This window comes from Streptomyces sp. NPDC003016 (assembly GCF_053591455.1).
Genome location: NZ_JBSFTV010000001.1, coordinates 1 through 57,212, shown reverse-complemented (window position 1 = coordinate 57,212; position 57,212 = coordinate 1). Strand labels below are relative to the sequence as shown.

52 protein-coding genes and 2 pseudogenes (1 of these 54 running past the window's edge) are annotated in these 57,212 nt (G+C 71.8%); 20 read left to right on the top strand and 34 right to left on the bottom strand.

What is annotated here, in order from left to right:
• Positions 1-1,594, bottom strand: partial view of a glutamate synthase large subunit gene (gene gltB / locus ACWDZ4_RS00270; RefSeq protein WP_451506209.1) — the 5' end (the start) only. It extends 2,993 nt beyond the left edge of the window; only the first 1,594 of its 4,587 coding nucleotides appear in the window; the start codon lies at positions 1,592-1,594; its stop codon lies beyond the left edge, outside the window.
• Positions 1,595-1,885: 291 nt separating this feature from the next.
• On the bottom strand, positions 1,886-2,617 hold the full coding sequence (locus ACWDZ4_RS00265; protein WP_451506410.1) for a VIT1/CCC1 transporter family protein: 732 nt from the start codon (positions 2,615-2,617) through the stop codon (positions 1,886-1,888).
• 220 nt (positions 2,618-2,837) lie between these two features.
• Here ACWDZ4_RS00265 and ACWDZ4_RS00260 point away from each other — a divergent pair, with 220 nt between their 5' ends.
• The 6 genes from ACWDZ4_RS00260 to ACWDZ4_RS00235 are packed head-to-tail and all read left to right on the top strand — an operon-like array spanning position 2,838 to position 9,846.
• Positions 2,838-3,866 (top strand): ADP-ribosylglycohydrolase family protein, encoded by a 1,029-nt coding sequence (locus ACWDZ4_RS00260; RefSeq protein WP_451506208.1) that lies wholly within the window; start codon positions 2,838-2,840, stop codon positions 3,864-3,866.
• Complete coding sequence (locus tag ACWDZ4_RS00255) at positions 3,863-5,014, top strand: ADP-ribosylglycohydrolase family protein (RefSeq protein ID WP_451506207.1); 1,152 nt, start codon at positions 3,863-3,865, stop codon at positions 5,012-5,014. The genes ACWDZ4_RS00260 and ACWDZ4_RS00255 overlap by 4 nt, the downstream gene beginning before the upstream one ends.
• Positions 5,011-6,168: an ADP-ribosylglycohydrolase family protein gene (locus tag ACWDZ4_RS00250; RefSeq protein WP_451506206.1), complete on the top strand. Its 1,158-nt coding sequence runs from the start codon at positions 5,011-5,013 to the stop codon at positions 6,166-6,168. Before ACWDZ4_RS00255 ends, ACWDZ4_RS00250 begins: the two co-directional genes overlap by 4 nt.
• Positions 6,165-7,760, top strand: a complete 1,596-nt coding sequence (locus ACWDZ4_RS00245) for an ADP-ribosylglycohydrolase family protein (RefSeq protein WP_451506205.1) — start codon at positions 6,165-6,167, stop codon at positions 7,758-7,760. The genes ACWDZ4_RS00250 and ACWDZ4_RS00245 overlap by 4 nt, the downstream gene beginning before the upstream one ends.
• Positions 7,757-9,016 carry a CaiB/BaiF CoA transferase family protein gene (locus tag ACWDZ4_RS00240; RefSeq protein WP_451506204.1) on the top strand — a complete coding sequence of 420 codons (1,260 nt, stop codon included), beginning with the start codon at positions 7,757-7,759 and terminating at the stop codon, positions 9,014-9,016. Before ACWDZ4_RS00245 ends, ACWDZ4_RS00240 begins: the two co-directional genes overlap by 4 nt.
• Positions 9,013-9,846, top strand: a complete 834-nt coding sequence (locus tag ACWDZ4_RS00235; RefSeq protein ID WP_451506203.1) for an HpcH/HpaI aldolase/citrate lyase family protein — start codon at positions 9,013-9,015, stop codon at positions 9,844-9,846. Before ACWDZ4_RS00240 ends, ACWDZ4_RS00235 begins: the two co-directional genes overlap by 4 nt.
• Positions 9,847-9,872: 26 nt before the next feature.
• On the opposite strand, the gene lgt is transcribed toward ACWDZ4_RS00235, so the two are convergent.
• The 11 genes and pseudogenes from lgt to hisI form a co-directional block, all read right to left on the bottom strand.
• Positions 9,873-10,817 (bottom strand): prolipoprotein diacylglyceryl transferase, encoded by a 945-nt coding sequence (gene lgt / locus ACWDZ4_RS00230; protein WP_451506202.1) that lies wholly within the window; start codon positions 10,815-10,817, stop codon positions 9,873-9,875.
• Between the two features lie 81 nt (positions 10,818-10,898).
• Positions 10,899-11,729: a DsbA family protein gene (locus tag ACWDZ4_RS00225; RefSeq protein ID WP_451506201.1), complete on the bottom strand. Its 831-nt coding sequence runs from the start codon at positions 11,727-11,729 to the stop codon at positions 10,899-10,901.
• 85 nt (positions 11,730-11,814) lie between these two features.
• Positions 11,815-12,636: a tryptophan synthase subunit alpha gene (trpA, locus tag ACWDZ4_RS00220; protein WP_451506200.1), complete on the bottom strand. Its 822-nt coding sequence runs from the start codon at positions 12,634-12,636 to the stop codon at positions 11,815-11,817.
• Positions 12,633-13,925, bottom strand: coding sequence for a tryptophan synthase subunit beta (gene trpB, locus ACWDZ4_RS00215; RefSeq protein ID WP_451506199.1), 1,293 nt, complete (start codon positions 13,923-13,925; stop codon positions 12,633-12,635). Before trpB ends, trpA begins: the two co-directional genes overlap by 4 nt.
• A gap of 95 nt (positions 13,926-14,020) precedes the next feature.
• A complete protein-coding gene (trpM, locus tag ACWDZ4_RS00210; RefSeq protein ID WP_451506198.1) occupies positions 14,021-14,272 on the bottom strand; it encodes a tryptophan biosynthesis modulator TrpM in 252 nt (83 codons plus the stop codon).
• Between the two features lie 12 nt (positions 14,273-14,284).
• Positions 14,285-15,094, bottom strand: a complete 810-nt coding sequence (gene trpC, locus ACWDZ4_RS00205; RefSeq protein ID WP_451506197.1) for an indole-3-glycerol phosphate synthase TrpC — start codon at positions 15,092-15,094, stop codon at positions 14,285-14,287.
• Positions 15,095-15,216: 122 nt separating this feature from the next.
• Entirely contained in the window at positions 15,217-15,672 is a 456-nt protein-coding gene (locus ACWDZ4_RS00200) for a DUF2752 domain-containing protein (protein WP_451506409.1), read from the bottom strand.
• Positions 15,673-15,773: 101 nt separating this feature from the next.
• A complete protein-coding gene (locus ACWDZ4_RS00195) occupies positions 15,774-16,040 on the bottom strand; it encodes an HGxxPAAW family protein (protein ID WP_451506408.1) in 267 nt (88 codons plus the stop codon).
• A gap of 96 nt (positions 16,041-16,136) precedes the next feature.
• Entirely contained in the window at positions 16,137-16,796 is a 660-nt protein-coding gene (locus ACWDZ4_RS00190; protein WP_451506196.1) for a TIGR02234 family membrane protein, read from the bottom strand.
• Positions 16,797-16,831: 35 nt separating this feature from the next.
• Positions 16,832-18,313: pseudogene (locus ACWDZ4_RS00185) on the bottom strand (anthranilate synthase component I); the annotation flags it as partial.
• Between the two features lie 10 nt (positions 18,314-18,323).
• Complete coding sequence (gene hisI, locus ACWDZ4_RS00180; RefSeq protein WP_451506195.1) at positions 18,324-18,725, bottom strand: phosphoribosyl-AMP cyclohydrolase; 402 nt, start codon at positions 18,723-18,725, stop codon at positions 18,324-18,326.
• 105 nt (positions 18,726-18,830) lie between these two features.
• Between hisI and ACWDZ4_RS00175 the strand changes: the two genes are divergently transcribed.
• Positions 18,831-19,469: a TIGR03085 family metal-binding protein gene (locus ACWDZ4_RS00175; protein WP_451506194.1), complete on the top strand. Its 639-nt coding sequence runs from the start codon at positions 18,831-18,833 to the stop codon at positions 19,467-19,469.
• 42 nt (positions 19,470-19,511) lie between these two features.
• On the opposite strand, the gene ACWDZ4_RS00170 is transcribed toward ACWDZ4_RS00175, so the two are convergent.
• The 10 genes from ACWDZ4_RS00170 to hisD all read right to left on the bottom strand — a co-directional run bounded on the left by ACWDZ4_RS00170 (position 19,512) and on the right by hisD (position 27,260).
• Positions 19,512-20,747 (bottom strand): MFS transporter, encoded by a 1,236-nt coding sequence (locus tag ACWDZ4_RS00170; protein WP_451506193.1) that lies wholly within the window; start codon positions 20,745-20,747, stop codon positions 19,512-19,514.
• Between the two features lie 56 nt (positions 20,748-20,803).
• The gene (locus tag ACWDZ4_RS00165; protein WP_451506192.1) at positions 20,804-21,391 is read right to left on the bottom strand and encodes a helix-turn-helix domain-containing protein; all 588 of its coding nucleotides are present in this window, start codon (positions 21,389-21,391) and stop codon (positions 20,804-20,806) included.
• Between the two features lie 101 nt (positions 21,392-21,492).
• Positions 21,493-22,248, bottom strand: coding sequence for an imidazole glycerol phosphate synthase subunit HisF (hisF, locus tag ACWDZ4_RS00160; protein WP_451506191.1), 756 nt, complete (start codon positions 22,246-22,248; stop codon positions 21,493-21,495).
• Entirely contained in the window at positions 22,245-22,679 is a 435-nt protein-coding gene (locus tag ACWDZ4_RS00155; RefSeq protein WP_451506190.1) for a RidA family protein, read from the bottom strand. Before ACWDZ4_RS00155 ends, hisF begins: the two co-directional genes overlap by 4 nt.
• A complete protein-coding gene (gene priA / locus ACWDZ4_RS00150) occupies positions 22,676-23,404 on the bottom strand; it encodes a bifunctional 1-(5-phosphoribosyl)-5-((5-phosphoribosylamino)methylideneamino)imidazole-4-carboxamide isomerase/phosphoribosylanthranilate isomerase PriA (RefSeq protein ID WP_344498171.1) in 729 nt (242 codons plus the stop codon). The genes ACWDZ4_RS00155 and priA overlap by 4 nt, the downstream gene beginning before the upstream one ends.
• Positions 23,404-24,048, bottom strand: coding sequence for an imidazole glycerol phosphate synthase subunit HisH (gene hisH, locus ACWDZ4_RS00145; protein ID WP_451506189.1), 645 nt, complete (start codon positions 24,046-24,048; stop codon positions 23,404-23,406). Before hisH ends, priA begins: the two co-directional genes overlap by 1 nt.
• Positions 24,045-24,212, bottom strand: a complete 168-nt coding sequence (locus ACWDZ4_RS00140; RefSeq protein WP_176710115.1) for a hypothetical protein — start codon at positions 24,210-24,212, stop codon at positions 24,045-24,047. The genes hisH and ACWDZ4_RS00140 overlap by 4 nt, the downstream gene beginning before the upstream one ends.
• On the bottom strand, positions 24,209-24,811 hold the full coding sequence (gene hisB, locus ACWDZ4_RS00135) for an imidazoleglycerol-phosphate dehydratase HisB (protein ID WP_451506188.1): 603 nt from the start codon (positions 24,809-24,811) through the stop codon (positions 24,209-24,211). The genes ACWDZ4_RS00140 and hisB overlap by 4 nt, the downstream gene beginning before the upstream one ends.
• Complete coding sequence (locus ACWDZ4_RS00130; RefSeq protein ID WP_451506187.1) at positions 24,808-25,941, bottom strand: histidinol-phosphate transaminase; 1,134 nt, start codon at positions 25,939-25,941, stop codon at positions 24,808-24,810. The genes hisB and ACWDZ4_RS00130 overlap by 4 nt, the downstream gene beginning before the upstream one ends.
• Entirely contained in the window at positions 25,938-27,260 is a 1,323-nt protein-coding gene (hisD, locus tag ACWDZ4_RS00125) for a histidinol dehydrogenase (protein ID WP_451506186.1), read from the bottom strand. The genes ACWDZ4_RS00130 and hisD overlap by 4 nt, the downstream gene beginning before the upstream one ends.
• Before the next feature lie 145 nt (positions 27,261-27,405).
• On the opposite strand from hisD, the gene ACWDZ4_RS00120 reads away from it, so the two are divergent.
• From ACWDZ4_RS00120 to ybaK, 4 genes are all read left to right on the top strand, one after another.
• Positions 27,406-29,013 (top strand): oxidoreductase, encoded by a 1,608-nt coding sequence (locus ACWDZ4_RS00120; RefSeq protein ID WP_451506185.1) that lies wholly within the window; start codon positions 27,406-27,408, stop codon positions 29,011-29,013.
• Positions 29,014-29,233: 220 nt separating this feature from the next.
• On the top strand, positions 29,234-30,286 hold the full coding sequence (locus tag ACWDZ4_RS00115) for a hypothetical protein (protein WP_451506184.1): 1,053 nt from the start codon (positions 29,234-29,236) through the stop codon (positions 30,284-30,286).
• A 5-nt stretch (positions 30,287-30,291) separates the two neighbouring features.
• Complete coding sequence (locus ACWDZ4_RS00110) at positions 30,292-31,119, top strand: LON peptidase substrate-binding domain-containing protein (RefSeq protein WP_451506183.1); 828 nt, start codon at positions 30,292-30,294, stop codon at positions 31,117-31,119.
• 18 nt (positions 31,120-31,137) lie between these two features.
• Positions 31,138-31,632: a Cys-tRNA(Pro) deacylase gene (gene ybaK, locus ACWDZ4_RS00105; RefSeq protein ID WP_451506182.1), complete on the top strand. Its 495-nt coding sequence runs from the start codon at positions 31,138-31,140 to the stop codon at positions 31,630-31,632.
• 96 nt (positions 31,633-31,728) lie between these two features.
• Here the strand turns inward: ybaK and ACWDZ4_RS00100 are convergent, their stop codons facing one another.
• The 4 genes from ACWDZ4_RS00100 to ACWDZ4_RS00085 all read right to left on the bottom strand — a co-directional run bounded on the left by ACWDZ4_RS00100 (position 31,729) and on the right by ACWDZ4_RS00085 (position 36,019).
• A complete protein-coding gene (locus ACWDZ4_RS00100) occupies positions 31,729-32,532 on the bottom strand; it encodes an ABC transporter permease (protein WP_451506181.1) in 804 nt (267 codons plus the stop codon).
• A 56-nt stretch (positions 32,533-32,588) separates the two neighbouring features.
• The gene (locus ACWDZ4_RS00095) at positions 32,589-33,476 is read right to left on the bottom strand and encodes an ABC transporter permease (RefSeq protein ID WP_451506180.1); all 888 of its coding nucleotides are present in this window, start codon (positions 33,474-33,476) and stop codon (positions 32,589-32,591) included.
• Positions 33,473-34,444 carry an ABC transporter ATP-binding protein gene (locus ACWDZ4_RS00090; RefSeq protein WP_451506407.1) on the bottom strand — a complete coding sequence of 324 codons (972 nt, stop codon included), beginning with the start codon at positions 34,442-34,444 and terminating at the stop codon, positions 33,473-33,475. Before ACWDZ4_RS00090 ends, ACWDZ4_RS00095 begins: the two co-directional genes overlap by 4 nt.
• A 186-nt stretch (positions 34,445-34,630) precedes the next feature.
• Positions 34,631-36,019 (bottom strand): NYN domain-containing protein, encoded by a 1,389-nt coding sequence (locus tag ACWDZ4_RS00085; RefSeq protein WP_451506179.1) that lies wholly within the window; start codon positions 36,017-36,019, stop codon positions 34,631-34,633.
• 236 nt (positions 36,020-36,255) lie between these two features.
• On the opposite strand from ACWDZ4_RS00085, the gene ACWDZ4_RS00080 reads away from it, so the two are divergent.
• On the top strand, positions 36,256-36,435 hold the full coding sequence (locus tag ACWDZ4_RS00080) for a hypothetical protein (protein ID WP_451506178.1): 180 nt from the start codon (positions 36,256-36,258) through the stop codon (positions 36,433-36,435).
• A 122-nt stretch (positions 36,436-36,557) separates the two neighbouring features.
• Here the strand turns inward: ACWDZ4_RS00080 and dnaE are convergent, their stop codons facing one another.
• Entirely contained in the window at positions 36,558-40,097 is a 3,540-nt protein-coding gene (gene dnaE / locus ACWDZ4_RS00075) for a DNA polymerase III subunit alpha (RefSeq protein WP_451506177.1), read from the bottom strand.
• Between the two features lie 168 nt (positions 40,098-40,265).
• On the opposite strand from dnaE, the gene ACWDZ4_RS00070 reads away from it, so the two are divergent.
• From ACWDZ4_RS00070 to ACWDZ4_RS00045, 6 genes and pseudogenes are all read left to right on the top strand, one after another.
• Positions 40,266-41,591 carry a DUF2252 domain-containing protein gene (locus ACWDZ4_RS00070; protein ID WP_451506176.1) on the top strand — a complete coding sequence of 442 codons (1,326 nt, stop codon included), beginning with the start codon at positions 40,266-40,268 and terminating at the stop codon, positions 41,589-41,591.
• 92 nt (positions 41,592-41,683) lie between these two features.
• Positions 41,684-42,388 (top strand): hypothetical protein, encoded by a 705-nt coding sequence (locus ACWDZ4_RS00065; protein WP_451506175.1) that lies wholly within the window; start codon positions 41,684-41,686, stop codon positions 42,386-42,388.
• A gap of 43 nt (positions 42,389-42,431) precedes the next feature.
• On the top strand, positions 42,432-43,247 hold the full coding sequence (locus ACWDZ4_RS00060; protein WP_451506174.1) for a DsbA family protein: 816 nt from the start codon (positions 42,432-42,434) through the stop codon (positions 43,245-43,247).
• Positions 43,248-43,332: 85 nt separating this feature from the next.
• Positions 43,333-45,012: an alkaline phosphatase D family protein gene (locus tag ACWDZ4_RS00055; protein ID WP_451506173.1), complete on the top strand. Its 1,680-nt coding sequence runs from the start codon at positions 43,333-43,335 to the stop codon at positions 45,010-45,012.
• Between the two features lie 284 nt (positions 45,013-45,296).
• Positions 45,297-46,301 (top strand): zinc metalloprotease, encoded by a 1,005-nt coding sequence (locus tag ACWDZ4_RS00050; protein ID WP_451506172.1) that lies wholly within the window; start codon positions 45,297-45,299, stop codon positions 46,299-46,301.
• A gap of 105 nt (positions 46,302-46,406) precedes the next feature.
• Positions 46,407-46,983, top strand: a pseudogene (locus tag ACWDZ4_RS00045) (serine/threonine-protein kinase); the annotation flags it as partial.
• Between the two features lie 23 nt (positions 46,984-47,006).
• Here ACWDZ4_RS00045 and ACWDZ4_RS00040 read toward each other — a convergent pair.
• A complete protein-coding gene (locus tag ACWDZ4_RS00040) occupies positions 47,007-47,576 on the bottom strand; it encodes a dienelactone hydrolase family protein (RefSeq protein ID WP_451506171.1) in 570 nt (189 codons plus the stop codon).
• A gap of 30 nt (positions 47,577-47,606) precedes the next feature.
• Here ACWDZ4_RS00040 and ACWDZ4_RS00035 point away from each other — a divergent pair, with 30 nt between their 5' ends.
• Positions 47,607-48,698 (top strand): mechanosensitive ion channel family protein, encoded by a 1,092-nt coding sequence (locus ACWDZ4_RS00035; protein ID WP_451506406.1) that lies wholly within the window; start codon positions 47,607-47,609, stop codon positions 48,696-48,698.
• Positions 48,699-48,786: 88 nt separating this feature from the next.
• Here the strand turns inward: ACWDZ4_RS00035 and ACWDZ4_RS00030 are convergent, their stop codons facing one another.
• From ACWDZ4_RS00030 to ACWDZ4_RS00010, 5 genes are all read right to left on the bottom strand, one after another.
• Positions 48,787-50,373 carry a Na+/H+ antiporter gene (locus ACWDZ4_RS00030; protein ID WP_451506170.1) on the bottom strand — a complete coding sequence of 529 codons (1,587 nt, stop codon included), beginning with the start codon at positions 50,371-50,373 and terminating at the stop codon, positions 48,787-48,789.
• Positions 50,374-50,468: 95 nt separating this feature from the next.
• Complete coding sequence (locus ACWDZ4_RS00025; protein ID WP_451506405.1) at positions 50,469-50,891, bottom strand: GNAT family N-acetyltransferase; 423 nt, start codon at positions 50,889-50,891, stop codon at positions 50,469-50,471.
• 59 nt (positions 50,892-50,950) lie between these two features.
• The gene (locus ACWDZ4_RS00020) at positions 50,951-51,892 is read right to left on the bottom strand and encodes an RluA family pseudouridine synthase (protein ID WP_451506169.1); all 942 of its coding nucleotides are present in this window, start codon (positions 51,890-51,892) and stop codon (positions 50,951-50,953) included.
• A 17-nt stretch (positions 51,893-51,909) separates the two neighbouring features.
• The gene (gene lspA, locus ACWDZ4_RS00015; protein WP_451506168.1) at positions 51,910-52,506 is read right to left on the bottom strand and encodes a signal peptidase II; all 597 of its coding nucleotides are present in this window, start codon (positions 52,504-52,506) and stop codon (positions 51,910-51,912) included.
• 111 nt (positions 52,507-52,617) lie between these two features.
• Positions 52,618-53,361: a TraR/DksA family transcriptional regulator gene (locus ACWDZ4_RS00010; RefSeq protein WP_451506167.1), complete on the bottom strand. Its 744-nt coding sequence runs from the start codon at positions 53,359-53,361 to the stop codon at positions 52,618-52,620.
• A gap of 563 nt (positions 53,362-53,924) precedes the next feature.
• Here ACWDZ4_RS00010 and ileS point away from each other — a divergent pair.
• The gene (gene ileS, locus ACWDZ4_RS00005; protein WP_451506166.1) at positions 53,925-57,062 is read left to right on the top strand and encodes an isoleucine--tRNA ligase; all 3,138 of its coding nucleotides are present in this window, start codon (positions 53,925-53,927) and stop codon (positions 57,060-57,062) included.
• The last annotated feature ends 150 nt before the right edge of the window (positions 57,063-57,212 follow it).

Genomic DNA, 57,212 nt, shown 5'->3' with positions numbered 1-57,212 from the left:
GCGGCGGGTTGGTGACCTGCGCGAAGAGCTGGGTGAAGTAGTCGAAGAGGAGCCGGGGCCGCTCGGACAGCGCCGCGATCGGCGAGTCCGTGCCCATGGAGCCGAGCGGCTCGCCGCCGGTGCGGGCCATCGGCGCGAGGATGACGCGCAGCTCCTCCTCGGTGTACCCGAAGGTCTGCTGGCGACGGGTGACCGAGGCGTGCGTGTGCACGATGTGCTCACGCTCGGGCAGGTCCTCCAGCTCGATCTCGCCGGCTTCCAGCCACTCCTGGTACGGCGCCTCGGCGGCAAGGCCGGCCTTGATCTCGTCGTCCTCGACGATCCGGTGCTCGGCGGTGTCGACCAGGAACATCTTGCCGGGCTGGAGCCGTCCCTTGCGGACGACCTTGGCGGGGTCGATGTCGAGCACCCCCACCTCGGACGACAGCACGACGAGCCCGTCGTCCGTCACCCAGTAGCGGCCGGGACGCAGACCGTTGCGGTCCAGTACGGCGCCGACCTGGGTGCCGTCGGTGAAGGTGACGCAGGCCGGGCCGTCCCAGGGCTCCATCATCGTCGCGTGGTACTGGTAGAACGCGCGGCGGGCCGGGTCCATGGAGTCGTGGTTCTCCCACGCCTCGGGGACCATCATCAGCACGGAGTGCGGCAGCGAGCGCCCGCCGAGGTGCAGCAGCTCCAGCACCTCGTCGAAGGACGCGGAGTCGGAGGCGTCCGGCGTACAGACGGGGAAGATCCGCTCCAGCTTGTCCGCACCGAACAGATCCGACGCGAGCTGGGACTCGCGGGCCTTCATCCAGTTGCGGTTGCCCTTGACCGTGTTGATCTCGCCGTTGTGCGCGACGAAGCGGTACGGGTGTGCGAGCGGCCAGCTGGGGAAGGTGTTCGTCGAGAAACGCGAGTGGACGAGGGCGACGGCCGTGGCGCAGCGCCGGTCCGACAGGTCCGGGAAGAACGGTTCGAGCTGCCCGGTGGTGAGCATGCCCTTGTAGACGATGGTCCGCGCCGACAGCGACGGGAAGTAGACCCCGGCCTCACGCTCGGCGCGCTTGCGCAGGACGAAGGCCTTGCGGTCCAGGGCCAGCCCGGTCGGCGCGCCTCCCCCAGACTCCGTCCGGGAGGTACCCCCGGCCACGAAGATCTGGGCGAAGGCCGGCATGGTGGCGCGGGCCCCGTTGCCGAGCAGCGAGGGGGTGACGGGAACCTCACGCCACCCCAGGACCTCGAGTCCCTCTTCGGCGGCGATCGCCTCGATCTGCGAGACGGCCTGTGCGGAGCCGTCGGCAGGGAGGAAGGCGGTGCCGACGGCGTACGCGCCGGCCTCGGGGAGGTCGAATGCGGTGACCTCGCGGAGGAAGGCGTCGGGGACCTGGAGCAGGATTCCGGCGCCGTCGCCGGAGTCGGGCTCGGATCCCGTGGCACCGCGGTGTTCGAGGTTGCGCAGTACGGTCAGCGCCTGCTCGACCAACTCATGGCTGGCCACACCGGTGAGGGTGGCCACAAAGCCGACGCCGCAGGCGTCGTGCTCGTTACGGGGGTCGTACATCCCCTGCTGGGCGGGGCGACCGTCCATGGGCGACCAGGCGTCGGAACGCATCGGCACTCCCGTCGTCGTCGTGGCATATACAGCTACCGAGGGACGACGTTGGCCCTCCGCGAAATTTCGTGCAGGTTACATGATGGCTGGCTTCTCGCGAAGTGGATAGCTCATTCCAGCATGCGGACACCGCTCATAGCGGTGGAGGTGGGGCAGAGATGGACAGAACGCATCCGTCCGGCCGTCACAGAGCAGGCTTCATTGCCTGCGGTGTCGTGGGCTCATGCCCGGTGGTAGCGGAATTGAAACCACCGGGTAACAGACTACTTATGTGGAGCCCTGCATAGTGTCTCACCCTACGGCTGTTCCGAACAGAGCGCCGAGGGCGTACGTCACACCGGCCGCCGCCCCGCCGAGCGCCAGCTGCCGCAGCCCGCTGAACCACCAGGACCGCGCCGTCACCTTCGCCACCAGCGCCCCGCAGGCGAAGAGGCCGACGAGCGCGAGCAGCACCGCGGGCCACATCGTCGAGGCCCCGAGCAGATAGGGCAGTACGGGCAGCAGAGCACCCAGCGCGAACGCCCCGAACGACGATACGGCGGCGCCCAGGGGTGAGGGAAGGTCCCCGGGGTCGATACCGAGCTCCTCGCGGGCGTGGATCTCCAGCGCCTGCTCGGGGTCCCTGGACAGCTGGGTGGCGACCTCGCGCGCCAGCCCCGCCTCGACCCCCCGCGACACGTAGAGCGCGGCGAGCTCCTCCAGTTCGTCCTTGGGATGCTTGCGCAACTCGCGCCGCTCGACGTCGAGTTCGGCCTCCACCAGCTCCCGCTGCGAGGCCACGGAGGTGTATTCGCCCGCCGCCATGGAGAAGGCGCCGGCGGCAAGCCCGGCGAGCCCCGTGATGACGATCGTCTGCTGCCCCACGGAACCACCGGCCACACCGGTCATCAGTGCCAGGTTGGACACCAGGCCGTCCATCGCGCCGAAGACCGCCGGACGCAGCCAGCCCCCATTCACGTCGCGGTGCGTGTGGTTGTCGCGGTGCGCCTCGTGCAGCGTCGCCCCGGTCTCGATGATGGCCATTCCGCCCGTTCCCCTCTCGCCGGAGGCGGGGCCGTATGCGGCCCGCTCCACCTCCTCAACACCATCGAAAGTACGCACGATCCACACCCCCCGCCAGCAAGGCAGGCCGTACTTACCCGCAGCTCAGACCCCACGCCGACCGGGTGACGCTGACGTTTCGGAGCCTTCGCCGGGCCCTGGCGTGGCACAGATCCAGGAACGAGCCCAGGGAGTTGACCGCATGCAGTCCCGCACCGATCACGGCCGCGCGCTTCAGGCCCTGCGCGCACTTCACGCCGTACGCGCGCTCCGCGACCGGGGGCGGGGCGCCCTGCTGGGCCTGGCGGTGGGCGACGCGCTCGGGGCCCCCGCGGAGAACATGAAGCCTTCCGAGATCCGCCGCCGTTGGGGCCGCATCGAAGGCTTCGTGTCCTCCGATCCCGCCGGCACGGACGACACGGAGTACGCCATCTTCTCCGGCCTCCTCCTCGCCCGTCACGGCTCGGCGCTCACCGTGGCCCACGTCGAGAACGCATGGCACCTGTGGATCGCCGACCTGGACGAGGGCCCCTTCCGCGGTGCGGGCTTCAGCGAACGCGGCACGCTGGAGAACCTCCGCCGCGGCCTGGCCGCGCCCATCTCCGCCCAGCACCGCCACGCGTGGAGCGACGGCCTCGCGATGCGCGCCGCGCCGTTCGGCGTCTTCGCGGCGGGCCGCCCGGCGGAGGCGGCGCGCCTGGTCGCGATCGACGGCTGCGTGAGCCACGAGGGCGAGGGCATCTACGGCGGCCAGGCGGTGGCGGCGGGCGTGGCGGCGGCCATGACGGGCGCCGCCCCCTGCGCGGTCACCTCCGCGGCCCTGTCGGTCATCCCGTCCGACTCCTGGACGGCCCGCTCCCTGCGCCGCGCGGTGGCCGCCGCCCCGCAGGGCGAACGCGCGGTGCGCTCGGCGGTGGTGATCGGCGGCTACCCCTGGACGGACCTGGCCCCCGAGGCGGTGGGCCTGGCCTTCGGAGCGTTCGCGGCGTCCCACGGCGACTTCACCGCCTCGGTCCTCACGGCGGTCAACATGGGCCGCGACGCGGACACCACGGCGGCGGTGGCGGGCGCCCTGGCCGGCGCCCTGTGCGGCGCGGGCGCGATCCCCCCGGCCTGGTCGTCGGCGATCGCCCCGGCACGGGGCAGTTGCCTCCCCTCCATGCGGGGCCACCACGTCCTGGACGTAGCGGACCTCCTGACCCCGGACGACGACCCCCAGGCAGCCTCATGACCCCCTACAACCCCCCGCAAGCCGCACCCCGGGCCGCACCGGACATCCCGGCCGGCCACGCCGCACCGGACCTCCGCCGCGTCGAAGGTCTCCTCCTCGGCCTGGCGGCGGGCGACGCCGCCGGCTGGCCCGCCGCCCGCCACCGCGCGGCCCGCATGCCCGACTGGACCCGCCGCCTCACCCGCGAACTCGACACTTTCGCCGAGCAGAACGCCACCACCACCCTCCCCGTCCCCATCGCCCTCAACCAGCCCCCCGAGCCCCTGCGCCTGGGCCCTTCCGACGACGCGGAGTGGGCCGCCTTCACCGCCGTCACGATCCTGGACGCCGCCCCCGGCAGGATCCGCGCCGCGGTCGACCGCGCCTGGACCGCCCTCGCCGCCGAGGTCGCCGCCGCCGCCGACCGCGCCCCCGAGGTCGAATCCGCCGTACTCCCCCTGCGCGCCCGCATCTCCGTACGCGCCGGTCTCGGCAACCTCGCCACCGGCCTGCGCCCGCCCGCGACCGGCCACGACAATCCGCACTACTTCGACGACGCCGCCTGCGTCCGCGCCTGCGTCCTCGCCACCGCCCACCCCGGCGACCCGGCCGCCGCCGCCGAGCTCGCCGAGTTCGACGCCCGCTACACCCAGGACGGCGACGGCGTCCACGGCGCCCGCGCCATGGCCGCGGCGATCGCGGCGGCCCTCGGCGGCGCCGGAGTCGACGAAGCCGTGGACGCCGCCCTCGCCCAGCTCCCCGGAGCCACCGAGATCGGCCGCAACGCGGCCCACGCCGTGCACCTCGCCCGAACCACGGCCGGCGGTGCCTTCGCCCTGGTCCCCACCCTCGAACACCAGATCGTCGACCACGTCTACAGCTACGGCATCGCCGCCGCCGAAACCGTCCCCGTGGCCCTCGCCCTCGCCACCGCCGCCCGCGGCCGCGTCACCGAGGCCGTGCCCGCCGCCGCCTGCCTGTCCCGCGTCGCCGACTCCGCCCCCGCCCTCTGCGGCGCGCTGACCGGCGCCCTCTGCGGCGGCGACGCGCTCCCGCACGGCTGGCGCGACGCCTGCCGCACTCTGGTCGGCTGCGCCCTCCCCCGCCTGGCCGGCACAGATCTCATCGAACTGGCCGCACGACTCCACCACGAACGGACCCGGACATGACGGCATTCACCCCCCTCACACTCGAAGACCGGGTCACCGGCAGCCTGATCGGCGCGGCGGTCGGCGACGCGCTCGGCGGCCCGGTCGAGGGCTGGACCCCCGAGCAGATCACCGAACGGCACGGCGGCCGCGTCCACGGCATCGTCGGCCCCTTCCACGAGGACTGGCGTACGGCGCGCCCCATCGCCCCGTACCACAAGGGCGACGGCCACATCACCGACGACACCCTCATGACGCACGCCCTGGTCCGCGTGTACGACGCCGTACGCGACCACCTGGACGCCTACGCGATCGCCGACCACCTCGTCCCCCAACTCATCGAAGAACCCGTCTACATCCCCGAGCTGGAAACAGAGGCCCTTCCCCTCCACCGCGTCTTCCTCGCCGAGAAGTGGATCGTCGCCCGCCTCCACTACGGCCACGTGGACCCGCGCGAAGCCGGTACCGGCAACATCGTCAACTGCGGCGCCGCGATGTACATGGCCCCCGTCGGCCTGGTCAACGCGGGCAACCCACCGGCCGCCTACGCAGAGGCGATCGACATCGCCGGCGCCCACCAGTCCTCGTACGGACGCGAGGCGGCCGGTGTCTTCGCCGCAGCCGTAGCCGCCGCCTGCGCCCCCGACGCGACACCGGCCACGGTCGTCGACACCTGCCTCTCCCTCGCCAAGGACGGCACCCGCACAGCGATCGAAGCAGTGGCCGAAGCGGCGGTCCGCCACCACGACTTCGAGTCCGCCCTCACCCCCCTCCGCGACGCCGTAGCCCCCTTCGACACCGTCGGCCCGGACTACCGCAGACCAACCCTCGCCGCCCGCCGCCCCTCCCGCCTGCACTCCATCGAGGAACTCCCCATCGCCCTGGGCATGCTCCTCGTGGCAGGCGGCGACTACCGCCGCACAGTCCTGGGCTCGGTCAACTACGGCCGCGACTGCGACTCGATCGCCACGATGAGCGGCGCCATCTCCGGGGCGCTGTACGGCGAGGCGGCCGTCCCCTCCGACTGGGCGAAAACAGTCGCCGAAGCAAGCCGCACCGACCTGCATGCTCCCGCCCGCACCCTGATCGACGTCACCCGCGAGGTGTACGCCCGCGACACCCGGCGCCGCCGCACCCACGAGACAGCGTTCGAGACACTGACAGGCACGTCATGAGTCTCCGTCTGACCTGGGTCCAGCCGGAGGACCTGATCACCCACGAACTCCGCCAGGCCTCCGAAGACGGCCGCGACACGACAGCGATCCGCGCCCGCTGGCACAAGGCGGGCGGCCCGCCCGCACCACCCACCACGGGCGCATCCGCCACTCCCGCGCCCCCACACCTGCGCGCCCTGGCCGAGGACCTCCTCAACGAACTGCACCTCCTGCCCTCCCCCTTGGCGGGGGCCGAACCAACCCCCCTGCCCGCCATCAGATCGGCCTGCCCGGCGTGGCCCCGGCCGTCGGTCCCGGTGCCGGGAGGGGACGTGCCGGGGCGCTCCCCGCAGGGCGTCGAACACCACACGCCCGAACGAAACCGAGTACCCGAACGTTCGGCGCCCGAGGAGACGCCCCGGCACGGCACCGCCCCCGACGCCCCCGCAACCGGCGCCCACCCCCACCGCCCGGAGCCCACCACCCCTGCCCTCCTCGACCGCCTGCACGCCGCCTGGCTCGGCCGCGCCGCCGGCTGCCTCCTCGGAAAGCCCGTCGAGAAACTCCCCCTCCCCGCCATCCGCCGACTCGCCGCCGCCACCGGCAACTGGCCCCTGCGCACCTGGTTCACCGCCCACGGCGTCCCCGCCGCCCTCCTGGCCCGACACCCCTGGAACCGCCGCTCCGCCCCCACCTCCCTCGCCGAGAACATCGACGGCATGCCCGAGGACGACGACCTGAACTACCCCCTCCTGGGCCTGCTCCTCCTCCAACGCCACACCAAGGCCTTCACCACCACCCACCTCGCCCGCCTCTGGCTGGACGAACTCCCGGCCGGCCGCACGTTCACCGCCGAACGCATCGCCTACCGCAACCTCCTCCACGGCCTGACGCCCCCTCACACCGCGACCCACCGCAACCCGTTCCGCGAATGGATCGGCGCCCTGATCCGCGCCGACATCCACGGCTGGACGCACCCCGGTGACCCGGCCGCCGCCGCCGAACAGGCCCACAGGGACGCGATCCTCACCCACACCGCCAACGGCGTGTACGGCGCGATGTTCATCGCGGCGACCATCGCCGAAGCCGCCGCCGGCGCCACCGACGTACACCACTGCCTGCGCACCGGTCTGAGCGTCGTCCCCCCGAAGTCCCGCCTGGCCCGGGCGGTCCGCCACGGCATCGAAGCAGCACGCACCGCGGCCACCTTCGACACCGTCGTGGACGGCCTCCACGCCGCCTACGGCCACCACCACTGGGTGCACGTGGTCCCGAACGCCGCACTCCTCGCCGCCGCCCTCACCCACGCCGACGGCGACTTCACCGCCTCGATCTGCCGGGCCGTGTCCGGCGGCTGGGACACGGACTCCAACGGCGCCACCGCCGGCAGTATCGCCGGCCTCCTCGCAGGCTCCCCGGAAGCCCTCCCCGCCCACTGGACCGCCCCCCTCCGCAACCGCCTGGCCACGTCCGTCGCCGGCCTCGACGGCATCGGCTTCGACACCCTCGCCCGCCTCACCCTCGTGGAGGCACACCGCGCCGCGCCCGCAGCCTCCGCCGACGCGTCACCCCGTGAACCCAAGACCGAACCCCAGGTGAAAAGCTCCCCATGACCAGAACAGCCCCCACCACCGAAACCCCCACCACCGAAACCCTCGCCACCGAGGCCACTCCCACCCCGCAACCACCCCTCACCGGCCTCCGCGTCCTCGACCTGGCCACCCTCTTCGCCGGCCCCCTCGCCGCCACCATGCTCGGCGACTTCGGCGCGGACGTGATCAAGGTCGAGCACCCCACCCGGCCCGACCCCTCCCGAGGCCACGGCCCCGCCAAAGAAGGCATCGGCCTGTGGTGGAAACTCCTGGGACGCAACAAGCGCACCATCACCCTCGACCTCTCCGCCCCCACCGGCCGCGACGCCCTCCTGCGCCTGGCCGCCACCACCGACGTGATCATCGAGAACTTCCGCCCCGGCACCCTGGAGAAATGGGGCCTGGGCCCGGCGGAACTGAGCGCGGTCAACCCCCGCCTGGTCCTGGCCCGCGTCACCGGCTTCGGCCAGTTCGGCCCGTACTCCCACCGCCCCGGTTTCGGTACGCTCGCCGAGGCGATGAGCGGCTTCGCGGCGATCACCGGCGAACCGGAGGGCCCGCCCACGCTCCCCCCGTTCGGCCTGGCCGACTCGATCACGGCGCTCGCGACCGCCTACGCCGTGATGACCGCGCTCACGGCCCGCGCCACGACCGACCGGGGCCAAGTGGTGGACATGGCCATCATCGAACCGATCCTCACGGTCCTCGGCCCGCACCCCCTCTGGTACGACCAGCTCGGCTACGTCCAGCCCCGCACCGGCAACCGCTCCCGCAACAACGCCCCCCGCAACACCTACCGCACCGCCGACGGCGCCTGGGTGGCCGTCTCCACCTCGGCCCAGTCCGTCGCGGAACGCGTGATGCGGCTGGTGGGCCGCCCCGACCTCATCGACGAACCGTGGTTCACCACGGGCAGCGGCCGCGCCGAGCACGCCGACGAACTCGACGAGGCGGTCGGCCACTGGATCGCCCGCCACACCCGGTCCGACACCCTCGCCGCGTTCGAGAAGGCCGAAGCGGCGGTCGCCCCCGTCTACGACATCCACGACGTCATGACCGACCCCCAGTACCGCGCCCTGGACACCATCACCACGGTCCAGGACCCCGAACTCGGCCCGCTGCGCATGCAGAACGTCCTCTTCCGCCTCTCCGAGACGCCCGGTGCGATCCGCTGGGCGGGCCGCCCGCACGGCGCGGACACGGACGCGGTCCTGACCGAGGCCGGCCTGTCCGAGGCCGAGATCGCCGCCCTGCGCGCCACCGGCGGCGCGCGATGACCGTGCCCACGCCCCTGACCTGGCTGTACGTACCGGGCGACCGCCCCGGGACCGTCGCCAAGGCGCTGCGCGCGGGCGCCGACGCCGTGATCGTCGACCTGGAGGACGCGGTCGCGCCCGACCGCAAGGGGTACGCCCGCTCCGCGACCGCCGAGCTGCTCACCGACCTGCCCCCCACCCCCGTCCATGTCCGCGTGAACGCCCTGGACAGCCCGTTCGCCGAGGCGGATCTGCACGTCCTGGCCGGGCTGCCCGGCCTGTCGGCCCTCCGTCTCCCCAAGGTCACGGACCCGGCCGAGGTCCGGCACGTCGCGAACGCGGTGCCGGACGTGCCGCTGTACGCCCTGCTCGAATCGGCGCTCGGCATCGAGCGCGCCCACGCCATCGCCGGCGCGCACCGCTCGCTGCGCGGTATCGCCCTCGGCGAGGCCGACCTCCGCGCGGATCTGGGCGTACGGGACGACACCGGGCTCGCGTGGCCGCGCAGCCGGGTGGTGGTCGCCGCACGGGCGGCGGGTCTGGAGGCGCCGGCCCAGTCGGTGTACCCCGACATCCGGGACCTGGAAGGGCTGGCGGAATCGTGCGCCCGGGGCCGGGCCCTGGGCTTTCTGGGCCGTACGGCGGTGCACCCCCGCCAACTGCCGGTGATCGAACGCGCCTTCCTGCCCACGCCCCGGGAGGTGGAGGAGGCCGAGGAGACCGTGAAGGCGGCGGCCGCGGACGGAGGGGCGCTGGCACTTCCCGACGGCCGCTTCGTGGACGCGGCGGTGGTCGCGACCGCCTACCGGACCCTGGCCCTGGCGTCCCGTACCCCTGCCGCCGGACCGTGACCCGACGGCCTCACGCGCCGGAGGCGCTAGTCCTTGGCCTCGGCCTTGTCGCCGGCCTCGGCACCGCGCTCGCCTGCACCGGCGACGGCACCGTCGCCATCCTCCGTCTCAGCCACCGAAGCCGCATCCGCGGCCTCATCCGCGTCGCCCTTGTCCGAAGACACCGGCTCGACCGTCTCCTCGCGCCCCGGCCGGACCTTCGCCGAGATCACGAAGTACGCCACCGCGCACACGAACACGACGATCGAGGTCCATACGTTCAGCCGGAGCCCCAGCACGTGGTGCGCCTCGTCGACCCGCATGTACTCGATCCAGCCGCGGCCCGTGCAGTACAGCGCGACGTACAGGGCGAAGACCCGGCCGTGCCCGAGCTTGAAGCGGCGGTCGGCCCAGACGACCAGCAGTGCGGCGCCGACGCACCACAGCGACTCGTACAGGAAGGTCGGGTGGTACGTCCCCGCTTCGCGGTTCACGCCCTCGGAGATCTTGAGCGCCCAGGGCAGATCGGTCTCCCGCCCGTACAGCTCCTGGTTGAACCAGTTGCCCCAGCGGCCGATGGCCTGGGCGAAGGCGAGACCGGGGGCCATGGCGTCGGCCCAGGCCGGCAGCGGGATCCCGCGGCGGCGGCAGCCGATCCAGGCGCCGACCGCGCCGAGTGCGACGGCGCCCCAGATACCGAGGCCGCCCTCCCAGATCTTGAAGGCGTCGACCCAGTTCCGGCCCTCGCTGAAGTACAGCTGGTAGTCGGTGACGACGTGGTAGAGCCGCCCGCCGACGAGGCCGAAGGGAACCGCCCATACGGCGATGTCGGCCACCGTGCCGGCTTTGCCCCCCCGGGCGATCCAGCGCTTGTTGCCGTACCAGACGGCCACAAAGACGCCAATGATGATGCAGAACGCGTAGCCGCGGAGCGGGATCGGTCCGAGCTCGATCACACCGGTCGACGGGCTGGGGATATAGGCAAGTTCCATGGCAGGGTCGACGCTACCCTGCCGGGTGGGAGGTACGGCAACCCACCCGGCAACGTCTGGATAACGGGCCCGGCGCACGTGCTACGGCGTCGCCGCGGGTGTGGCGGTCGCCGTCCCCGCCTTTTTGCCCTTGTTCGCCTCGGCGACCCACTTCTTCAGGTTCTCCTGCGTGATCTGCTCGTTGCCCTTCTTCGGGAAGACGGACTCCCCGTTGAGCATCACGGTCGGTGTGCCCCTGAAGTCGCCCTTCTCGAAGGCCTCGTTCGCCTTCCGCACCCAGCTGTCGTGCGTCCCGTCGTTCACACACTGCTTGAACGTTTCGGTGGCGAGCCCGTCGACCTTGCCCGCCAGCTCGATCAGGCGGCTGTTCCTGCCGAAGGCGTCGTCGACCTCCGGCGGCTGGTTCTGGTAGAGCACGTCGTGGTACGGCGCGAACTTCCCCACGTCCTGCGCGCACGCGGCGGCATTGGCCGCCCTCAGCGATCCGGCGCCGCCCATGTTCCGGTCGATGAGCGTGGCCAGGTGGTACTCGGTCTTGAGCTGCCCCGACGCCTCCAGCTCGTGGACCGTGTCCCGGAAGGCGTTCTCGAACTGGGCGCAGGCCGGGCAGCGGAAGTCCTCCCAGACCGTGAGCGTGGACGGCGCGTCCTCGGCCCCCACGAGGATCTTCGGGTCGCCCTTGGCGTCCGTGCCCTTGGGGGCCACGACGGGGCCCGCGCTGTCGTCGCTGCCCGAGTCCGAGCCCGAGTTCGCGGCGAGGACCCCGATCACGGCGGCCAGGCCCAGCACTCCGACCACGGCGGCGGACACGATCAGTGTCCGCCTGCGCTTGTCGCGCGCCTTCTGTGCCTCGCGCTCCTGCACCAGGCGCTCGCGGGCGGTTCGTTTTCCGTCACGGTTTTTGTCACTCACACCCGCAGCAACGAACCGGGGAGGCGCCCGCGCGCCTCCCCGGTCCAGGTCCACTCGTACGGGCTACACCGCTCAGTTGTTCGCGTCAGGCAGCGGGGCCCCTGCGGACGCCTTCCGCCAGCTCGCCGGCGAGCGCCCGTACGGCGTCCAGGCCCGCGGCCGCGTCCGGAGCGTCCAGCAGCCGCTGGACGAAGGCGGAGCCGACGATCACGCCGTCGGCGAAGGCCGCGACCTCCTTGGCCTGTACGGCGTTGGAGACCCCGAGCCCGACGCACACCGGCAGCTCCGTCGTCGCCCGCGTCCGCCGGACCAGGTCCTGCGCCTGCGCGCCCACCGACTCGCGCGTACCCGTCACGCCCATCAGTGAGGCCGCGTAGACGAAGCCCGATCCCGCCGCGGTGATCGTGGCGAGCCGCTCGTCCTTGCTGCTCGGCGCGACCACGAAGACCGTGGCCAGGCCGTGCTTCTCGGCGTGCTCGCGCCACAGCGCGGACTCCTGCACCGGCAGGTCGGGCAGGATGCAGCCCGCGCCGCCCGCCTCGGCCAGCTCCGCGGTGAAGCGCTCGACGCCGTACCGGTCGATCGGGTTCCAGTACGTCATGACCAGGACCGGGGCCCCGGTCGCCTCGTGTGCCTCACGGACCGTGCGCATCACGTCGGCGATCTTCACGCCGCCGCGCAGCGCGATGTCGTCGGCGGTCTGGATGACCGGGCCGTCGAGGACCGGGTCGCTGTGCGGCAGACCGACCTCGACGACGTCCGCGCCGCCCGCGATGACCGCCTTGACGGCGTCGATCCCGCCGTCGACGGTGGGGAATCCGGCCGGGAGGTAGGCGATGAGGGCGGCCCGGTCCTCGGACCTGGCGCGCTCCAGGGTGTCGCTCAGCAGCTGAATGTTCCCGCTCACTTGGTGTCCCTCTGGATCTCGGCGGCGCCGTCGGCGGCGGAGGCGTCCGCCTCGACCGCGGCGTCGGTGTCGTACAGGCCGAAGTAGCGGGCGGCCGTGTCCATGTCCTTGTCGCCGCGCCCGGACAGGTTGACCAGGATCAGCCCGTCCTTGCCGAGCTCCTTGCCGAGCTCCAGCGCGCCGGCGAGCGCGTGGGCGCTCTCGATGGCCGGGATGATGCCCTCGGTGCGGGACAGGAGCAGCAGCGCCTGCATGGCGGCGTCGTCCGTCACCGCCCGGTACTCGCCGCGCCCGCTGTCCTTGAGGTACGCGTGCTCGGGGCCGATGCCGGGGTAGTCCAGGCCCGCCGAGATCGAGTAGGGCTCGGTGATCTGGCCCTCCTCGTCCTGGAGGACGTACGACCGCGAGCCGTGCAGGATGCCGGGCTCGCCCGCCGACAGGGTGGCCGCGTGCTCACCGGTCTCGATGCCGTGCCCGGCGGGCTCGCAGCCGACGAGGCGTACGTCCGTGTCCGGGATGAAGGCGTGGAAGAGGCCGATCGCGTTGGAGCCGCCGCCGACGCAGGCGACGGCGGCGTCGGGCAGGCGTCCCGTGCGCTCCAGGATCTGGCGGCGCGCCTCGACGCCGATGACCCGGTGGAAGTCGCGGACCATGGCGGGGAAGGGGTGCGGTCCGGCGACCGTGCCGAAGAGGTAGTGCGTACGGTCGACGTTGGCGACCCAGTCGCGGAACGCCTCGTTGATGGCGTCCTTCAGGGTCCGGCTGCCGGACTTCACGGCGACGACCTCGGCGCCGAGCATCCGCATGCGGGCGACGTTGAGCGCCTGGCGCTCGGTGTCGATCTCGCCCATGTAGATGGTGCATTCGAGGCCGAAGAGGGCGCACGCGGTGGCGGTGGCGACGCCGTGCTGGCCGGCGCCGGTCTCCGCGATCACGCGGGTCTTGCCCATGCGCTTGGTGAGCAGCGCCTGGCCCAGCACGTTGTTGATCTTGTGCGAGCCGGTGTGGTTGAGGTCCTCGCGCTTGAGGAAGATCCGCGCGCCGCCCGCGTGTCCGGCGAACCGCGACACCTCGGTGAGCGAGCTGGGCCGGCCCGTGTAGTTGACCATGAGCTCGTTCAGCTCGGCCGCGAAGGCCGGGTCGGTCTTGGCCTTGTCGTACTCGACGGCGACCTCGTCGACCGCCGCGACGAGCGCCTCGGGGATGAACTTGCCGCCGTACGCGCCGAAGTAGCCCTCGGTGCTGGGGACGGTGCCCTCGGGGTCCGGAATGAAGAAGTCAGAAGACATCCGACGTACTCCTCAGAAGGGGCTCGCGCCCCATGAAAGATCAACGAGTGGACTTCACCGTATGCGCCGCGCGCGGGTCCGCCCCGGTACGCCGCTCAGGGCGTGCGTACGGGCAGGGCGGATCGCTGCGGCGCGCCTTCGGTGCGCCATCGCATGCCGTTGATCTGACCGGGCTCGGAACCGATGTGGTAACGCACCCGGCGTCCCCGCACCCGCCGCGCCGGAGCCCGGCACCCGCGCGGACGGCAGCCGCGCGCCAGCGGCGCGTGCGGGTCGCGCGCCCGCGCCCCGGCGAGCGGGCGAAGGCCCGGCCGGGTGCGTGCGACGGTGCTGCGGAGAGTGGTCACGGGAGGCTTCGGTCAGCTCCGGCCGTGGCGCAGGGCCGGGTGGGCGCCCGCGGCGACCAGGTCGGCGACGGCGCCCTTCGGGTCGCGGCCGGTGACCAGGGACTCGCCCACGAGCACCGCGTCGGCGCCCGCGTTGGCGTACGCGATCAGGTCGTGCGGGCCGCGGACGCCGGACTCGGCGACCGTGACGATGTCCGCGGGAATCTCGGGGGCGACCCGCTCGAACGTACCGCGGTCGACCTTGAGCGTCTTGAGGTCGCGCGCGTTGATGCCGATGATCTTCGCGCCGGCCTCGACCGCGCGCTCGACCTCTTCCTCGTCGTGCGCCTCGACCAACGGCGTCAGCCCGATGGACTCGGCCCGCTCGATCAGCGAGACCAGGGCCTCCTGCTCCAGGGCGGCCACGATCAGCAGCGCCAGGTCGGCGCCGTACGCCCGCGCCTCCCACAGCTGGTAGGCCGTGACGATGAAGTCCTTGCGCAGCACCGGGATGTCGACCTTGGCGCGTACGGCCTCCAGGTCGGCCAGCGAGCCGCCGAAGCGCCGCTGCTCGGTGAGTACGGAGATGACGGCCGCGCCGCCCGCCTCGTAGTCGGCGGCGAGCCCGGCGGGGTCGGCGATCGCGGCGAGCGCGCCCTTGGAGGGGCTGGAGCGCTTCACCTCGCAGATGACCTTGACGCCGTCGCCGCGCAGGGCGGCGACTCCGTCCTTGGCCGGGGACGCCTTGGCCGCGCGGTCCTTGAGCTCGTCGAGACCCACGCTTGCCTGCCGCTCCGCTAGGTCGGCGAGCACGCCTTCGATGATCTCGTCGAGCACACTCACGCGAGCGGCCCCCTTCCGGGACGGTGATGACTGTCGGTGGGCCAGGATCAGCCATACCAATGCTAGCCGCAGGAGACCTCAGGACTCGCATCGAGTGGGCGCCAGTCCCACTACCTGGAACTTCACGGAGCGAGCACCGAGCCGAACGGCAGGTTCCGGACGACGCTGAAAACCGCCGCCACCGCGCCGATGCCCCACCAGTGGACGGGTCTGAGGGTGATCCGCGTCGGGACCCCCCGGGTCGTGCGTACCACCCATACGGCCCAGAGCACGGCGAAGACCCCGTAGCCGACGACAGCCATGGCGTTGGAACCGAGCGCACCGGCCAGGTCACCGGTGGCGACGGCGTGCGCGCTGCGCAGGCCGCCGCAGCCGGGGCAGTAGATCCCGGTGAGCTGGAGCAGCGGGCAGACCGGGTAGTGGCCCGGCTCGTTGGGGTCGACGGCGCCGACGTACGCGAAGGCCGCGGCGACGCCCGCCAGCGTGACCGCCGGTGCGGCGAGCCGCCGGGCGAGTGACACGGGAGCGGGGTGTGCGGGGGCGGGCGGGGGCGAGGGGGCCGGGGCGGGCGAAGGCATGGCGTCCACGCGCCGATTGTCCCCGCTCATGAGGAAAGGCGCAGCCCCCGGGGGCTGCGCCTCGCATCAGAACCGCTTCGGCACGGGGGCCGGCGCGGGGATCAGCGGGTCTGGATCTGGCTCAGGGGCTGCGCCCGGCCGGCCTCTTCACGCGCCCGCCGCGCTTCCTCGGACTCCTTCGGCGCGCCCAGACCCGCGGCCTTCATGGCCAGGCCGACGACACCACCGAGCAGGATCACGACGATTCCGGCCCAGAAGCCGAGCGGATTGGCCAGCACCGTGAAGGCGCCCGAAATGCAGAAACCGATGAAGGCGATGATGACACCGGTCCAGGCGGCCGGGGTGTGTCCGTGGCTGCTGCCCGCCATGAGTTGCTCCTCGTTGCTGTTGCTCTGTGGTGAGTCCGTGAGTCGTGCGCTCGTCACTCATTGTCCCGTACGAGGACCGGCGGCGTGGTCTCGGGGTCATGCGTCGCGCGTCGGGTCCTCACCGCGGTCGAGGGCCTTCCAGAGGTCCTCGGGCCGGTCCGGGTCCGGGGCGGCGGGGGCCTTGCGGGACCGTGGGCTGCCGTCGCGCTCGTAACGGCCCGACATCGCGGGCCACTTCCGGCCGCCCCACAGTGCGAGGAGTCCGGCGATCAGGATCAGCAGGCCGCCGGCCGCGGTCACGTACGGCCAGGCGGTGTGGGTCAGCGAGGCGGCCGTCGCGGCGGCGTCGCCGGTCATCTCCGCGGCCTTCTCGTCGAGGGCGGCTCCGCCGGACGCGCCGAGGAAGGCCGTGACGGCGGCGCCCGCGCCGCTCAGCGCGAGCAGTACGGAGACCAGCAGGCGGCCCGTCCCGCGGACGGCGAAGACCGCGACGAGCGCGGCGAGGCCGACGACGGCCAGCGCGGCCGGGGCGCCGGTGACCTCCTGGCCCTCGACGTCGAGCGGCAGCCTGCCGCCTCCGACGGCCGCCACGCCCTCGGCCCAGGTCTGGCCCGAGGCGAGGAGCACGACGGCGGCGCCGAGGGCGCCGGACAGCAGCGCGGCGGCGAGACCGCGCCGGCCTGTGGAGGCGGCCGGCGCGGCTTCGCCTCGCGGGGACGGAAGGGGTACGGGGGATGCGGCACTCACGTACTCCACTATCCCTTACGCCCCTTCCGCGCCCGGAGGGGGACTCAGAGACGGTTCGCCGTGTGCACCGCGCGCAGCACCGCCGCCGCCTTGTTGCGGCACTCGGTGTCCTCGGCGACGGGGTCCGAATCCGCCACCACGCCCGCGCCGGCCTGCACGTACGCCGTGCCGTCGCGGAGCAGGGCGGTGCGGATGGCGATGGCGGTGTCGGAGTCGCCCGCGAAGTCGAGGTAGCCGACGCAGCCGCCGTACAGGCCGCGCCGCGACGGCTCCAGCTCCTCGATGATCTGCATGGCGCGCGGCTTCGGGGCGCCCGACAGCGTCCCGGCCGGGAAGCAGGCGGTCAGGACGTCGAAGGCGCTGCGGCCCGGCGCGACCCGGCCCGTCACGGTCGACACGATGTGCATGACGTGCGAGTACCGCTCGACGGACATGAAGTCGACGACCTCGACGCTGCCGGGCTCGCAGACCCGGCCCAGGTCGTTGCGGCCGAGGTCGACGAGCATCAGGTGCTCGGCGCGCTCCTTGGGATCGGCGAGCAGTTCGTCGGCGAGCGCCTGGTCCTCCTGCGGCGTGGCGCCGCGCGGCCGGGTCCCGGCGATCGGGTGCACCATCGCGCGCCCGTCCTCGACCTTGACCAGCGCCTCGGGGCTGGAGCCGACGACGTCGAAGCCGTCGAAGCGGAAGAGGTACATGTACGGCGACGGGTTGGTGGCGCGCAGGACCCGGTAGACGTCCAGCGCGCTCGCCGTGCACGGCGTCTCGAAGCGCTGCGACGGTACGACCTGGAATGCCTCGCCCGCGCGGATGCGCTCCTTGATGTCGTCGACGGCGGCCTGGTAGGCCTCGCCGCCCCACAGGGCGGTGTACGGCGGGAGCTCGGAGGGGGGCAGGGCGGCGGGCGCGGTCGGCACCGCCCGGCTGAGGTCGGCCTCCATCGCGTCGAGCCGGGCGAGCGCGTCGGCGTACGCCTCGTCGACGCCCGTGTCGAGGTCGTTGTGGTTGATCGCGTTGGCGATCAGCAGGACCGAGCCGTCCCAGTGGTCGAGCACGGCGAGGTCCGAGGTGAGCAGCATGGTCAGCTCGGGCAGTTCGAGGTCGTCCCGGCCGTGCTCGCCGATCTTCTCCAGGCGGCGTACGACGTCGTACCCGAGGTAGCCGACCATGCCGCCGGTGAACGGCGGCAGGCCGCCCGCGAGGTCGCGCGGGGTGTGCAGGGTCTCGACGGTGGCGCGCAGCGCGTCGAGCGGGTCGCCGTCCACGGGGACGCCGACGGGTGGCGTCCCGAGCCAGTGCGCCCGGCCGTCGCGGGCGGTGAGGGTGGCGGCGCTGCGCACGCCGACGAAGGAGTACCGGGACCAGGAGCGGCCGTTCTCGGCGGACTCCAGGAGGAAGGTGCCGGAGCGCTCGGCGGCGAGCTTGCGGTAGAGGCCGACCGGGGTGTCTCCGTCCGCGAGCAGCCTGCGGCTGACGGGGATGACACGGCGGTCGACGGCCAGCTTGCGGAAGGTCTCGATGTCCATGGTGTCGGTGGCCTTACTGCGCGAGCGCGAGCGGGAGGACGTCGGAGTCGAAGCAGGTGCGGTCGCCGGTGTGGCACGCGGCGCCGACCTGGTCGACCCGGACCAGCACGGTGTCGGCGTCGCAGTCGAGGGCGACGGACTTGACGTGCTGGAAGTGCCCGGAGGTGTCGCCCTTGACCCAGTACTCCTGGCGGCTGCGCGACCAGTACGTACAGCGGCCGGTGGTGAGGGTCCGGTGGAGCGCCTCGTCGTCCATCCAGCCGAGCATCAGCACCTCACCGGTGTCGTACTGCTGGGCGATGGCCGGGAGCAGGCCGTCGGCGCTGCGCTTGAGGCGGGCGGCGACGGCGGGGTCGAGGCGGCTGGGGCGGGGGGAGCCCGGCTGGGGGGTGCCTGGCTGGGGCGTGCTGGTCATGTGCGCCATTGTGCCGCGCCCGCGGGCTCCGGCACGGACGTCGTCCGGTCATTGGACGCGCGGCGCCGTGGCCGTGGCGGGGGCAACGGCCGTACGCTGGCCACCATGTCGACCCATGCCAAGCGTGAACGACTCCTTTTCGCCGATCTCCTGGAGGCGGCCGGACCCGACGCCCCGACGCTGTGCGACGGCTGGAAGACCCGTGATCTCGCCGCCCACGTGGTGGTGCGCGAGCGCCGCGCGGACGCCGCGGGCGGGATAATGCTGGGGCCGCTGAAGGCCCGCCTGGAGCGGGTGCAGGCCGAGTTCGCCGCCAAACCGTACGAGGAACTGATCCAGCTCATCCGTACGGGTCCGCCCCGCATGTCCCTGTACGCCCTCAAACAGGTCGACGAGGCCGCCAACACCGTCGAGTTCTACGTCCATGCCGAGGACGTCCGACGGGCACAGCCCGACTGGACGCCGCGCGAACTCGACGCGGTCTTCGCCAACGCCCTGTGGTCGCGGATCGAGAAGATGGCCCGCGTCCTCGGCCGGAAGTCGCCGGTGGGGATGGTGCTGCGGCGCCCGGACGGCCAGACGGCGGTGGCGCACCGCGGGACGCCGGTGGTGACGGTCACCGGCGAGCCGGGTGAGCTGGTGCTGTTCGCCTTCGGACGGCAGGACGTGGCGCGGGTGGAGCTGGAGGGCGACAAGGACGCGATCGCCCGTCTCCAGGACGCCAAGCTCGGTATCGCCATGTAGCCATGTAGCCGCCGTGCTCTCGCCCTGTGGCGGACGACGTGGTCAGCGCGGGAGTTCGGCGCGGCGCAGGTCCCGGAAGCAGAGTCCGGCCAGGGCGCCCGCCGCGCACACCCCCGCGCTGACCACGAACACCGGCCGGGCGCCCCAGGCATCGATCGCCGCGCCCGCGGCCGGGTAGCAGAGCGGGGCGAGGCCCAGGGCGAAGAGCGTCTGGACCGAGGTGACGCGGCCCAGGTAGGCGGGGGCGGTGTGGGTCTGGACGAGTGCGGCGCCGAGGGCGCCGCCGAGCCCGGCGAGCAGCCCGACAAGGACCCCGGCGACGGTGGCGAGCGCGACGTTCGGCACGAACGCCAGGGCGCCGAGGGGCACGGCGCCGGCGAGCAGCGCCAGGCACTGCACGAGCCCGGCGCGCTCCACCCGTCCCCGTACCGCGATCAGCAGTGAGGCCGCAGCCGCGCCGGCGCCGAAGGCGGCGACGATCCAGCCCATGCCGGCGGCGCCCCAGCCGCGCTGCCGGGCGAGCAGGGTGAGGCCGATGTTGAGCGGCCCGACGAAGCCGAGCTCGCCGAGGGCGACGACGAGCGTCAGCGGGGCGAGTACGCGGTGGCGGCGGATGTGGCGCAGCCCGTCGGCCAGTTCGCGCCGGGCGGTGCCACGGACGGCCTCGGCGCCGTCGGTGGGCAGCGGGGCGATCCGTACGGCGAACAGCAGCGCGAGCGATGCGGCGAACAGCGCTCCGGCGACGGCGAAGGCGGCGGCCGACCCGCCCAGCGCGACCGCGAGCCCGCCGAGCGGCGCCCCGGCGACGTTGGCGACGCGCGCCGCGAGACCGCGCAGTCCCTGGAGGCGGGCCAGTTGCGCGGGTTCGGCGATCCGGGGCGGCAGGGCTCCGACGGCGGGCAGGAAGAGGGCGTCGACCGTGCCGAAGACCAGCGCGACCGTGATCAGCAGCCCGAGGGAGGGGCTGGTCAGGAGCAACGCCGCCGCCGTACCGAGGATCACCACGCAGCGCACGGCGTCGCTGCCGATGACGACCCGCCGCGGCCCGAAGCGGTCGGCGAGCACTCCCCCGCCGAGCATCAGCACGGCACGCGGCACGGAGCCGAGCGCGAGGACGAGGCCGGCCTGGGCGGGGCTGCCGGAGCGGGCCGCCTCCCAGGCCAGAGCCATGAAGTAGACGCTGTCGCCGACCATCGAGGTCGCGTACGCGCCGAGCCAGCGCAGCACGTTGAGGTCACGGTGGACGGGCGGCCGCGCGGCGGCCAGGACGGCGGTCATGACCCCGACCATAGATACGAAAGATTAGTTGCGCAATATTTATTTCTTGTTTTCGTTCAGATCCGGAACGGGAACCCGTACACATGCACCGCGACGTTCTCGCGCCCCTCGGTCTCACCCGCCTCATCGGCGGCGCGCCCGATCTCGTCGTACTTCTTGATCAGCTCGTCCATCTCGCGGCTCAGCCGCGCCAGCTCGTCGGCCGTCAGCCGTGGCAGGTACTCGGAGCTGAAGGAGGCACTCCGCCACTGCGGCGACCATGCCTGCGGGTCTTCGAGGTAGCGGCGGTAGAGGTCGCCGCGCTGCTCGAAGGAGATCCGGCCGACGGCGACGTGCGCGGCGACCCTCTCCGGTGCGTCGCCGAAGTCCTCGTCACGGAAACTCAGCCCGCGCGAGCTGACCTGCCACCACCGCTCCCGGCCGTCCTCGCTCTGCTGCTCGGCCTCTTCGATCAGGCCGTGGCCGGCGAGTTTGCGCAGGTGGTAACTGACCAGCGAGACGGCTTCACCGACGCTTTCGGCGAGCTGGGACGCGGTGGCGGTACGGGCGACGAAGAGCGCCCGGTAGAGCTTCATGCGCAGGGGGTGCCCGAAGGCCTTGAGCGTGCCGAGATCCGTGATCCGGCGCGACTGATTCTCCGACATGCGAGCACGGTAATACCCGCTGAGCGGGAACGATCCCCGCTCAGCGGGCAGATGCGGCCCGTCCGGCGCCCGAGGACACGCCCCGGGGAGGGCAGCGGCAGCTAGCGGACCGGGTGGCCCGCCTCCCGCAGTGCGTCCTTGACCTGGGAGATGCGCAGGTCTCCGAAGTGGAAGACCGAGGCCGCCAGCACCGCGTCCGCCCCCGCCGCGATCGCCGGCGGGAAGTGGGCGAGGCGGCCCGCGCCGCCGGAAGCGATCACCGGCACCGTGACGTGCTTGCGCACCGCCGCGATCATCTCCGTGTCGTAGCCGTCCTTGGTGCCGTCCGCGTCCATCGAGTTGAGCAGGATCTCGCCCGCGCCCAGCTCGGCAGCCCGGTGCGCCCACTCGACCGCGTCGATGCCGGCGGACGTGCGGCCGCCGTGCGTGGTGACCTCGAAGGAGCCGGATTCCGTACGGCGCGCGTCGACCGACAGCACCAGGACCTGGCGGCCGAAGCGCTCCGCGATCTCGCGGATCAGGTCGGGGCGGGCGATCGCGGCGGTGTTGACGCCGACCTTGTCCGCGCCGGCCCGCAGCAGTTTGTCGACGTCCTCGGTGGTGCGGACGCCGCCGCCGACCGTCAGCGGGATGAAGACCTGCTCGGCGGTGCGGCGCACCACGTCGTACGTCGTCTCGCGGTTGCCGGACGACGCCGTGATGTCGAGGAACGTCAGCTCGTCGGCGCCCTCCGCGTCGTACAGCTTGGCCATCTCGACGGGGTCGCCCGCGTCGCGCAGGTTCTGGAAGTTGACACCCTTGACGACCCGGCCGTTGTCGACGTCCAGGCAGGGGATCACTCGGACCGCGAGGGTCATGACGCGCGGCCTCCTCGGTAGGCCTCGATCTCGATCTCGACGACCAGGCTCGGGTCCACGAAGCCCGAGACGATGATCATTGACGCGGCCGGACGGATGTCGTCGAACAGTTCCTTGTGGGCGCGGCCGATGTCGTCCACGTCCCGGGCGTGCGTGAGGTACATCCGGGTGCGCACGACGTCCTCGCGGCCGAGGCCGAGCTGCTCCAGCGCGCCGAAGGCGACGCCGAAGGCCGTGATCGTCTGCTGGTACGGCGTACCGGCGTCGATGACGCCGTCCACGACCGACGTGCAGCCCGACACCAGGACCAGGCCGTTCGGCAGCTCCACGGCGCGGGAGTAGCCGAACTGCTCCTCCCACGGGGCGCCGGTGGAGACCCGGCGCACGGATGCGGAGGAGCCCGAGGAGGGACCCGAAAGGGAGCCTGTCATTCCGAGACCGCCTTCAGCGCCTCTTCCAGCGTGAACGCCTTCGCGTACAGGGCCTTGCCGACGATCGCGCCCTCGACGCCCTCGGGCACGAGCGACGCGATCGCGCGCAGGTCGTCGAGGGAGGAGACGCCGCCGGAGGCGACGACGGGCTTGTCGGTCGCGGCGCAGACGTTCTTCAGGAGCTCCAGGTTCGGGCCCTGGAGCGTGCCGTCCTTGGCGATGTCGGTGACGACGTACCGCGCGCAGCCCTCGGAGTCGAGGCGGGCCAGCGTCTCGTAGAGGTCGCCGCCGTCGCGGGTCCAGCCGCGGCCGCGCAGCGTCGTGCCGCGTACGTCCAGGCCGACCGCGATCTTGTCGCCGTGCTCGGCGATGACCTTGGCGACCCACTCGGGGGTCTCCAGCGCGGCCGTACCGAGGTTGACGCGCTTGCAGCCGGTGGCGAGCGCCGCGGCGAGCGAGGCGTCGTCGCGGATGCCGCCGGACAGCTCGACCTTGATGTCCATGGAACGGGCGACCTCGGCGATCTGCGCCCGGTTGTCGCCGGTGCCGAAGGCCGCGTCGAGGTCGACGAGGTGCAGCCACTCGGCGCCCGCCCGCTGCCAGGCGAGAGCGGCCTGGAGCGGGTCGCCGTACGACGTCTCCGAGCCGGACTCGCCATGGACGAGGCGCACGGCCTGGCCGTCGCGGACGTCGACGGCGGGGAGCAGTTCGAGCTTCTGGGACATCAGAGGGTTCCGATCCAGTTGGTCAGCAGCTGGGCACCGGCGTCGCCGGACTTCTCGGGGTGGAACTGGGTCGCCCACAGGGCGCCGTTCTCGACGGCCGCCACGAAGGGCTCGCCGTGCGTGGTCCAGGTGACCCTGGGCGCACGGATCTTGGGGTTGGTGACGTCCAGGCTCCAGTCGTGCACGGCGTACGAGTGCACGAAGTAGTACCGCGCGCCGGCGTCGAGGCCGGCGAACAGCTCGCTGTCCGCGGGTGCTTCGACGGTGTTCCAGCCCATGTGCGGGACGACGGGCGCCTGGAGCGGACCGACCGTGCCGGGCCACTCGTCGAGCCCTTCGGTCTCCACGCCGTGCTCGATGCCGCGCTCGAAGAGGATCTGCATGCCCACGCAGATGCCCATGACCGGTCGGCCGCCGGCGAGCCTGCGGCCGACGATCCAGTCGCCGCGCGCCTCGCGCAGCCCCTTCATACAGGCGGAGAAGGCTCCGACGCCGGGGACGAGCAGCCCGTCGGCGTTCATGGCCTTGTCGAAGTCGCGGGTGATCTCGACGTCCGCGCCGACGTGGGCCAGCGCCCGCTCGGCGGACCGGACGTTGCCGAAGCCGTAGTCGAAGACGACGACCTTCTTGCTCGTGTCGCTCATTCCCAGAGTCCTTGGATTCGCATGACACCGGCGACCAGGCACATCACGGCGCCGATGCCCAGAAGCACGACGAGGCCCTTGGGCAGCTCCTGCTTCCAGAAGGAGTACACGCCGCCGAGCAGGAAGAGCCCGACGACGATCAGGATGGTGGAGAGACCGGTCACAGGGCGCCCTTGGTCGAGGGGAGGATGCCGGCGGCGCGCGGGTCGTGCTCCGAGGCGTACCGCAGGGCGCGGGCCAGGGCCTTGAACTGGCACTCCACGATGTGGTGCGCGTTGCGCCCGTACGGGACGTGCACGTGCAGGGCGATCTGGGCCTGCGCGACGAAGGACTCCAGGATGTGCCGGGTCATCGTCGTGTCGTACTCGCCGATCATCGGCGCCATCTTCTCCGGCTCGGTGTGCACGAGGTACGGGCGGCCGGAGAGGTCCACGGTGACCTGGGCGAGCGACTCGTCCAGCGGCACCGTGCAGTTGCCGAAGCGGTAGATGCCCACCTTGTCGCCGAGCGCCTGCTTGAAGGCGGCGCCGAGCGCGAGGGCGGTGTCCTCGATGGTGTGGTGCGAGTCGATGTGCAGGTCGCCGTCGGTCTTCACGGTGAGGTCGAAGAGGCCGTGGCGGCCGAGCTGGTCGAGCATGTGGTCGTAGAAGCCGACACCCGTCGACACATCGACCTTGCCGGTGCCGTCGAGGTTGATCTCGACGACGACGGACGTTTCCTTGGTGGTGCGCTCGATCCTGCCGACGCGGTCAACGCGAGTCATGAGCTCTGCTCCTTCTTGAGTTCGCGTACCGCATCCAGGAACGCGTCGTTCTCTTCGGGGGTGCCGGCGGTGACCCGCAGCCAGCCCGGTACGCCGTTGTCACGGACCAGGACGCCCTGGTCGAGGATCCGCTGCCACGCCTCGTGCGAGCCGGTGGCGCCGTCGAACCGGCCGAACTGGACGAAGTTCGCGTCCGAGTCCGTGACCTCGTATCCGATGGCGCGCAACTCGGTGACCAGGCGGTCCCGCTCGGTCTTGAGCTGCTCGACGTACCCCAGCAGCGTATCGGTGTGTTCGAGGGCGGCGAGCGCGGTGGCCTGCGTGACGGACGACAGGTGGTACGGCAGGCGCACCAGCTGTACGGCGTCGACCACGGCGGGGTCGGCCGCGAGATAGCCCAGGCGCAGACCGGCGGCGCCGAACGCCTTGGACATGGTGCGGGAGAGCACCATGTTCGGCCGGCCCTCGATCAGCGGCAGCAGGGACGGGTGGTGGCTGAATTCGCCGTACGCCTCGTCGACGACGACCAGGGACGGCCTGGCCGCCTGGGCGGCCTCGTAGAGGGCGAGGACGGTGTCCGCGCCGACCGCGGTGCCCGTGGGGTTGTTGGGTGAGGTGATGAAGACGACGTCGGGGCGGTGCTCGGCGATGGCCTTCTCGGCCGCCGCCACGTCGATGGTGAAGTCCCCGTGGCGCGGGCCGGAGATCCAGCCGGTGCCGGTACCGCGCGAGATGAGGCCGTGCATCGAGTACGACGGCTCGAAACCGATCGCGGTGCGGCCGGGGCCGCCGAAGGTCTGGAGCAGCTGCTGGATGACCTCGTTGGAGCCGTTGGCCGCCCACACGTTGGCCATGGCGACCTCGTACCCGGCGGTGCGGGTGAGGTAGCGGGCCAGTTCGGTGCGGAGTTCGACCGCGTCCCGGTCCGGGTAGCGGTTGAGTTCGCGGGCCGCGTCGCGCACGCGCTCGGCGATGCGTTCGACGAGCGCCTCGGGCAGCGGGTACGGGTTCTCGTTGGTGTTGAGGCGTACGGGCACGTCCAGCTGCGGCGCGCCGTACGGGGACTTGCCGCGCAGCTCGTCGCGGATGGGGAGGTCGTCGATACGGGTGTTGCTGGTGGTACGGGTCATTCCGTCGGCACCTTCCATCCGAAGCGCGCCTTGAGAGCGGCTCCGTGCGCCGGGAGGTCCTCCGCCTCCGCCAGCGTCACCACGTGGTGCGTGACCTCGGCGAGCGCCTCGCGCGTGTAGTCCACGATGTGGATGCCGCGCAGGAACGACTGGACCGAGAGGCCCGACGAGTGGCAGGCGCAGCCACCGGTCGGCAGGACGTGGTTGGAGCCGGCGCAGTAGTCGCCGAGTGAGACCGGGGCGTACGGGCCGACGAAGATCGCTCCCGCGTTGCGCACGCGCCGGGCGAGCGCGGCGGCGTCGGCGGTCTGGATCTCCAGGTGTTCGGCGCCGTACGCGTCGACGACCTTGAGGCCCTCCTCCATGGAGTCGACCAGGACGATCGAGGACTGTTTGCCGCCCAGCGCCGGGATGATCCGGTCGTCGCTGTGCTTGGTGGCCGCGACCTGCGGCTCCAGCTCCTCGGTGACCGCGTCCGCGAGCTCCTCGGAGTCCGTCACCAGCACGGCGGCGGCCAGCGGGTCGTGCTCGGCCTGGCTGATCAGGTCGGCGGCGACGTGCACCGGGTCGGCGGTGGCGTCGGCGAGGACCGCGATCTCGGTCGGGCCGGCCTCGGTGTCGATGCCGATCAGGCCGGTGAAGTAGCGCTTGGCGGCGGCGACCCAGATGTTGCCGGGGCCCGTGACCATGTTGACCGGCGCGCACTCGTCGGTGCCGTACGCGAACATCGCGACGGCCGTGGCGCCGCCCGCGGCGTACACCTCGTCGATGCCGAGCAGCGCGCAGGCCGCCAGGATCGTCGGGTGCGGCAGGCCGCCGAACTCCTTCTGCGCGGGGGAGGCGAGGGCGATGGATTCGACGCCCGCCTCCTGCGCGGGAACCACGTTCATGATCACGGAGGAGGGGTAGACGGAGAGGCCGCCGGGCGCGTAGAGGCCCACCCGCCCGACCGGCACCCACCGCTCGGTGACCGTGCCGCCGGGCACGACCTGGGTGGTGTGCTCGCTGCGGCGCTGCTCGCGGTGGACGATCCTGGCGCGCCGGATCGACTCCTCCAGCGCGGCCCTGACCTTGGGGTCGAGCTGCTCCAGGGCGGCGCTCAGCGCTTCGGCCGGAACCCGTACGCGCTCCAGCTTCACGCCGTCGAATTTCTCCGCGTACTCGATCAGCGCCGCCGTGCCCCGATGATGCACGTCCTCGCAGATGGGCCGCACCTTGTCGAGGGCGGCCTGTACGTCGAAGTCGGCACGGGGCAGCAGGTCGCGCAGGTCGGCGCCCTCGGGGAGGACGTCACCGCGCAGATCGATTCGAGAGATCACGCTGCCAATTCTCTCAGACCCCATCCGGCGGCCGAGCCTCCGTATCACTGACTGATACACGTCCCACGCCTCATTCATCACTACTGGCGTTCAGTCCGTCACCCAGAGGGAAGAACGGCTGTACGAGTCGACGAAAGGGGCGGCCTTGACCGAGCCGCAGCAAGACGTCGAAGCGCCCGACTGGCTCAGTGTCTCCGAAATGGGCATGTGGCAGGCGTTCCGCAACGGCAGTACCTACGACCTCCGCACCCGCAATCCCGTCCTCGACGACCCCCTGACCACCAGACCATGGCCCCCCGAGCGCAGTGTCCGCGCCCGCGTCGTCGCGCTGCTGCTGCTCAGCGGGCCGCCCGCGCTGCCCGGGCGGGTCGCCGCGCTCAAGCTCACCGGCGTACAGATCACGGGAACCCTCACGCTCGCGGGCGGGCGGGTCGAGCCGTACGTCGAGATGCACAGCTGCCGCTTCGAGAAGGAGGTGCTGCTGCCCGAGTGCCACTTCACCACGCTGCGCATGGTGGGGTGCGCCATCCCCCGGCTGGAGGCGGCCCGGCTGCACACGGAGGGCGATCTGCACCTGCCGCGGTGCAGCGTCCCCGGCGGCATCCGGCTCACCGACGCCCAGATCGGCACGGATCTGCTGATCAACCAGATCGTCGTACGCCAGGACCGCAACGGCCGCTCGATCGCCGCCGACGGCCTGTCCGTCGCCCAGGACCTCCAGGCCGAGATGATCGAGTCGCACGGCGAGTTCAGCCTGCGCGGCGCGAAGGTCGGGGTCTCGCTGAGCCTGCGCGGCAGCCGGCTGCGCAGGCCGTACGGCGTGGAGGGGCGGCGGGCGCTGAACGCCCCGCAGATGACGGTGGAGCGCACGCTCTACATGACGCCGGCGGGGATCGGGCCCCGGGGCGCGGCGCCGGGGACCACTCCGCCGTACGGCATCGGGAACACGCCGGTACGCGGCACCCGCGTGCAGCGGTTCGAGTGCGAGGGCGGGCTGCGGCTGGACGACGGGCGGTTCGGGGACGCCGTGGACCTCGACGGCGCGCGGTTCGTCATGTCGCTCGGGCAGGAGCTGTCGATGCGCCGGGTCCAGACGCCCGAGCTGCGGTTCCTGTGCGAACGGCCGGAGGAGGGGAAGGTGGTGCTGTCCGGGGCGAAGGTCGGCAACCTGGTGGACAAGGCGGACAGCTGGCCGCGGCCCGGCGGGCTCACCATGGGCGGTTTCACGTACGACTGCCTCGTACCGCGCGGGCTGTTCCCGCTCGCGCAGCGGCTGGAGTGGGTGACGGCGGCGACTCCGGAGTACGCCCCCGAACCGTACGAGCGGCTCGCCGCCGTACTGCGCGGCAGCGGGGAGGACGCCGACGCCCGCGAGGTGCTCCTGGCCAAGCAGCGCCGGCGGCGCGAGACGCTGCCGCTCGCCGGGAAGCTGTGGGGCCTCCTCCAGGACTGGACGGTGGCGTACGGCTACCGTCCGGGCCGGGCGGCCGTGTGGATGGCCGTGCTGTGGGCGGCGGGCACGGTGGCGTTCGCCCGGCTCGATCCGGGTCCGATCAAGCCCGGCGAACATCCGCAGTGGAACGCCTCCCTCTTCGCGCTCGACCTGCTGCTGCCGGTGATCGATCTGGGGCAGGACGGGCACTGGCTGCTGCGGGGCGGCTGGCAGTGGGCGGCGGCCGGGCTGATCCTGCTCGGCTGGATCCTGGCGACGACGGTCGCGGCGGGGGCGTCACGGCTGCTGCGGCGCGGCTGACCGGACGGGGACCCGTCCGGGGGCAAGGGGGGCGGGGGGCAGGCGCCTGGGGGCAGGAAGGCGAGGCTGGGGGCAGGAAGGCGGGACTGGGGGCCGAGGGCCGGGGGAAGCCCCCCGCCTCGTCTTCTTTGCCGTCCCTTGACCTGCCGCCGCACAACCTTTCCGGTCGATGCGAAAGCTTCACTCAGCCCTCTGGCGCGGCCCCGACCTGCGGTTTTCAATGGTTCACACCATGTCATTCCTTCGCGCTCTGACCAGCACCGCGCGCATGATCCGCCACGCCCCGGAGCTCGGCGCCGGCCTGCCCGGCGACGACCAGGTGCTGCTCGACGTCCCCGACGGGCGACTGGGCCCGGCCCTGGTCGCCGCGGCCCTCGGCGACCACGGCCCCGCAGCCGGCCTCCTCGCCGCGACCCGCGAGGGCGCCGAGTGGGAGAACCGCGACCGGTACACGGTCCGCCTCGCCACTTTCGCGCTCAGCCGCCAGGACTGGCTCGACGGCTGGCTGGCCGCCGCCCCGCACCACCCCGACGCCCTGCTCGTCAAGGCCGAGCTGTCGGTGCGCAGGCTCTGGGATTCGCCGGCCCGCGCCGAGCGGCTGCACGCCGCGGGCCCGCTGATCGAGGCGGCGGCCGACGCCGCTCCGCGCGACCCGGTGCCGTGGCGCATCGCCCTCGACCACGCGCGCGGCACCCGTGCCGCGCACACCGCCTTCGAGGAGCTGTGGGCCCGGGCGGTGAGCCGCTCCTCGCACCACTACGGGTGCCACGTCTCCGCGCTCCAGTACCTCTCCGCGCAGTGGTACGGCTCGCACCGCGAGTGCTTCGACTTCGCCGAACAGGCCGCCGAAGACGCCCTGCCGGGATCGCTGGTGCAGGCGCTGCCCGTACGCGCGGCCTTCGCGCACCTGCTGAGCGGCGCCGACCCGGCCCGTCCGGACGCGGTCATTCCGTACGAGCGCGTCGACGCGGCGGCCGACCTGGCGATCGCCCTGTCCGCCGCGTACCCGGCGGGCGACCCGTGGCCGGCCGAGGTCCGCAACCTGCTGGTGTACGTCCTGGCGGCCCGGGGACGGTGGGCCGAGGCTCTCGAACAGTTCCGGCTGATCGGGCCGTACGCGACCTCGTTCCCCTGGGCGCATCTGAGCGACGACGCGCTGGGCGAGTTCCTGGAACTGCGCGGCGCCGCGCGGATCCAGGTGGCCTCGACGATGCCTTTGCGGCCTTCGCGCAGGACGGCCCGCCGGATCCGGCCCGACGGCCATTACGCTTAGCCGCTGTGACCACCGCTCGCCTGCCCCTCTTCCCGCTGAACTCGGTCCTGTTCCCCGGCCTCGTACTGCCGCTGAACGTCTTCGAGGAGCGTTATCGCGCCATGATGCGCGACCTGTCGAAGGGCGCGGACTCCGGCGACCCGGCAGACTCCTCCGGCGCGTCCGCCTCGTCCCGTTCCTCCCCCTCGGACCCCTCCGATCTCTCCGATCTCTCCGAGGAGGAGCCGCGCCGCTTCGTGGTCGTGGCCATCCGCGACGGCCGGGAGGTCGCCGCCACCGCCCCCGGCATGCCGGACGCCACGTCCCCGGCCGAGCGGGGTCCCGCCGCGGGCTTCGGTCCGGACCCGATCCAGGCGTTCCACCAGGTGGGCTGCATCGCGGACGCGGCGACGATCCGCGAGCTCGAAGACGGCGGTTACGAGGTGCTGGCCACCGGGACGACCCGCGTCAGGCTCCTCTCCGTCGACGCGAGCGGGCCGTACCTCACCGCCGAGGTGGAGGAACTGCCCGAGGAGCAGGGCGAGGACGCGGGCGCGCTGGCCGAGGGTGTGCTGCGGGCGTTCCGCGGCTACCAGAAGCGGCTGGCGGGTGCGCGCGAGCGCTCACTGGCCACCGGCGCGGAGCTGCCGGACGAGCCGTCCGTCGTCTCGTACCTGGTCGCCGCCGCGACGGTGCTGGACGTCCCGGCGAGGCAGCGCCTGCTGCAGGCTCCCGACACCGCGACCCGGCTGCGTGAAGAACTGAAGCTCCTGCGCACCGAGACCGCGGTGATCCGGCACCTGCCCTCGCTGCCGGCCACCGAACTGACCAGGAAACCCACCAGCCCCAACTGATCCGGAGACAGAGCCGCAGTGGCCAAGAGGAAGCAGCAGTCCGCAGGCACGCCCGCGACGGTCGCCCTGGCGGCTGCGGGAACGGCGTACACCCTTCACGCGTACGCGCACGACCCCGCGGCCCCCTCGTACGGCGAGGAGGCGGCGCAGGCGATGGGTGTTTCTCCGGACCGCGTCTTCAAGACCCTGGTGGCCGACATCGACGGCACCCTGACGGTGGCGGTCGTCCCGGTGGCGGGCTCTCTCGATCTCAAGGCACTGGCGGCGGCGGTCGGCGGGAAGCGCGCGGCGATGGCGGACCCGGCGGCCGCGGAACGCACCACGGGGTACGTCCGCGGCGGCATCTCCCCGCTGGGGCAGCGCAAGAGGCTCCGCACGGTCCTGGACGCCTCGGCCTCGTCGTACGAGACGGTGTGCGTCTCGGCGGGCCGCCGCGGGCTGGAGGTCGAACTGTCCCCGGCGGACCTGGCGGCGCTGACGGACGCGGTGATCGCCCCGATCGGCCGCGTGTGAGGGCGTAACCCGGTCCCCGGTCGGCACCCGGTCGACTCGACGGGCTCATGGCGAGCCCGTCGGCCCGCCGGTTCCGTACCGGCGCCGACGGCGGCTTCAGGGGCGCGTGCCGTCCCCGGCGTCCGGGTTCGGACCCGGTACATCCGGGCCCGGTACGGCCAGGTCCGGTACAGCCAGGTCCGGTACGTCCGGTCCCTGATCCGGTGCGGGCCCCGGATCTCCGTACGCCGTACCCCACTCCGGTTCCGGGTCCCGAGGCCCGAAGAGCGCCGTCAGTGCCAGGTGGACGAGCATCGCGGCCATGGGCCACGCCAGCAGCGCCCCCTTCGCCCCGAGCTTGAGCGGCGCGTCGAACGTGACGCCCTGCCCGACCTCCCGCGCCCGTGCGACCACGTCGTCCGTCGGCCCGAACCAGACGCCGACGCCCCATGCCAGCAGCGAGCCGAGCAGCCCGCCCAGCGCCAGTCCCACCACCAGCGGAATGCCGCCGCGCCGGTTGAACCAGAAGGCCAGAGCCGCGCCGACCGCGCCGAACGCGAGCGCCAGCAGCACGAACGTGCCGTCCGCGCCCACCGCTTCCTCGCCCTCGGTGTCCTTGAGGAAGACGGCCGTGTCGGTGGAGACGAGCGGCACGCGCGGCGCCAGCCACAGCCACAGCAGCCCCAGCGCGACACCCAGAACCGTCAGCGCCAGGACCACCACAAAGGCCCTGACCACCTCCGTGGACAGACTGATGTCCTGCTCGCCGCCCCCGTCGCCGTCCGCCTCCGTGGCGGTCACGGCGTCGGGGCCGTGGCCGTGGCGGGGCCAGGACGGAAGTGGAGCGGCGGCCTCGGCGTCGGCCTTCTGCCAGGGGTCGTTCGGCGGCTGCCGGTGAGGCGGCGTCAGAGGAGCGGTCACCCTGCCATCGTGCCAGGCGCCCCGGGTCCACGCCTCATCGGACCGCTGCCGGCCGTCTAACGGACCGCTGCCCGCCGGTATGCCCAGGTGGCGACCGCCAGCGAGACGACCCCGACGGCCGCGCACACCGCCAGATCGAGCGCCACGGCGGGCCAGTCGGGATGCGCGTCGAAGGTCCGCGCGAAGGCCTCGACACCGTACGTCGAGGGCAGCAGGTCCCGGGCGTACGAAATCGGCGCGGGCAGCCGGTCCGCGGGCAGCACGCCCAGCAGCAGGGCCGCGGACATCCCCAGCTGTCCGAGCAGCGTCGCGAGTTCCTGCCGCGGCGCGAGCAGCCCCAGCGCCGCCCCCAGCCCGGCGAGCGCGGCCCCCGCCAGCGGAATCACCGCGGCCAGGACCCACAGATGCGTGAGCGGCAGCTGGAAGAGCGTGCAGCCGACGACGGCCGTGACGAACGTGCCGGGCACGGTGAAGGAGGCGTACGCGGCGGCCGTGCCCAGCACCACCGCGGCGGGCGGCACCGGCAGCGTCGCGTAGTGGTCGAGGCCACCGCTCGCCCGCAGCTGCCCGAAGTACTGGGCGAGCAGGTTCAGCGCGACGAAGGCGACCACGAGCACGCTCGACCCGGCGACGACCGCCCGTGCCTCACCGTCCCCGTCGACGACCCCGCGCATCAGCACCATGATCCCGACGGACTGGAACGTCGCCACGAACAGCAGCGGGATGCGCGCCACCCGCGCCCGGGACAGCTGCGCCCGGTAGACGGCGGCGAGCGACGGCAGCAGCCGGGCGCGGGGCGCGAGCGGCGCGGGTCCCCGGCCGGTCACGTCGGCGGCTGTTTCTCCCACCCCTGCCGCTTCCCCGGCTTCCTCCGCTTCTTTCGCCCCTTTGATCCGCTTGATCCGCGTCTGCGCGGAACAGGTTTCCGCGGGCCCGACACTCACGCCTTGACCAGCCCTTTCGTACGTCCGCCGAGTGCCAGGTACACGTCTTCGAGGCTCGGCGTCGCCAGCGTGAAGTCGTCGAGCGCGGCAAAGGCCTCGCCACCGGTCACGGCGGCCACGGCCGCCCGCGCCTCGTCGGGAGCCAGCCGCAGCACCCAGCGCCGCCCGGACTCCTGCGCGGACGCGCGCAGCGCCGCGACCTCGGGCACGTCCAGCGGCGCCCGCTCCCGCCACACGAGGTCGAGCCGCACCTCACCGGCGACGCGCGCCTTGAGTCCGGCGGGGGTGTCGCACGCGATCACCCGGCCACTCTCCAGCACCGCGACACGGTCCAGGACGGTCTCGGCCTCGATGACGTTGTGGGTGACGAGCAGGACGGTCGCACCGTTGCGCGCCCGCCGCCGGTCGACCGCCGCCCACACCGCGCGCCGCGCGACGGGGTCCATGCCGGTGGTCGGTTCGTCCAGTACCAGGACGGGCCGCTCACCCACCAGCGCGGCGGCGAAACAGGCGAGCCGCCGCTGTCCGCCGGACAGCTTCCGGAGCGGCCGCCCGGCGATCCCGCCCAGTCCGAGCTCTTCGAGTACGTCGTCCCGCTCGGCCCGCGCGGCCTTCGCCGTGAGCCCGCGCAGGCGTCCGGTCGTCTCGGCGGCGAGGGACACGGTCAGTTCGTCCAGCGCGGTGGATTCCTGGCCCAGGTACCCGACCAGCCGCGAGGCCCGCTCGGGGTGGCGCACGAGATCGTGCCCCAGCAGCTCGACACTTCCGGAGTCCGGCCGCATGAGGCCGGTCAGCTGGCGTACGAGAGTGGACTTGCCGGCGCCGTTGGGCCCGAGCAGCCCGAAGATCTCGCCGCGCCGCACGTCGAGGGAGATCCCGTCCGTGGCCCGTACGGCCGGTGTCGCGGGGGCCCCGCGCCGGCTCCGGGCGGCGGGATACGTCTTGACCAGATCCCGCACGGCACACACGACTGCTGTGCCGCGTCCCGCCTGCGCTGTGCCCGTACTCACGAGGGACGAGCCTACGGGGTTCCCGGCCCGGCACCGGCGCCGGGGCGGCGCAGGCGCGGCGGAGCGGGCGCGGGGCAGGCTTCCCTTCCCTGTTCTTCTCCCCGTTCCTCTGCCTGCCCGCCCCTTCCCGCGTCCGTCGCCGCGCTACTCCCCCGCCGTCGCGTGCTCGGCCGCGGCCCGTACGTCGATCTCGCGCCAGAAGCCCGCTCTGATCGCGTACCGGTCGTGCTCGTCGATCTGGTCGTCCTTGTGCGCCAGCAGCCCGAACCGCGCCGCGTACCGCAGCAGCTCGCCGTCGATGCGGTGCGGGATCCTCGGGTACATCGTCGAGAGCTTCTGGGTGTGGCCCGGATCCGGCAGCCGCTCCATCCACCGCCGGGCGAAGACCTGCCCGACCTCGAAGGGATCGCCGCCGACCGTGGTGATGTCCTCCTCGCGGTCCGCCCAGCGCTGCTCCGCGCTGGTCAGCTGGGCCAGCGTCGGCAGTGAGGCGGTCTCGGCCGGCTCACCGAGCGGGCTGCCGCCGCCGGGGCGCTCCACCCAGCCCTTGTCGGAGGACCAGCGCAGGGTCGCCCCGGTGGTGCCGCCCGGCGTCCCGTTCGCCGTCCCGGCCCCGGCCCCGGCCCCGGCCGCGTGCTGCGCCGCCTGCGTGCCGGGACCGCGCAGGCTCGCGAGGTCCTTGGGGGTCGGCACGACCCTGGCGCCGTGCGGCGGATGCGCCTCGCCGGACCCGTTCGCGGCGGACGTGCACGCGGGGGCCGACGGGGCGGCCGGGACCGCCGCCGAAGACCCGTTGCGTACGGCCGCGCCCGTACCCGGCCCCGCTTCTCCGTCCGGGGCTCCGGCCCGTGCCTGCGCCTGGGCCTGTGCCGCCCGCTCCGCCGAAGCGGCGAGCGCCGACTCCGGCAGCGGGGCCGACAGGATCGCGGCGATTTCCGGCCGCGGCACCGGTGGCGGCGCGCAGATCCCGGTGAGGTCCTTGGTCCGTACCGCCTTGGTGATCCACACCCGGTCCAGCACGCGCCGCTCGTCGGCCTCGGCGACCAGGTCCTCGGACTGGTTGTAGTCCCCGTCGGCGGCCTGCACTGCCCACAGGTGGACCGCTACGCCGTGTTCCTTGGCGGACATCAGCCCCGGTAGCAGATCACCGTCCCCGGTCACCAGCACGATGTCCGAGCAGGCGCGATTTCTGGCCAGTTCGGTCAGTTCCGCGTGCATCGCCGCGTCGACGCCCTTCTGGGCCCAGCGCCCGTCGCTGCGGGTCAGGGCCCCGAGCCTGACCGTCACGCGCGACATGACCCGCAGCCGCCGGTGCTCGGGCTGCGGTACGCGGTCGGGGGCGCCGTCGAACCAGTAGATGCGGAGCAGCGGTTGCTGGGTGTCCGCTTCGGCACGTTCTCGCAGGCCCTGGATGAGGGCCGCGTGGTCCACCGTGATGCGGGATCGGGCCGGTTCTCCGGCGAGCAGGCTCGCGGCGGCGCCCAGCAGGTAGCCGGCGTCCACCAGGACGACGCAGCGGTCCACGCGTTCCACCCTCTTTCGGGAACCTCGGGATCGGAAGGTGCTTCGGGAGTGCTTCAGGCTTCCTTCGAGTCTGCCCGACTGCGTGAGGGTTAACGGCGGGAACTCGATCATCGGCGTGGCGGATATCGAAGTTGTTCCGCACCGATCTCAATTACGCACAGTAATGATCCAAAATGCGGGTTTTGTCGGCCTGTGTGAATCTGGTCCCGGCCCTGGCCCCCAGAACCCCCACAGGAGGCAGCACCATGGCCAAGAACAAGAACCGCAAGCAGGGCGCCCCACAGGACCGTGCGTCCGCTGTGGTGCGTGGAACCGACCAGGCGAAGGACAGCGCCTTCGAATCCCATGCCCACCAGCATTCGCACGCACAGGGCAGCCCTGCTGACATTGCCCGTAAGCACCAGCGGCGTTTCGGCCACAACTGACGCGCGCCCCGCGGAAACAGAAGGGGCGCACCCGTGACGACGGGTGCGCCCCTTCTGTGTGCGTTCTGGTCTATGTGCGTTCTGGTCTGCGTGCGTTCTCGCTCTTCAGCCGCTCCGGCCGGTCATCCCGCCAGGCAGGACGGGCCGAGCAGCACCTTCAGATCGCCGAAGAGCGCCGGGTCCGGCTGGACCCGGTGCCGGTCGAGCCGCAGCACCGTCGTCTTGCGGGCCCCCTGGAGCTTGATCCGGACCTCCGTGTTGCCCCGGTGGTGCTTGAGGATCTCACCGAGCTTGGTCACCATCGGCGGCGTCACCTTCACCGTCGGGATGGTGAGGACCACGGGAGCGTTCGTCCCCGCCGAGGACACGTCCGGAACCATCAGCTCCATGGCGACGAGCCGGGGGACGTCCTCGCGCTTGTCGAGGCGGCCCTTGACGAAGACCACGGTGTCCTCGACGAGCTGGGTCGAGACGAGCTGGTACGTCGCCGGGAAGAACATGCACTCGATGGAGCCGGCCAGGTCCTCGACGGTCGCGATGGCCCAGGCGTTGCCCTGCTTGGTCATCTTGCGCTGGAGGCCGGAGATGATACCGCCGACGGTGACGATCGCGCCGTCGGAGTGCTCGCCGCCGGTGAGCTGGGAGATCGAGGCGTCGGCCTTGTCCGACAGGACGTGCTCCAGCCCGAAGAGCGGGTGGTCGGAGACGTACAGGCCGAGCATCTCGCGCTCCTGCGCCAGCAGGTACGACTTCTCCCACTCGACGTCGGAGAACTCCACGTCGAGCCCGAAGCCCGGCTCGTCGCTGTCCTCCTCGCCCATGCCGCCGAAGAGGTCGAACTGCCCCTCGGCCTCCTTGCGCTTGACCTGCACCACGTTGTCGATCATCGGCTCGTGGTGCGCGACGAGGCCCTTGCGGGTGTGGCCCATCTCGTCGAAGGCGCCGGCCTTGATGAGCGATTCGACGGTCCGCTTGTTGCAGACGACCGCCTCGACCTTGTCGAGGAAGTCCGGGAAGGAGGAGTACTTCCCCTTCGCCTTGCGGCACCTGATGATCGAGTCCACGACGTTCTGGCCGACGTTGCGGATGGCGGTCAGGCCGAAGAGGATCACGTCGTCGCCCTGCGCGGCGAAGTTCGACTGGGACTCGTTCACATTGGGCGGCAGCACCTTGATGCCCATGCGCCGGCACTCGTTCAGATAGACGGCCGACTTGTCCTTGTCGTCCTTGACCGAGGTCAGCAGCGCCGCCATGTACTCGGCCGGGTAGTTCGCCTTGAGGTACGCCGTCCAGTAGGTGACCAGGCCGTACGCCGAGGAGTGCGCCTTGTTGAACGCGTATCCGGCGAAGGGGACCAGCACGTCCCAGAGCGCCTGGATCGCCGCGTCGGAGTACCCCTTCTTCTTCGCGCCCGCCTGGAAGAGCACGAAGTTCTTCTGGAGCTCGTCGGGCTTCTTCTTGCCCATCACGCGGCGCAGGATGTCGGCCTCGCCGAGCGAGTAGCCGGCGATGATCTGCGCGGCCTTCTGCACCTGCTCCTGGTAGACGATCAGGCCGTAGGTGACGCCGAGGACCTCCTTGAGGGGCTCCTCCAGCTCCGGGTGGATCGGCGTGATCTCCTGCTGGCCGTTCTTGCGCAGCGCGTAGTTCGTGTGCGAGTTCATGCCCATCGGGCCCGGCCGGTACAGGGCCGAGACGGCGGAAATGTCCTCGAAGTTGTCGGGCTTCATCAGCCGCAGCAGGGACCGCATGGGGCCGCCGTCGAACTGGAAGACGCCGAGCGTGTCACCGCGGCAGAGCAGTTCGTACGTCGTGGGGTCGTCCAGCGGGAGGGAGAGCAGCTCCAGGTCGATGCCCTTGTTGGACTTCACCATCTTGACGGCGTCGTCCATGATCGTGAGGTTGCGCAGGCCGAGGAAGTCCATCTTCAGCAGGCCGAGCGACTCACAGCTCGGGTAGTCCCACTGCGTGATGGTCACACCGTCGGTGTGGCGCACCCAGACGGGCACGTGGTCGGTGATCGTCTCGCTGGACATGATCACGCCGGCCGCGTGCACGCCCATCTGCCGGACCAGGCCCTCGACGCCCTTCGCGGTGTCGATGACCTTCTTGACGTCCGGCTCGTTCTCGTACATCGACCGGATCTCGCCCGCCTCGCTGTAGCGCGGGTGCTTGGGGTCGGTGATGCCGTTGAGGTCGATGCCCTTGCCGAGGACGTCGGCGGGCATGGCCTTGGTGAGCCGGTCGCCCATCGCGTACGGGTAACCCAGGACGCGCGCGGAGTCCTTGATCGCGTTCTTGGCCTTGATCTTTCCGTACGTGCCGATCATGGCGACCTTGTCGGCGCCGTACTTCTCGGTGACGTACCTGATCACCTCGCCGCGCCTGCGCTCGTCGAAGTCGATGTCGACGTCGGGCATGGAGATGCGCTCGGGGTTGAGGAACCGCTCGAAGATCAGGCCGTGCTCGATCGGGTCGAGGTCGGTGATGCCCATGGCGTACGCGACGATCGAACCGGCCGCGGAGCCTCGGCCGGGGCCGACCGCGATGCCGTTGTTCTTGGCCCACATGATGAAGTCGGCGACCACGAGGAAGTACGCCGGGAAGCCCATGTCGATGATGATCTTCATCTCGTACTCGACCTGCTTGAGCCGGTCGTCCGGGATGCCGTCCGGGTAGCGCCGGGTCATGCCGCGCATGGTCTCCTCGCGGAACCACGTCACCTCGGTGTAGCCCTCGGGCACGTCGAACTTGGGCATCAGGTTCCGCTCCTGGAACCAGCCCTCGGTGTCGATCTGCTGGGCGACCAGGAGGGTGTTGGCGCAGCCCTCCTGCCAGGCGTCGGAGGAGTCGACGGCGTACATCTCGTCGGTCGACTTCAGGTAGTAGCCGGTGCCGTCGAAGCGGAAGCGGTCCGGGTCGGAGAGGTTCTTGCCGGTCTGGATGCACAGCAGCGCGTCGTGCGCGCTCGCCTCGTGGGCGTAGGTGTAGTGCGAGTCGTTGGTGACCAGCGGCGGGATGTTCAGCTTCTTGCCGATCTCCAGCAGCCCGTCACGGACCCGGCGCTCGATCTCGATGCCGTGGTCCATCAGCTCCAGGAAGTACTTGCCCTCGCCGAAGATGTCCTTGTAGTCGGACGCGGCCTGGACCGCCTCGTCGAACTGGCCGAGCCGCAGCCGCGTCTGCACCTCGCCCGAGGGACACCCGGTGGAGGCGATGAGGCCCTCCGACCACTGGGAGATGGTCTCCTTGTCCATGCGGGGCCACTTCGTCAGCCAGCCCTCGGCGTACGCGTCGGAGGACAGCCGGAAGAGGTTGTGCAGGCCGGTCTTGTTCGCCGCCCAGATCGTCTTGTGCGTGTAGCCGCCGGAACCGGACACGTCGTCGCGCTTCTGGTGCGGCTGGCCCCACTGGATGCGCCGCTTGTTGCGCCGCGACTCGGGCGCGACGTACGCCTCGATGCCGATGATCGGCGTCACCCCCGCCTTCTTCGCCGAATGGAAGAAGTCGTACGCCCCGTGCAGGTTGCCGTGGTCGGTCATCGCGATGTGCGACATGCCCATCTCGTTGCACGCCTCGAACATGTCCTTGAGCCGCGCGGCACCGTCCAGCAGCGAGTACTGGGTGTGGACGTGGAGGTGCGTAAAGGGCGGCTTGGTCACGGCGGGGGCCTCCGGCAAAACGGTCGGTGACAGGTCGGGGGGACAGCTTGGAAGTCTACGTCGGCCCACTGACAACGAGCGGGCACTCACGAGTACGGTCGGGCGTTGGACACAGGGAAAAGCCTGTCCTATTTGTCAAGAACGTCATGCACCAGGAGGCAACCGGCGATGTCGGTCCAGCAGACAGACGCCGCTCAGCGCGGCGAGCAGATCCTCGCCGTCTTCGACACCGCGTTCGGCAGGCTCCTGGCCGCCGACCCGGCCGCCTTCCGGGTCAAGTTCCGCAAGATGGCCGCCTCCGCCTTCGCCTTCTACCGGGGCGCGGCGTCCCTGTTCTACGCCGACCTGGAGCGTGAGCAGCACGGCGGGCCGTACCTGGACGAGCGCACCGGACGGGTGTGGATCCACGGCGACCTGCACGCCGAGAACTTCGGCACGTACATGGACTCCCAGGGCCGGCTGATCTTCAACGTCAACGACTTCGACGAGGCGTACGTCGGCCCCTTCACCTGGGACCTCAAGCGCTTCGTCGCCTCCGTCGCGCTCATCGGCTACACCAAGGCGCTGAGCGACGAGCAGATCACCGGGCTGGTGCGGACGTACGCCGCCGCCTACCGCGAGCGCGTCCACGCCCTGGCCACCGGCGCCAAGAACGACGAGGTGCCGCCCTTCACACTGGACACGGCCGAGGGCCCGCTGCTCGGCGCGCTGCGCTCCGCCCGCTCGCTGACCCGCTTCGGGCTGCTCGACTCGATGACCGAGATCCGTGACTTCGAACGCCGCTTCGCGTCCGGCGGCGGCTCCATCGACCTCGACGCCGCCACCCGCTACAAGGTCCTGGCGGCCTTCGACGGCTACCTGGAGACGCTGCCCGAGTCCAGCCTGACCCGCCCCGACTCCTACCGCGTGAAGGACGTCGTCGGGCGGCGCGGCATCGGCATCGGGTCGGCGGGCCTGCCCTCGTACAACATCCTGCTCGAAGGCAACAGCGACGCGCTGGAGAACGACGTCGTGATCTACATGAAGCAGGCGCAGACCCCGGCGGTCTCCCGGCACATCACCGACGGCGCCGTCCGCGACTACTTCCAGCACGAGGGCCACCGTACGGTGATCTCGCAGCGCGCCCTCCAGGCGCACGCGGACCCGTGGCTGGGCTGGACGGAACTGGACGGGGCGGGGCAGCTGGTCGCGGAGGTGTCGCCGTACGCCGTGGACCTCGACTGGTCGGACATCGACGACCTGGACGAGATCGCCGCGGTCGTCGCCGACCTCGGCAGGGCCACCGCCACGATGCACGCGGCGGCCGACGACGAGAGCGGCCACTCGCTGGTGCCGTTCTCCACGGAGCGGGCGATCGACGCGGCGATCGCGGGCGACGAGGAGAACTTCGCAGACCTGCTGGTGGACTTCGCGCACTCCTACGGGGCGCGGGCGCGGGCCGACCACCAGATCTTCGTCGACCTGTTCCGCAACGGCCGGATCCCCGGCCTCTGAGCGGCCGGCCGGACAGCCGGCCGGACAGCCGGTCGGGCAGCCGGTCGGGCTTTAGGGGCCTCTTACCTGAAGCCGTGGCAAACTCACGTTCCATGGACGTATCAGGGACGCAGCCGAGGGCGGCGCGCGCGGCGCTTTTCACCGCGCTCGTCGTCACGCTCTCCGTCGCGTCCCATGTGCTGCTCTCCCGGGTCCCGCTGCCCCTGACCGCGGTGGCCGCGATCGCGGCCTGCGTGTTCGCCGTCGCGTACGCGCTGGCGGGCCGGGAGCGCGGCTTCGGCGCCATCGCCGGCCTGCTCGTCCCGCTGGAACTGGCCGCCGACACCGTCTTCACCACCGGGCAGCACCTCTGTTACGGGCCGTCGGGCGGCCCGGTGACGGGCTCCCTGCGCTCCGTCGGGTTCGACGTGCTGTGCGGCGGGGGCTCCGGCACCGGCCTGGGCGTCCCGCTCGTACCGGCCGCGGCCCCGGGCTCCCGGGAGGGCGCCGCCGCCCTCCTCGGCTCCCCCGACCCGGCCCTGCCCTGGCTGCTGCTCGCCGCCCACGTCACGGTGGGGCTGCTCGCCGCGGCCTGGCTGCGGCGCGGCGAGGCGGCGCTCGCAGGGCTGGTGCGGACCCTGGCCGCGTTCACCTTCCGGCCGCTGCTGATCGCCGTCGCCGTGACCGTCGCGGCCCACCGGTCCGTACGGCGCACGGTGCGGCCCGCCCACCGGGTCCGTACCGCCTTCCACCGCCGTCTGTTCGCGCACTCCGTGGGACGGAGGGGACCGCCGCGCCCGGCACGCGTCTTCGCCTGAGCCCAGCCGTTCCTCCCTCCTCTTCCCTACGGAGAACACGACCATGAGTGCACGCAACCACCAGGCCAACAAGGCGGCGGCCCGCGAGCGACTGCGCGCCGAGCGCGAGCGCCAGGCCAAGAAGGACAGGACGCGCCGTCAGCTGATCGTCGCCCTTTCCATCGTCGGCGTCCTCGCGATCGCCGGCGGCATCAGTTACGCCGTCATGCAGGCGAACAAGCCCTCGCAGTGGGAGGCCGCCAAGAACGAGAAGCAGGTCACCGCGCCCGCGAACACCGAGGGCAAGGACGGCACCGGCGTCGTCGTCGGCAAGAAGGACGCCGAGAAGACCCTGGAGCTGTACGAGGACGCGCGCTGCCCGATCTGCGCGACCTTCGAGCAGGCGAACGGCGAGACGATCGAGAAGGACGTCGCCGCCGGCAAGTACAGGCTCAAGTACGTCGGCGCCACCTTCCTCGACAACACCGACAACGGCGAGGGCTCGAAGAACGCGCTGAGCGCACTGGGCGCCGCGCTCGACGTCAGCCCCGAGGCGTTCCTGGAGTACAAGGGCGCGCTCTACTCCCAGAAGAACCACCCGGCGGAGCAGGACGACAAGTTCGCCGAGGACGACTACCTGATCAAGGTGGCCGACGAGGTGGACGCCCTCAAGGGCAACAAGGAGTTCCAGCGGAACGTGCAGGACGGCACCTTCGACGCCTGGGCGCTGAAGATGTCGGCCGTCTTCGACAAGAGCGGCGTGCAGGGCACCCCGACGCTCAAGATGGACGGCAAGAAGGTCACCGGGTCGGACGGCCAGAGCACGCCCATGTCGCCGGAGGAGTTCAAGACCGCGATCGACAAGGCCCTCAAGGCATAGCCGCCGCACGGCACTTCACCCAAGGGTGGGCGAACGTTCTTACGTTTGCCCACCCTTGATCTGTACTGATCAGTAATGTACGGCTGTGACCAGTCGATTCGCTTCATCTCCCAGCCGCCGTGCGCTCGTCAGGGCCGCTGCCGCCACCGCCGTCGCCGCCCCTGTCGCCGCTTCCCCTGCCGTCGCCGGTACCAGTGCGTCAGCCGCCACCACTGCCGCTGCCCCCGCTGACGTACAGAGCCCCGCGTTCCTCCACGGAGTCGCCTCCGGCGACCCGCTGCCCGACGGCGTACTGCTGTGGACCCGGGTGACCCCCTCCCCCGAGGCCACGCCGGGCTCCGGCAGGGGCCCCGATGTGGTGGTGCGGTGGGAAGTGGCCGAGGACAAGGGGTTCTCGGCGGTCGTCGCCCGGGGCACGACGACCGCCGGGGCGGCGACCGACCACACCGTCAAGGTCGACGTCAGGGGCTTGCGCCGGGCCACCGTCTATTACTTCCGCTTCACCGCGGGCGGCGCGGTGTCCCCCGCCGCCCGCACCAGGACCGCCCCCGCCGCCGACGCCGCCCCGCCCGGCGTGCGCTTCGGCGTGGTCTCCTGCGCCAACTGGGAGTCGGGTTACTTCGCGGCGTACCGGCATCTCGCCGCCCGCGCCGACCTGGACGCGGTCCTCCATCTCGGCGACTACCTCTACGAGTACGCCACCGGCGGCTATCCGGCGCCCCCGTACGTCGTGCGGCAGCACGAACCGGCCCACGAGACCGTCACCCTCGCCGACTACCGCACCCGGCACGGCAACTACAGGACCGACACCGACCTCCAGGCCCTGCACGCCGCACACCCGGTCATAGCCATCTGGGACGACCACGAGTTCGCCAACGACGCCTGGTCGGGCGGCGCGGAGAACCACACGCCGGGCGCGGAGGGTGAATGGGCCGCGCGGGTGGCGGCCGCCAAGCAGGCGTACTTCGAGTGGATGCCGGTCCGCGCCTCCACCGAGGGCACCGTCTACCGCCGGCTGCGCTTCGGCAGGCTGGCCGATCTGCACCTGCTCGACCTGAGGTCGTTCCGCTCCCGGCAGGCGAGCACCGGCAGCGGCGCGGTGGACGCCCCGGAGCGCACGGTGACGGGCCGCGCCCAGCTGGACTGGCTCAAGACGGGGCTCGCCTCCTCCGATGCCGTCTGGAAGCTGGTCGGTACGTCGGTGATGATCTCCCCGGTGGCCTTCGGCTCCGTACCGGCCTATCTGCTCGCGCCGCTGGCCGGTCTGCTCGGTCTGCCCGAGGAGGGTCTCGCGGTCAACGTCGACCAGTGGGACGGCTACACCGACGACCGCAAGGAGCTGATCGCCCACCTCAGGGACCGGGCGATCGGGAACACGGTCTTCCTGACCGGCGACATCCACATGGCGTGGGCCAACGACGTGCCGGTCAGGGCGGCGACGTATCCGCTGTCGCAGTCGGCGGCGACCGAGTTCGTGGTCACCTCGGTCTCCTCGGACAACCTCGACGACATCCTGCACGTGGCGCCGCAGACCGTCTCGCTGGTCGCGGCCACGGCGGTCAGGGCCGCCAACCGCCATGTGAAGTGGCTGGACATGGATTCCCACGGTTACGGCGTCCTCGACGTCACGGACGAGCGCTCGCAGATGGACTACTACGTCGTCTCCGACAAGACACGGCAGGACGCGACGGCGCGGTGGACACGCTCGTACCGCACGCTCAGCGGAACGCAGAAGGTCGAGCGGGTGAACCAGCCGGTCCTCTGACCGTCGAATTCCAGCCATCGTGCGGCCTGTTACGGGCAGATCACGCCAGGGAGCGGGTGGTGTAAATCCGCCGTCCGAATGCGGACACACCACCCGCCTTGGTAGCCGCAGGGCTTACCCGCGCATCTCAAAGTCTGGACCAGGCCGGAAGCTTTCGCCCTGATGTCCCAATTGGCCCGAGGATTGATTGGGCTTGATCGATCCTCATCAAGATCTGACATGCACACATAACCTCCGGGCAGCGGCGGGGAACCCACCCCCGCCCACCCCCGCGAGGAGTCAACGTGCGTGCTCTTGCTCGTATATCCCCCCTTCTGCGCAAGCGGTTCATCGGCACGGCGGTGATGGCCGGAACCCTGGCCCTGTCCACTCTTTCCGCACCCGCCGGGACCGCCGTCGCCAAGGCCCCCGCCAAGACCGCCGCCGAGAAGTGCGTCGAGGAGCCCCACACGAGCGCCGCCCGCGAGGCCCGCCCCTCCGGCGATCCGCACGCCCACGAGCCCAACGAGGTGACCGAGGCCAAGGCCAAGGCCATGGACGCGGACCTGCGCAAGAGACTCGACAAGCTGCGTACGTCGGGCAGCGCCGCCCGGGGCTTCTCCGCCACCGCCGTGACCACCGTCCCGGTGTACTTCCACGTCGTGCACAGCGGCGCCGCCGGCAAGCTCACGGCGACCGACATCAACAACCAGATGGCGGTCCTCAACTCGGCCTTCGGGGGCCAGGGCACCGGCAACGTCAACTCCAACTTCCAGTTCACGCTGGCCGGTACGGACTACACGGACAACGCCTCCTGGTACAACCTGGCGTCCGGTTCGACCGCCGAGAAGGAGATGAAGGCGGCCCTGCGCAAGGGCGGCGCGGGCACGCTCAACTTCTACACCGCCAACCTCAGCGACGGTCTGCTCGGCTGGGCGACCTTCCCGAGCTCGTACAGGTCCAACCCGACGATGGACGGCGTCGTCGTCCTCGACAGCTCGCTCCCGGGCGGCAGCGCCGCCAACTACAACGAGGGCGACACCGCCACCCACGAGGTCGGCCACTGGATGGGGCTCTACCACACCTTCCAGGGCGGCTGCAACGGCAACGGCGACTACGTGACCGACACCCCGGCCGAGAAGAGCGCGGCGTACCAGTGCCCGACCGGCCGCGACTCCTGCGCCAGCAAGACCGGCGTCGACCCCGTCCACAACTTCATGGACTACACGTACGACAACTGCATGTACCAGTTCACCGCCGGCCAGAGCGCGCGGATGACCGACAACTGGACTGCCTACCGCGCCGGCTGACGCCGGCCGGACGGTCCTCCACCCTGACGCCATGAACGGGCCGGGGCATCAGGGACATCGTCGACGGGCGTTTCGAGCTGTCGGAGCGGCCCGTCGGCGGCCGGTGACGCCGAGGCCTCGCGCGTCCTGCGGGAGCGGGTGCTGCGCGAGGCCGGAGCGCCGGCCGGGATCAACCACCCCCGCGTGGTGACGATCCATCACATCATCGACGAAGAACCGCACCCCTGGCTCGTGAGGGAGCTCCTGCCGGCCGCACCCTCCGGCACCACCCGGAGCAGGGCCCCCTGCCACCCCGGGAGGCGGTGCGCACCGGCCGCGAAGTGCTCTCGCCCTGCGCGCCGCCCACGCGGCCGGCGTCCACCACCGGGACGTGAAACCGGCCGGCGTCCTGCTGCGGGCCGACGGCGACGCGGTGCTCAGCGCCTTCGGCATCGCCGCCGTCCAGGGACCCACGGCCCTGACCATGGCCGGCGAGGCGATCGGCTCTCCCGAGTACACGGCGCCCGAGCGCATCCGCGGCTCCGGCGACCTCCCGGCGTCCGGCTTCTGGTCGCTCGGCATGACGCTGCACGTGTGCGTGGAGGGCGTGAGCCCGATGCGCCGCGCCAGCATCCCCGCCACACTGGCGGCCGTGCTCGACGACCCGGTTCCGCCGCCCCGGCAGGCGGGTCCGCTCGGTCCTGAAGCCGCCAAACCGCCAAACCGCTAGAGCGTCGCCAGGAACCCGGCCGCGACCTTCCACGTCTGCTGGGCGGCCGCCGCGTCGTAGTCCGGCAGATCCGGGTCGGTGTAGAGGTGCCCGGCCCCGGGATAGCGGTAGATCTCCACATCCGCGCCGACCCGTCGCATCCGCAGGTACCAGGCGTTCAGCCAGTCGTCCGACTCGAACGGGTCCGGGTCCGCGACATGCAGCTGCACGGGCAGGCCGGGCGCCGACGCGTCGTCCGCGATGTCCGAGGTTCCGTGCAGGAGCAGCAGACCACGGGCCTTCTCGTCGCCGAGCGCCAGGTTCTGCGCGACGGACCCGCCGAAGGAGAAACCGGCGTACACCAGCCCCTTCTCGGAGTGCGGGGCAGCGGCGAGGACGGCGCGCCGCAGCAGCTCGTCCCGGCCGATGCCGTCCTTGACCGCCATCCCCTCCTCCACGGTCTCGGCGGTTTGGCCCTCGAAGAGGTCGGGCACGTGCACCTGGTGCCCGGCGGCACGAAGTCGCTCTGCTGCGGCGTGCACCGCCGGGCGCAGACCGTAGACGGAATGGAAAAGAATGATGTCCATTCCGCCATCCTCCCACTGAGCTTCGGAGTCATGGAGACCGTACTGCGCCCGCTGATCGTCATCGGTGGCTCGGTCGTGCTCACACTGGTCGTCGGCTGGGCCGCCGACCTGCTGCTGCGCCGCACCGACGCCCGTCACCACGAGACCCCGCTGTGGGGCCTGCTGCGCCGCTGCCGTGTGCCGCTGCAGGTCCTGATCCTGGCCGCCGTCCTGAGGGGGGCGTACGGGAAGACCCGCCTGGACATCGTCCAGGACCACAGGGCCGGCATCGGCCAGGTGCTCTCCCTCGTGCTGATCGGTGCCGGTGCCTGGCTGGTGATCCGGATCGCCTCCGCCATAGTCGAGTCGTCGTACGCCCGCTACGCGTCCACCACGCGCGATCCGGCCCGCGTACGGCGAGTCCGTACGCAGGTGACGCTGATCATGCGGATCGTGACCGCGGTCGTGGTCGTGGTGGCCGTCGGCGCGATGCTGATGACCTTCCCCGGCATGAAGACGATCGGCACGTCGATGCTCGCCTCGGCCGGAATCATAGGCATCGTCGCCGGTGTCGCGGCCCAGTCGACCCTCGGCAACCTCTTCGCCGGCTTCCAGATCGCCTTCGGCGACATGGTGCGCATAGGGGACACGGTGGTCGTGGACGGCGAGTGGGGCGTGGTGGAGGAGGTCACACTCACCTTCCTCGCCGTACGGACCTGGGACGAGCGCCGGATCACCATGCCGGTGTCGTACTTCACCAGCAAGCCGTTCGAGAACTGGTCGCGCGGCGGGGCCCAGATGACCGGCACGGTCTTCTTCCACCTGGACCACAGCACGCCGGTGGACCTGATGCGGGAGAAGCTCCGGGAGATCCTCGGCACCTGCAAGGCGTGGGACGGCCGCGACTGGAGCCTGGCCGTCACCGACACGACGCCGAACACCATGGTGGTACGGGCGGTGGTCACCGCCAAGGACGCGGACGACGTCTGGACGGTGCGGTGCACCGTGCGCGAGCAGCTGATCGGCTGGCTGAGCGAGAAGCATCCGTACGCCCTCCCGCGCATCGCCACCGCACCGGCCGCCGAGCCACCGAACGGCAAGCCGGCGCTCACGGACGAGAAGCCGCGCACCGGACGGGGATAGGCCACGGGCCGGGCCCGTCCGGCGATCGCGGCGGCCGGGGGCGGACTTCCACCGGGGGCGGACTTCCACCGGGGCGGACTTCCCCGCCCTACTTGAGGCCGCGCACGTCCAAGTGGTGCAGCACCCGGTCGACCACTTCCGGATCCGCCCCGGGTTCGTTGCGCGCGGACAGCACCTCGTGGCGGGCGGCCGACATCATCTCCCGCTGGATCCGGTGCACCGACTTGATCCGCTCGACGCGCTGCGCGGACGCCTCGCGCCGCTCGTCGTCCACGATCTCGGGGCTGATCCTGGCCCCGATGTCGAACGCGCCCCGCTGCAGCCGGTCCAGGACGTCGTCCGGCAGGTCCTCGACCTCCTGGATCTCCCTGAGCCTGCGCTTGGCCGCCTTCGCCGCCCGTACCGCCAGGTCGTGCTCGAGCTCGCGCTCCGCTCCCGTGTCCGCGCGTACGCCGAGCCTGCGCACCAGCCACGGCAGGGTGAGTCCCTGGACGAGGAGGGTGGCCATGATGACGGAGAACGCGACGAACACGATCTCGTCCCGGGCCGGGAACGGCGAGCCGTCGCCCGTCCGGATCGGAATGGCCAGCGCCAGCGCGACCGACGCCACCCCCCGCATTCCCGACCACCACATGACGACGGTCTCGCGCCAGCTGACCGGGATGTCCTCGTCGTAGTCCCGCAGTGTGTGCAGCCGCTTGGCCAGCCAGGTCGCGGGCAGCAGCCACACCAGCCGTACGCCGACGACGACCCCGACGATCGCGGCGCCCCAGCCGAGCATCTCGCCCAGGCGGCCGTCGGCCGTGCCGAAGACGTTGTGCAGCTCAAGGCCGATCAGCCCGAAGGCGACACCGGTGACCAGGGTGTCGACGATCTGCCAGAAGGTCTGTCCGGCGAGGCGGCCGAGTACGTCGTCGGCGTCGACGGCGTGCTCCGCGAGGTACAGCGCGATGACGAGCACGGCGAGCACGCCGGACCCCTTGAACTCCTCCGCCAGCACATAGGCGACGAAGGGCGCCAGCAGCGTGAGGCTGATCTGGAGGGTCGTGTCGCCGAGGAAGTCCATCAGCTTGTCGGTGACCCAGCCCAGCCCGAATCCGACGACGACGGCGACGAGCGCGGACAGGAAGAGCTCCCCGACCGCCGTCGGCCAGGAGAACGTTCCGCTCACCGCCGCCGCGACCGCCACGTGGTAGAGCACGATGGCCGTCACGTCGTTGAACAGCCCCTCGCCCTCCAGGATCGACACGAGCCGCCGCGGCAGTCCGAGCGACCCGGCGACGGCGGTCGCCGCGACCGGGTCGGGCGGGGCGACGAGCGCGCCCAGCGCGATGGCCGCGGCGATCGGCAGCCCGGGGACGACGGCGTGGGCGACCGCGGCCACCGCGGCGGTCGTGACGAAGACGAGCGCCACCGCCAGCAGCAGGATGGGCCGGATGTTCGCGGTGAACTGCCGCCAGGAGGTCCGCTGCACGGCGGCGTACAGCAGCGGCGGCAGGACCAGCGGCAGGATGTACTCGGGCGGGATCTCGACGTTCGGTACGAACGGCAGCAGCGCCAGGACGATCCCGGCGAGCGTCATCAGTACCGGCGCCGGCAGCCCCAGACGCTCCCCCAGCGGCACCGTGACGACGGCCCCCAGCAACAGCACGAACAGCAGGGCCAACTGATCCACGGTGCACCATCCGGCGGCTCGAAACCTCGGCGATCAAGGTTCCAAGCGTGCCATGCGACGCGTCCCGGCCGGGACGTCCCCCTGCGGCGCGCGGTCTACAGCGCGCGCCGCATCGCCCGGTGCGCGATCCCCGCGTCCGGGAATTCGGGTCCGTACGCGACGTACCCGAGCCGCTCGTAGAAGCCGAGCGCGTGCGTCTGCGCGTGCAGGTCCACCGCGCTCAGACCGCGCTCCACGGCCGCGTCCTCGATCGCCCGCACCAGCGCCGCCCCGACGCCGAATCCGCGCGCCTCCCGGCTCACGGCCAGCCGGCCGAGGGAGCCGACCGTCGCGTCCCCGCCGGTCCTGGCGGCCGCGGCGGCGCCGTACAGCAGCCGCCCCGTGCCCAGCGGCAGCCCGTCGCCGGTCACCGCCAGGACGTGCACCGCGTCGGCGTCGTACGCGTCGTACTCGATGTCGGCGGGCACCTCCTGCTCGACGACGAAGACCTGCTTGCGCACGGCGAAACAGGCCTCCATGCCGGCAGGCCCTTCCGCGATCCGGACGACGTACGAAGGCACGCCCGCCGGCTGCCCGCTCACTCGCTCTCGGCCCGGATCACGTCCAGTGCCTTCTGCAGGTCGGCGGGGTACTCGCTGTGGAACTCGACCCACTGCCCGTCCGACGGGTGCTCGAAGCCGAGCCGCACGGCGTGCAGCCACTGCCGCGTCAGGCCGAGCCGCTTGCCCAGGGTCGGGTCGGCGCCGTAGGTCAGGTCGCCCACGCACGGGTGGCGGTGGGCGGACATGTGCACTCGGATCTGGTGGGTGCGGCCCGTCTCCAGCTTGATGTCGAGGAGGGACGCGGCCCGGAACGCCTCGATCAGGTCGTAGTGCGTGACCGAGGGCTTGCCCTCGGCCGTCACGGCCCACTTGTAGTCGTGGTTGGGGTGGCGCCCGATCGGGGCGTCGATGGTGCCGCTCATCGGGTCCGGGTGGCCCTGGACCAGCGCGTGGTACTTCTTCTCGACGACCCGGTCCCGGAACTGCGCCTTGAGCAGCGTGTACGCCCGCTCCGACTTGGCCACGACCATGAGGCCCGAGGTGCCCACGTCGAGGCGGTGCACGATGCCCTGCCGCTCGGCCGCGCCCGACGTCGAGATCCGGTACCCGGCGGCGGCGAGGCCGCCGATCACGGTGGTGCCGGTCCAGCCGGGGCTGGGGTGGGCGGCGACGCCGACCGGCTTGGCGATCACGACGACGTCGTCGTCGTCGTGCACGATCTCCATGCCCTCGACGGGCTCGGCGACGATCTGTACGGGGGCTGCGGCCGGCGGCATCTCCACCTCGAGCCAGGCCCCGCCGCGGACCCGCTCGGACTTCCCGACCACCGACCCGTCGACCTGAACCTTCCCGGCGGCGGCAAGCTCGGCCGCCTTCGTGCGGGAGAACCCGAACATCCGGGAGATGGCGGCGTCGACGCGCTCGCCCTCAAGGCCATCGGGAACGGGCAGGGTGCGGAACTCGGGAATGGTACTCACCCGTCGAGTATGCCTTGTCAGTCCTTGTGAACGGTCCCGTCGGGGTCCAGCCCCCGGAACGACAGGATCACAATGAGGATGCCGCCGCACACGATCGCGGAGTCCGCGAGGTTGAAGACCGCGAAGTTCGCCGGGGCGATGAAGTCGACCACGGCGCCCTTGAAGACGCCGGGCGAACGGAAGATCCGGTCGGTGAGGTTGCCGAGCGCACCACCGAGCAGCAGGCCCAGCGCGATGGCCCAGGGCAGGCTGTAGAGCTTGCGCGCGAGCCGGGCGATGACCACGATCACGGAGGCCGCGATGACCGTGAAGATGACGGTGAAGGCCTCGCCGATGCCGAAGGCGGCACCCGCGTTCCTGATCGCCTCGAACCTCAGCAGATCACCGACGACCTCGATCGGCTCGTGGTGCTCCAGCCTGGCCACCACGATCATCTTGCTGATCAGGTCGAACAGGTAGGCCACGAGTGCCACCGTGAACAGCACGCCGATCTTCCGCTTGCCCCTGCCCACCGGCTGCTCGCCCGGGGCCGCCGCGTCGGAGGGCCGCTCCGGCTCGGCTCCCCCGGCCTCAGGGGTATCCGGCATACCGATGACGCGCTCCGCCTCTGCCACGTGAGTCCCTCAACCTAGGTGCCTGACTGAGCACGAGGGTACGGCACACACGTACGGACCGCCCCGGTGACGGACTCGGCGGCGAGCTCCGGCCCCGGCCCCGGTCCGGGCTCAGTAGCGGCGCTCCTGCTTCTGCTTGTCCTCCACACACAGCGTGGCGCGCGGGAACGCCTGCATGCGCGCCTTGCCGATCGGTTTGCCGCAGACCTCGCAGAGCCCGTACGTCCCGGCGTCCAGCCGCTCCAGGGCCCGCTCGGTCTGTTCCAGGCGCTCGCGGGCACTGGCAGCCAGGGCCAGCTCGTACTCCCGGGAGATGTTCTTGGTGCCGGTGTCGGCCTGGTCGTCGCCGGCGCCGTCCCCGGAGTCCCGCATCAGTCCGGACACCGCCTCCTCCGACGCGGTGATCTCGGCCCTGAGGTCGGAGACCTCCTTCTCCAGCTGGGCCCGCGCCCCGGCGACCTCGTCCGGGGTCCACGGGTCCTCCCCCGCCCTGACCGCGAGCTCGTCCGGGGCCGCCGGGGCTGCCGTCCGGGACTTGGGGAGCGCCGTCGCCATGGCCGCGGCCGTCTTCTTGGCGGCCGGGGTCCTGCTCGTAGCCTTTTTCGCAACCACCGTCTTGGCTCCTGTCTCTTCCGCGGCCTGAGCCGCCCCCTTGGCCGCAGGAGCGGCCCTCTTCGCAGCCGCCTTCTCGGCAGGTGCCTTCTTGGCCGGCGCCGCCTTCTTCGCGGCGGTCTTCTTCGTGGCGGTCTTCTTCTTGGCAGCAGCCTTCTCGGCAGCGGTCTTCTCCACGACGGGGTCCTTCTCCGCCGTGCCGGTCCCGTCTGCGCCCTGTACGGCGGTCTTCTTAGCCACCATGGCCGCGGCCCCTTCACATATTGTGATTTTGCACGCGAATCGTTCTGGGACGATAAGTCGACTCCAGCCCCGCGGCAACGGGGCACGCCGCCGGCCGGCACGGCCGCGCGTCGGACGCGGCGGGCCTGCATCGGTTGTGCCCAGCTCTCCGCCCGGTAATCCGCCCCGGGGACGCGGACGGACTCCGTGGGATCGCGTCCGGCCGTCCGGGTGAGCGGTACGCACTGCGGCGCCGCGCGAAAACGGGGCGGCCGCCCGGCCCCGCGGCCCGTACACTGGGCGCAGCGAAAGGCCACGACGGGGACGAGTAGCGTCGTACGCAGCCAAGAGCGATCCGGGGACGGTGTGAGCCCGGTGGTGAGCGCGACGTGAAGCATCACCCCTGAGCCGCCGGAAGAAAGCTTTGAACAGTGGGCTCCGCCCACGGGTCCAAGGCCAGTAGAACCGGCATCGCTGCCCCAATGAGGGGGTCACGGGCGCCGCCCGGGGCCAAGGAGGGTGGTACCGCGGGAGCCCAGCGCTCTCGTCCCTCCGACGGAAGCCACAGTCCGCCGGAGGAATCGATGTCGCTGTACCGCCAGGTGCCCGCCCAGGTCGACCTTCCCGCGCTCGAGCACGCCGTGCTCGATTTCTGGCGCGAGAACAAGGTCTTCTCGAAGAGTCTCGAACAGTCCGAGGGACGCCCCGAGTGGGTGTTCTACGAGGGCCCGCCCACCGCCAACGGCATGCCGGGCGCGCACCACATCGAGGCCCGCGTCTTCAAGGACGTCTTCCCGCGCTTTCGCACCATGCGCGGCTACCACGTGGCCCGCAAGGCCGGCTGGGACTGCCACGGCCTGCCGGTCGAGCTCGCCGTCGAGAAGGAACTGGGCTTCAACGGCAAGAAGGACATCGAGGAGTACGGCATCGCGGAGTTCAACGCGAAGTGCCGCGAGTCGGTGACCCGCCACACCGACGCCTTCACCGAGCTCACGCACCGCATGGGCTACTGGGTCGACCTCGACGACGCGTACCGGACCATGGACCCGTCGTACGTCCAGTCGGTCTGGTGGTCGCTGAAGGAGATCTTCGCCAAGGGCCTGCTGGTCCAGGACCACCGCGTCGCCCCCTGGTGCCCCCGCTGCGGCACCGGCCTGTCCGACCACGAACTGGCGCAGGGGTACGAGACGGTCGTCGACCCCTCGGTCTTCGTCCGCTTCCCGCTGACCTCGGGCCCGCTCGCGGGCGAGGCGTCGCTGCTGATCTGGACGACGACCCCCTGGACCCTCGTCTCCAACACGGCGGTCGCCGCGCACCCCGACGTCACCTACGTCGTGGCGACGAACGGCGAGGAGAAGCTGGTCGTGGCCCAGCCCCTCCTGGAGAAGTCCCTCGGCGAGGGCTGGGAGGCCACCGGCCGGAGCTTCACCGGCGCCGAGATGGAGCGCTGGACGTACGAGCGCCCCTTCGCGCTGGTCGGGTTCCCCTCCGAAGCGCACTACGTCGTCAACGCCGACTACGTCACCACCGAGGACGGCACGGGTCTGGTCCACCAGGCCCCCGCCTTCGGTGAGGACGACCTCAAGACCTGCCGGGCGTACGGCCTCCCGGTCGTGAACCCGGTCCTGCCCGACGGCACCTTCGAGCCGGAACTCGCCCTCGTCGGCGGCCAGTTCTTCAAGAAGGCCGACGAGGCCCTCACCGCCGACCTGGACGAGCGCGGAGTGCTCTTCCGCCACACCCCGTACGAGCACAGCTACCCGCACTGCTGGCGCTGCCACACCGCGCTCCTCTACTACGCGCAGCCGTCCTGGTACATCAGGACCACCGCGGTCAAGGACGCGCTGCTGCGCGAGAACGAGCAGACCAACTGGTTCCCGGAGTCGGTGAAGCAGGGCCGCTTCGGCGACTGGCTGAACAACAACATCGACTGGGCCCTGTCCCGCAACCGCTACTGGGGCACCCCGCTGCCCATCTGGCGCTGCGAGGACGACCACCTGACGTGCGTCGGCTCGCTCGCCGAGCTCTCCGACCTCACCGGCACCGACCAGTCGTCCCTGGACCCGCACCGCCCGTACATCGACGCGGTGACCTTCCCCTGCCCGACCTGCGACCGGACCGCGACGCGCGTCCCCGAGGTCATCGACGCCTGGTACGACTCGGGCTCGATGCCGTTCGCGCAGTGGGGCTATCCGTACCAGAACAAGGAGCTCTTCGAGAAGCGCTACCCGGCGCAGTTCATCTCGGAGGCCATCGACCAGACCCGCGGCTGGTTCTACACGCTGATGGCCGTCGGCACGCTGGTCTTCGACAAGTCGTCGTACGAGAACGTGGTCTGCCTGGGCCACATCCTCGCCGAGGACGGCCGGAAGATGTCCAAGCACCTGGGCAACATCCTCCAGCCCATCCCGCTCATGGACCAGCACGGCGCCGACGCGGTCCGCTGGTTCATGGCGGCCGGCGGCTCCCCCTGGGCGGCCCGCCGGGTCGGCCACACCACCATCCAGGAGGTCGTCCGCAAGACCCTCCTCACGTACTGGAACACGGTCGCCTTCCAGGCCCTGTACGCCCGTACGTCGAACTGGGCCCCCTCGGCCTCGGACCCAGCTCCCGCGGACCGCCCGGTGCTGGACCGCTGGCTCCTGTCCGAGCTCCACGCGCTGACCGACCAGGTCACGCAGGCCCTGGAGTCGTACGACACCCAGCGGGCCGGCAAGCTCCTGTCCGCCTTCGTCGACGACCTCTCGAACTGGTACGTACGCCGCTCGCGCCGCCGCTTCTGGCAGGGCGACAAGGCGGCGCTGCGCACCCTGCACGACGTGGTCGAGACGGTCACCCGCCTCATGGCCCCCCTGACCCCCTTCATCACCGAGCGGGTCTGGCAGGACATGATCGTCCCGGTCACCCCGGACGCCCCGGAGTCGGTCCACCTCTCCACCTGGCCCGAGCCCGACCTGGCCTCGATCGATCCGGCGCTGTCCCAGCAGATGGCGCTGGTACGCCGCCTGGTCGAGCTGGGACGCGCGACGCGCGCCGAGTCGGGCGTCAAGACCCGCCAGCCGCTGTCCCGCGCCCTGGTCGCGGCCTCCGGCTTCGAGTCCCTCACCCCCGAGCTCCAGGCCCAGATCACCGAGGAGCTGAACGTCTCCTCCCTCGCCTCGCTCTCCGAGGTGGGCGGCTCGCTCGTCGACACGACCGCCAAGGCGAACTTCCGCGCCCTCGGCAAGCGCTTCGGCAAGGGCGTGCAGGCGGTGGCCAAGGCCGTGGCGGAGGCGGACGCGGCGGCTCTGTCCCTGGCCCTGCGCGAGGGCACGGCGACAGTCATGGTGGACGGCGAAGAGGTGTCCCTCTCCCCCGACGAGGTGATCATCACCGAGACCCCGCGCGAGGGCTGGTCGGTGGCCTCCGACGCGGGCGCCACGGTCGCCCTGGACCTGGAGATCACCCCCGGACTGCGCCGCGCGGGCCTGGCCCGTGACGCGATCCGCCTGATCCAGGAGGCCCGCAAGAACAGCGGCCTGGACGTCGCGGACCGTATCGCCGTGCGCTGGTCGGCGGACTCCCCCGAGACGGCGGAGGCACTCACCGAGCACGCGGCGCTCATCGCGGACGAGGTCCTGGCGCTGGACTTCGCCGCCGCCGAGGCGGACGCCACGTACGGCGCCCCGTTCACCGACGAGGGCCTGTCCCTCACGTTCCGCCTCCGCAAGACCGAGGCGTAACGCCCAGCGGCAGCAAGGCCCGGCCGACCTCGTCGGCCGGGCCTTCGCGTTTCCCGGTCCCCGGACGGGCGGGTCGGAGTACCAGCTGCCGCTGACGGCGGCGCAGCCGGAGTCCTGCTGGACGTTCGTGCCGTCGCGCTCGAGGACGAC

Coding starts and splice junctions, on each gene's coding strand:
- hisF (WP_451506191.1), bottom strand. CDS start 22,248: ATGACCCTCGCGGTCCGAGTGATCCCCTGCCTGGACGTCGACAACGGC.
- ACWDZ4_RS00080 (WP_451506178.1), top strand. CDS start 36,256: ATGGCCAAGAACAAGAACCGCAAGCAGGGCGCCCCACAGGACCGTGCG.
- ACWDZ4_RS00165 (WP_451506192.1), bottom strand. CDS start 21,391: ATGTCGGAGAATCAGTCGCGCCGGATCACGGATCTCGGCACGCTCAAG.
- ACWDZ4_RS00240 (WP_451506204.1), top strand. CDS start 7,757: ATGACCAGAACAGCCCCCACCACCGAAACCCCCACCACCGAAACCCTC.
- ACWDZ4_RS00245 (WP_451506205.1), top strand. CDS start 6,165: ATGAGTCTCCGTCTGACCTGGGTCCAGCCGGAGGACCTGATCACCCAC.
- ACWDZ4_RS00265 (WP_451506410.1), bottom strand. CDS start 2,617: ATGGCCATCATCGAGACCGGGGCGACGCTGCACGAGGCGCACCGCGAC.
- ACWDZ4_RS00170 (WP_451506193.1), bottom strand. CDS start 20,747: ATGACCGCCGTCCTGGCCGCCGCGCGGCCGCCCGTCCACCGTGACCTC.
- ACWDZ4_RS00235 (WP_451506203.1), top strand. CDS start 9,013: ATGACCGTGCCCACGCCCCTGACCTGGCTGTACGTACCGGGCGACCGC.
- hisB (WP_451506188.1), bottom strand. CDS start 24,811: ATGACTCGCGTTGACCGCGTCGGCAGGATCGAGCGCACCACCAAGGAA.
- hisH (WP_451506189.1), bottom strand. CDS start 24,048: ATGAGCGACACGAGCAAGAAGGTCGTCGTCTTCGACTACGGCTTCGGC.
- ACWDZ4_RS00155 (WP_451506190.1), bottom strand. CDS start 22,679: ATGACAGGCTCCCTTTCGGGTCCCTCCTCGGGCTCCTCCGCATCCGTG.
- ACWDZ4_RS00250 (WP_451506206.1), top strand. CDS start 5,011: ATGACGGCATTCACCCCCCTCACACTCGAAGACCGGGTCACCGGCAGC.
- ACWDZ4_RS00070 (WP_451506176.1), top strand. CDS start 40,266: ATGTCGGTCCAGCAGACAGACGCCGCTCAGCGCGGCGAGCAGATCCTC.
- ACWDZ4_RS00040 (WP_451506171.1), bottom strand. CDS start 47,576: ATGGACATCATTCTTTTCCATTCCGTCTACGGTCTGCGCCCGGCGGTG.
- ACWDZ4_RS00010 (WP_451506167.1), bottom strand. CDS start 53,361: ATGGTGGCTAAGAAGACCGCCGTACAGGGCGCAGACGGGACCGGCACG.
- ACWDZ4_RS00130 (WP_451506187.1), bottom strand. CDS start 25,941: ATGACCCGTACCACCAGCAACACCCGTATCGACGACCTCCCCATCCGC.
- lgt (WP_451506202.1), bottom strand. CDS start 10,817: ATGGAACTTGCCTATATCCCCAGCCCGTCGACCGGTGTGATCGAGCTC.
- ACWDZ4_RS00035 (WP_451506406.1), top strand. CDS start 47,607: ATGGAGACCGTACTGCGCCCGCTGATCGTCATCGGTGGCTCGGTCGTG.
- trpB (WP_451506199.1), bottom strand. CDS start 13,925: ATGTCTTCTGACTTCTTCATTCCGGACCCCGAGGGCACCGTCCCCAGC.
- hisI (WP_451506195.1), bottom strand. CDS start 18,725: ATGACCAGCACGCCCCAGCCAGGCACCCCCCAGCCGGGCTCCCCCCGC.
- ACWDZ4_RS00175 (WP_451506194.1), top strand. CDS start 18,831: ATGTCGACCCATGCCAAGCGTGAACGACTCCTTTTCGCCGATCTCCTG.
- ileS (WP_451506166.1), top strand. CDS start 53,925: ATGTCGCTGTACCGCCAGGTGCCCGCCCAGGTCGACCTTCCCGCGCTC.
- ACWDZ4_RS00195 (WP_451506408.1), bottom strand. CDS start 16,040: ATGGCGGGCAGCAGCCACGGACACACCCCGGCCGCCTGGACCGGTGTC.
- ACWDZ4_RS00115 (WP_451506184.1), top strand. CDS start 29,234: ATGGTTCACACCATGTCATTCCTTCGCGCTCTGACCAGCACCGCGCGC.
- ACWDZ4_RS00200 (WP_451506409.1), bottom strand. CDS start 15,672: ATGCCTTCGCCCGCCCCGGCCCCCTCGCCCCCGCCCGCCCCCGCACAC.
- ACWDZ4_RS00255 (WP_451506207.1), top strand. CDS start 3,863: ATGACCCCCTACAACCCCCCGCAAGCCGCACCCCGGGCCGCACCGGAC.
- ACWDZ4_RS00025 (WP_451506405.1), bottom strand. CDS start 50,891: ATGGAGGCCTGTTTCGCCGTGCGCAAGCAGGTCTTCGTCGTCGAGCAG.
- ACWDZ4_RS00260 (WP_451506208.1), top strand. CDS start 2,838: ATGCAGTCCCGCACCGATCACGGCCGCGCGCTTCAGGCCCTGCGCGCA.
- priA (WP_344498171.1), bottom strand. CDS start 23,404: ATGTCCCAGAAGCTCGAACTGCTCCCCGCCGTCGACGTCCGCGACGGC.
- ACWDZ4_RS00060 (WP_451506174.1), top strand. CDS start 42,432: ATGAGTGCACGCAACCACCAGGCCAACAAGGCGGCGGCCCGCGAGCGA.
- ACWDZ4_RS00065 (WP_451506175.1), top strand. CDS start 41,684: ATGGACGTATCAGGGACGCAGCCGAGGGCGGCGCGCGCGGCGCTTTTC.